This is a genomic window from Pseudomonas sp. GL-B-19 (assembly GCF_019956415.1).
Taxonomy (GTDB): Bacteria; Pseudomonadota; Gammaproteobacteria; order Pseudomonadales; family Pseudomonadaceae; genus Aquipseudomonas.
The window spans coordinates 1-57,671 of sequence record NZ_JAHBDK010000075.1 but is presented as its reverse complement, the minus strand read 5'-3'; the positions used below and the strand labels follow the sequence as shown (position 1 = coordinate 57,671).

Here is a 57,671-nt window from a genome sequence, read left to right as displayed (position 1 = left end):
CGTCCAGGGTCTATGACTTAGAATTCGCGGTTCATGGCTGCTGGCGTTACGCAGGTATATCCGGTCCAGGCGTAACAATGGAAAGCGTGCCGGGTAGGTTTTGGCCGGGCGCCCGTTATGGCGTTCGAACGCCTCATGCAGGTAGTTTCGTTGGGCGAGGGCGGCGTTGCCTTGCAACTGCCAGTCGTTGAAGTCGCCAGCGATGATCACCGGGGCGTCGTCGGGCAGGGATTCGAGCAGTTGGCAGAGCAGCTGCAACTGCAACTGGCGATGACTTTCGAGCAGGCTCAGGTGCACACAAATGGCATGAACTTCAGCGTGCCCCGGCACCTCCAGCACACAGTGCAGCAACCCGCGGCGTTCGGGGCCAGTGATCGACACATCAAGGTTTCGAAATTCGCGAATCGGGTATTTCGACAGCAGTGCATTGCCGTGGTGGCCATCGGGGTAGACCGCATTGCGCCCATAAGCGAAATCGTTCCACATGCTGTCGGCGAGAAACTCATATTGAGAGGTCGACGGCCAATGGTTGTAACGGGAAGAATGCCGATCGTGTAATCCCACCACTTCCTGGAGGAACACCAGATCCGCTGCCGTACTGCGCACCGCCTCGCGCAGCTCCGGGAGGATGAAACGCCGGTTAAAGGCGGTGAAGCCCTTGTGAGTGTTGACCGTCAGTACCCTCAGGCGATGAATCGCCGCGGACGGGGGCAGCGCGGCCCGTTGCTCGGAATCGCTGATCACGTGTGCTCCTCTGAATCTGGCCTGCGTATGCATGCGACTGATGCGGCGGCAGGCAGTTCAGTCTGAGCGATACCAAAAACCCTGTGGGAGCGAGCCTGCTCGCGATTGCGGTGTATCAGTCGACATCGATTTTGGCTGACACACCGCAATCGCGAGCAGGCTCGCTCCCACAGGGGGATAGTGTCAGACAAAGACTATTTCATAGGGCAATCGCATGCGGTCCAGGAGCACTCGGGGCAGCAGCGGTGCGATGCCGATGGTGGGTTCGCCGTCGAGCTGGCTGGCGTAGGCGTGGACGGCGTGGCTTTTACGCGCGACGGTCCAAGTGTCCAGGCGCAATTTGCGTGCACGGTGCCAGGGCACGAGTCGCTGGTCGCGAGCCGGCCAGTGCCAGGCCCAAATAGGCACTTCATGGAACGCCGCACCGACCTTGCTCGCAGCAACGGCGCTGGCACGGCCGACGGCGTCGTGATCGGGCGTGCCGTCTTCGCGCCAGGTGCTGAACACCACATCGCCAGGCCGCAAGTAGCGGGAGATGAATTGGGTCAGTTGTGTCTCTTGCTCGGCCAGGGCGAAGTCAGTGAAGCCACCACGAATCCATTTCAGGCTGTGCATCGGCAAGCCGAGCCTACGCAAGGCCTCGACGCTTTCCTGGCCGCGAAATACGCTCAGGCGCTTCTCCGACCATTGTTGGGAGCCCGGTTGGCTGGCACTGCCATCGGTGACCGAGATCATTTGCAGTGGATGACCGAGGCTTGCGAGCAGTTGCAGCAGGCCGCCACAGCTGACCACTTCATCACCGGGATGCGGCGCGATCACCACGGCGCGTGCGCCGGCGGGGACCAGGGTCTGGGTGTTGATGACGGGGATGTTGTCCAGTTGCAGCGCACTGTTCCAGATTTGTGCTGGCTGGCTGCTGTCGATGAGGGTGAGGGGTTTCATCGGCCTACGTCCTTGTTTTGTTTGATAGCAATGTGCAACGTTCCGTACCTTGGATTGTTGCGAACTGAGTATTGCTCAAGTCTCGCTGTTCGTCGCGTGGCGGTTTCATCTGAGGCGATTTTTTTTAACCAATTCGTACCAAATCGCGTAAATAGCCCCCGAAACCACCGTGCGCAGCTCCATTTCACTCGTCTTCCTCATGCTGCAATTCAAACAGCAGCAACGAACGGCCGGTCACCGAATATTCGTGATCGAGTTCAAAGCGTTCCTGTCCTCGAATCGACGGTTGATTGGTGTCGATCATGCAGGTCCAGAACCCGCCATCGGGCACTTGCGGCAGCGTGAAGTTGACGATGTCGTGGTGCGCGTTGACCACCAGCAACAGCGTCGCGTCAGCGCCCTTGCGACGGATCCCGGTTTCCTGGGCGCGACCGTCGAGCAAGATACCGAGGCAACGACCGTGGGCCTCGCCCCATTGTTCCTGGGACATTTGCGTACCGTCCGGCGCCAGCCAGGTCACGTCTTTGACACCGATGTCCTCGTTGTAATTGCCCACCAGGAAACGGCCGCGTCGCAGGATCGGGTACGCCAGGCGCAACTTGATCAGGCGTTTGACGAACTTGAGCAGGGCCTTGCCGTCCTCGCTGAAGTCCCAGTTGACCCAGCCGATCTCGCTGTCCTGGCAATAGGCGTTGTTATTGCCCTCCTGAGTCCGGGCGAATTCGTCGCCTGCGACCAGCATCGGCGTGCCTTGGGACAGCAGCAGCGTGGCGAAAAAGTTGCGCATCTGCCGCTGGCGCAATTCGTTGATCTCGGGATCGTCGGTCGGACCTTCAACGCCGTGGTTCCACGACAGGTTGTTATTGCTGCCGTCCTGATTGTTCTCGTCGTTGGCTTCGTTGTGCTTGTCGTTGTACGACACCAGGTCGTTGAGGGTGAAACCGTCGTGGGCGGTGATGAAATTCAACGAGGCATATGGCCGGCGGCCACGCTGGTTGAACATCTCGCCGGAGGCGGTCATGCGGCTGGCGAAATCGGCGAGTTGGCCGTCGTCACCTTTCCAGAACGCGCGCACGGTGTCGCGGAATTTGTCGTTCCACTCCACCCAGCCCGGCGGAAAGTTGCCGACCTGATAACCGCCGGGGCCGCAGTCCCACGGTTCGGCAATCATCTTCACCTGACGCAGCACCGGGTCCTGGCGGCAGGCCACGAGGAAACTGTGACGCTCATCGAAACCGTCGTGGTAGCGACCGAGAATGGTCGCCAGGTCAAAGCGAAACCCGTCGACGTGCATTTCCGACGCCCAGTAGCGCAAGGAGTCGGTGACCATTTGCAACACGCAAGGGTGGCTCAAATCCAGGGTGTTGCCGGTCCCGGAATCATTGATGTAGAAGCGTTTGTCTTCGGGCTTCAAGCGATAGTACGAGACGTTGTCGATGCCGCGCATGGACAGGGTCGGCCCTTGTTCATTGCCCTCGGCGGTGTGGTTGTAGACCACGTCGAGGATCACTTCCAGATTGGCTTCGTGCAGGTGCGCGACCATTTCCTTGAACTCGGCGATCTTGCCGCTGGCCAGATAGCGCGGGTCCGGGGCGAAGAAGGCGATGCTGTTGTAGCCCCAATAGTTGGTCATGCCTTTGTGCAGCAAGTGTTGATCGTTGACGAACGCGTGGATCGGCAACAATTCAACCGACGACACGCCGAGTTTGCGGATGTGGTCCAGCATGTCATCGACCATCAGCCCGGCGAACGTACCGCGCACATTCTCGGGAACGGAAGGGTGACGCATGCTGATGCCGCGCACGTGGGTTTCGTAGATGATCGTTTTGTCCCACGGCACGCTGACGCGATGGTCGTGGCCCCAGGTGTGCGCCGGGTCGATAACTTTACATTTGGGCACGAAGGGCGCGCTGTCGCGTTCATCGAAACTGAGATCCGCATCGGGGTGGCCGATGGTGTAGCCGAACAGCGCTTCGGACCATTTCAACGCGCCAACCAATTGCTTGGCGTAAGGGTCGATCAACAGTTTGTTGTGGTTGAAGCGATGACCGTTGGCCGGGTCGTACGGTCCGTAGACGCGATAGCCATAAATCAGTCCCGGATGGGCGTCGGGCAAGTAGCCGTGGTAGATCTCGTCGGTGTATTCGGGCAGCTCGATGCGTTCAAGTTCCACCTCGCCCGAGTCATCGAAGATGCACAGTTCGACCCTTGTGGCGTTGGCGGAAAACAAGGCGAAATTGACCCCCAGGCCATCCCAGGTTGCGCCCAGCGGGAAGGGCAAGCCTTCACGGATTCGCGACGCCTCGGCGTGAGGTTCTGGCGCGGTTTTTTTTGGCGTGGTCATAAGTGCTCCTGCAAATGGGGATCAAGGGGTTTTCGAGGAGGAACGCGGCCCCAGTGGCGAGCGGACTCGCCACGTCCTTGATCAAAACAAATCGTCCTGGACGTCAGGTGATAGGTGGCTTTTTCGCCGCACGAGGTTTCTTCTCGACGGCTTTTTCCCCCGGCAGGATCACTTTCGACGCCGCAGCAGGTTTAGCCTTGGCTTTGGGTTTTGCTGCGCTGGCTTTACCGTCCAGCACGCCATTGGCCTTGCCCGCCGCAGGTTTAGTGGCGGCGGCTTTAGTGGCGCTGGCTTTCGGTGATTTTTTCGGTGCCAGGGCTTCCGCTTCGGCCAGCTTGCGAGCCATCTCCCAGTGTCGGGCGTCCTGGCCCTCCGGTTTGCCCTCCGATTCCCAGATCTGATAGGCAAATTCGCGAACGCGTTTATCGTCGGTACTCATCGCAATGCTCCTGAACTGAACTCAAGCTTGGGTAAAGTGTTGGATAAAGAGATTGACCGGGACAATCTCCAGCGCAGCGCTGATGTTCAGCTCCCTGTGTTTTGTGACTGCAACGCTGGAAAAAAGTCCCTTCAGATTTTCATCAGAGGCGGTGAACGGTAATTTGACCCGTGTATCGCCCCACTGCAGCGCATCTATCCTTGGTTCAGCACTGTTTTTTAGCAGATCGGTTTTCAGTAGTTCGGCGCAGCGTATCGGTACGATCACGATGGCGCGTTTGCCTTCCAGCGAGCGAGCAAAAGCCAGCACTCGATGTGCCTGGCTGCCGATCACTTCAAGGGCTTGATACGTCCCTCGCGAAAACAGTTCGGCATGCTCGGCCCGCAGGTTCAGCACCTCGGCGATCAGCGTCTGCTTGATGCGCCCGTCACGCCAGTTCGCCAGCAGTTCGGGCACGTCCGGTGTTGCTTGAAGGGCCCGTTGACGGCTGGCGTAATCCACCGGACGGCGGTTGTCCGGATCCACCAGGCTGAAGTCCCAGAAGTCGTTACCCTGATAGAGATCCGGTATCCCCGGCACGGTCATTCGCAGCAAGGTTTGCGCCAATCCATTGAGGGCGCCGGGTGCGGCGATGGCCTGAACCGCTTGGCCGAGGGCGGCGCGTAACAGCTCACCTTCGGGGGCCAAAAACAGACGCTCGATAAACACCTGCATCGCGTGTTCATAGGCGTCGTTCGGCGCGCTCCAACTGCTTTGCAGCTTGGCTTCGCGCAAGGCTTTTTGTTGCCACTGCCAGAGGCGTTTGGCGTAGTCCTCAAGTGCAGGCTGATCGTCAATCCGCAGGGTCAACGACCAGCTGCCGAGGATCGCCTGGTACAGGATCAACTCATCGCCCGCCGTCGGCATCTGCTCGTCTTCGCGCAGCGGCCGGGCGAGCGTTCTCCAGAGCGAGACTTGCTCGGCGTACCAGGCGCTGCGTTCACTCAGCACGGCTAAACGGGCACGAGTGTCTTCGCCGCGTTTGTGGTCGTGGGTGGCGGTGGCCAGCAGATTGTCCGGGAATTCGGCCAGGCGATTGACGCAAGCGGCATGAAAGTCGGACAGCGGGGCGCTGAACTGTTCGGTGCTGAACCCGACATCATTGCGTGACAGCAGCACCGCCGAGCGATAGAACGCGGTGTCTTCGACCGCTTTGGCGGCGGCCGGTGACGTCAGTTGCTGAAAGCGTACGCAGGCATGCTTGAGGATCTTGCGCTGACGACCTACCGGGCGTTTGCGCCAGGGGGCACCACCGAGCCAGCCGGCCAGGCAATCGAGCACCGGCCAGTCGGCTTCGCTGAGGGTTTGCCGCGCACCGTCCATGGCTTGCTGGAAAAATACATCGTCTTCAGCTGAGCGGCCACGGGGGCTGATGTACGTGCGGTAAACCGGGAAGTGCACGATCAATTCCTGTAACGCCCGGCGGATCGCACCGAGGGTCAGGTCGCGCGTCATCAAGTCGTCCCGGGCCACTTGCAGCAAGGCCTGGGCAACGCTTTCGAAATCACCGGCCAACGAGCCGTTGAGGATTTGCTGGCGTGCCAATTGGGCTTCCTGGCGGAAGTCGGCAGGTCGTTCGCTGAAGCGCTGCCAGAGTTCGCCCAAGGTCTGGGCGCCTTGCGGGTCGTGTTGCAACAGCGACAGCTGGTTCATGAATTCGTAACCGGTGGTGCCGTCCACCGACCAGTCGCGGTGCAGGGTTTCGCCTTCGCCGAGGATCTTCTCGACGTAGATCGGCAGGTGTCGACCCGGTGACAGGCTATCGACCCGGCGTCGAAGTTTGCGGCAGTAGCCACGGGGATCGGCGAGGCCGTCGATGTGGTCGATGCGCAAACCGTCCACCAGCCCTTGCGCCACCAGTTCGAAGATTTTAGCGTGGGTGGCTTCGAACACGGCCGGCCGCTCGACGCGCAAGCCGCCCAGTTCGTTGACATCGAAAAAACGCCGCCAATTGATGTCATCCGCTGCCGTGCGCCAACTCGCCAGCCGGTAACTCTGGCGTTCAAGCAGGGTGTGCAAACGCTGGAAACCATCGGGGGTGAGTGAGTCGTAAGCGCTGAGGTGTTGTTCGATGGCCTGGTGCATCGCCGGATCACAGGCCAGTTCGCGCAATCCGGCTTTCAGCGGCACCGCCAGACTGTGAGCGTCGGTCTGATAACTCAAGGTGGTGAAGCGCTCCGCCAGCGATTTAAGCGGTTCGACATCCATGGGCAGCAATTCGCCAAAATGCATCGGGCAGATCGGGAAGCGGTGATCGTAATGCTGCACGTAAAAGCTGCCGTCCTGCGCATCGAAGCGCAAGGGCAGGGTGCCGTCCTGCAAGGCAATGCCGTAGTCGCTCCCCAGGAATGGCAGCAATAACTGACCTTCCATCAACGGGTCCGGCGAGTGCCATTGAATGTCGAAGAACTCGCCGAACGGGCTCAAACGCCCCCATTCCAGCAAGTCCAGCCACCAGGGGTTATCAGCGCCACCGACGGCCATGTGGTTGGACACGATGTCGAGGATCAACCCCATCCGCTGTTCGCGCAGGGCATGGACCAGACGCCGCAGCGCCGCTTCGCCACCCAGCTCAGGGTTGACGGTGGTCGGGTCCACCACGTCGTAGCCATGCATGGACCCGGCGCGAGCAGCCAGCAGCGGCGAGGCATAGACGTGGCTAATCCCCAGACGGGCGAAATACGGCACTAGTGGCACCGCTTGATCCAGGGTGAAGCCTTTATGAAATTGCAGCCGCAGGGTCGCCCGCGGTGATTGGATAAACGGTGCCGTCATTGGTCACGCTCGCCCGCTTGAAGCCGCGCGCAGGCAAGCAGTTCCAGGCGCCGGGCCGCGTCAGGGTCATCGAGCAGGGCTTCGCTGTCGCCGGGCAGGCGCCGTGACCAGTTGGGGTGGGTGTCGATGGTACCGGGCAGGTTCGCCTGCTGTTCAATGCCCAAGGCATCTTCCAGTGGCAGCAACACCAAGGGCGCGCGGGTATGCCCGAGGAACCGGACGCTGGCGTCGAGCACCTGATCGGTTTCGTAGGACTCCTCACGAAAGTTCTGTGGGTCTTCGCTCAACACCCGACGCAGGCCTTCACGTTCGCGCTCGCGGTGTTGGCGCCATTCGATTTCGCCGCTGGCGTCTGTCAGGCCGAGGCGGGCGTGCCAGTCGATGTCGCGGCCATGCCACCAGCCATTGAGCGTCGGCAAGTCATGGGTGCTGGTGGTCGCCAGCGCGTTATCCGGCCAGTCGAGGATGGGCTTGAAGTGGGCGTTATCCTGTTCAAACAACAACACACGCATACCGAGGATCGAGCGCGCGATGAGTTTTTCCCGCAGGCCGTCAGGCACGGTGCCGAGGTCTTCGCCCAGCACAATGGCTTGATGACGATGGGATTCGAGCGTCAGCAGACGCAGCAAATCGTCGACGGGGTAGTAAAGATAGGCACCATCGCGGGGAGGCGCGCCGTTGGGGATCACCCACAGCCGTTGCAGGCCCATGATGTGGTCGATCCGCAGGCCGCCGGCGTGGGCGAAATTGGCGCGCAGCATTTCGATAAACGCGCGAAACCCGTTGCGCACCAGACCTTCGGGCGAAAACGCGGAAATGCCCCAGCCCTGGCCGGTGCGGTTGAGGATGTCCGGTGGCGCACCCACCGTCAGCGAGGCGAGCAGTTCGTCCTGGCGACTCCAGGCCTGACTACCGCCGCCATCGGCACCGACGGCGAGGTCGGCAATCAGCCCGATGCTCATGCCGGCACTGCGGGCGGCGGCTTGCGCGCGCTCAAGACAACGGGTGATCAGCCACTGGCAGAAGGCGAAGAAGCCGATGCGTGTGGCGTTCTCTTCAGCGAACTCGGCAAGGGCGACGCTGCGCGGGTCGCGCCATTGTTCGGGCCATTCGCGCCAATCGAGGCTTTCTCCCAGGGTGGCGCGGGCTTCTTGGAGAGCTTCGAAGCGGCAATGATTTTCCAGTGCTTCGCCCGAGGCATGGCGGAAACTGCTGAAGTCTTCATGCAAGGGGTGTTCGCCGTGAATAAAGCCGTCGTACAACGCCTGCAAAATTCGGTGTTTGGCGTGCGCGGCCACGGGCCAGTCAATCAACGGCCGTTCTTCAAGCTGCTGCAGTTCGGCGGCGAGCCCGGTGGCGTCAATCGCCGTGCGCATCGCCCGCTCCCCGAGGATGGCGCCGGGCGCGGCGTAAAGACTGTTGAGAAATAAGCGACTGGAGGGCGAGTAAGGGCTGTAGCGCTGGGTGTCGCTGCCGAACATCGCGTGCAACGGACTGATCGCCAACGCTTCGGCGCCGCGTTCACCGGCCACCCGGGCGAGGTCTTCCAGTGCCTGGGTATCGCCGAAACCGCCATCGCCGGCACGCCGCAGTGAGTACAGCTGCACGCTCAGTCCCCAGGTGCGCGGGATCGGATTGTCCACGGCATCGCCGACGCTATAGCAGCGTTCAGGTGCCACGGCGAGGGTGAAGGATTGCCCATCGATGCTGACATGCTGGTAGCCGACCGGAATCAACCCCGGCAGCACCGCGTGTGCATCGAGCTTCAGGTAGATCCGCGAGCCGTCTTCGAGATGAACGTCGCAGGGCGTTTCGGGTTCAAAGTAGCGCGCCAGATCGAGACCGACACCGACGTCAACCGTCATCAGCGGCGGCAGGCGGTGGGTCTGCTGGGCGGCTTGCAGTTCCAGCAGGCTCGCGTCGATTTCCTGGGCGCTGCCGGCCGGATGCCCCAGGCCCGTGAGCACGGCGCGCAAGACTGACGGGCCGACTTTCTGCGGGCGGCCATTGGCGTCGATCCAATCGACGGCCAGGCCTGCGCGGCTGGCCAGTATTTCAAGTTGCGCATCGCTCATGGGCGCTCTCCATCCGGGGGTAGCAAAGGGGCTGCGGCGGTGAGGCTGACTAACGCACAATACGGGGCAAGTTTGCCCTGGCGTAACAGGCCGGCTGAATGGGGCGGGTGTTCGAACAGTAAGATGGTGTCGACCTCTGGGGTGTGGACCACCGGCGTGTCGCTGAGGTTCAGGTCAATGCGCAGCTCACTGCCATCGCCCAGCCGCCAGCGTGCGCTCACCGCACCGTGCCCCAACACATGGGCGCCCAGTGCCTGGGTACCAGGCAGGCGAGGGATGAGGTGCTGGTGGCGCAGCTGCAACAGGTGGCGATACACATCGTGAATGGCCGGCAGAGCGCTGGCGTTCAGCTTCGGTTGCGACGCTTCAAAGGTCTGGGGCGCATTTGGGTCGGGAATCTGCTCACGCTTGTGCGGATCGGCAAAGGCGCTGAACGCCGCGAACTCGTTGCGTCGACCTTCGCGCACCTGTTCTGCCAGTTCACCGTGGTGGCTGGTGAAAAAGAGGAACGGTGCCTGCGCTGCGAATTCGTCTCCCATGAACATCAGCGGGATCATCGGCGACAACAGCAGTAATGCGGTGGCGGCGTAAAGCGCATCAGGGTGGGTCAGTTGATGCAGCCGTTCGCCTAACGCACGGTTGCCGATCTGGTCATGGTTTTGCAGAAACAGCACAAAGGCAGTCGGCGGCAAATGACCACAGGGCTCACCTCGCGGCTTACCGTGGCGGTTGAGTTGGCCCTGAAACACAAAACCCTGGCTCAGGCAGCGAGCGAGTTGTTCGGTGGGCTGCTCGGCGTAATCGGCGTAGTAGGCGTCGGTTTCGCCGGTCAGCAACACGTGCAGGGCGTTGTGACCGTCATCGTTCCACTGCGCATCGAAACCCTGTTCCAGCAGGCTGGCTTCATTGTGTTCGTTTTCCACCATCAGCCACACATGGCGTGTGGGCCCGGTTTGCTGGCGAACACGTTGGGCCAGTTCTTCAAGGAAGTCCGGGCTTTCAATGGCGTGCACCGCGTCCAGGCGCAAACCGTCAAAGCGATACTCCAGTAGCCACATCAACGCGTTGTCGATGAAAAAGTCCCGCACCTCACGCTGCCGGAAGTCGATGGCCGCCCCCCACGGCGTGTGCTTGTCTTCGCGGAAAAAGCCCTTGGCGTAGTGGTGCAGGTAATTGCCATCCGGGCCGAAGTGGTTGTAAACCACGTCGAGAATCACCGCCAGGCCGAGGCCATGGGCGGTGTCAATCAGGTGTTTGAGTTGTTCGGGCGAACCGTAGGATGCCTGGGGTGCGTAAGGGAGGACGCCGTCGTAACCCCAATTGCGCTCACCGGGGAATTGCGCCAAGGGCATCAGTTCAATCGCCGTGATGCCGAGTTCGACGAGGCGCGAAAGATGTTGCTCGACGGCACTGAAACCGCCGAGCACACCGACGTGCAGCTCGTAGATGATCGCCTCGTTCCATGGCCGACCGTGCCAGGTGTTGTGTTGCCATTGATAAGCCAGCGGATCGACCACCACGCTGTGGCTGTCGATATCCCCGGCTTGCGCGCGGGAGGCCGGGTCCGGCACCTCCAGCTCGCCATCGATGTTGTAGCGGTAACGGGTCCCCGCCGGGCAGCGGGTCTTGATCACGAACCAGCCGTCAGCCTGAGGCAGCAACGGCAGGGATTGTCCATTTTCCAGTTCGACACTGACGTAAAACGCATCAGGCGCCCACAAGGCAAAACGCGTGTGCTCTGCGTCCAGCATGATTGCGCCGTGGGGCCAGGTCTCAAGGGTCCGTAACGGCATCGTTGAAAACCTCTTACTGTCGGCCCGATTTACCCAAAGCCTTAGCCACAAGCTGTTCGTAGAGTTCGGCGTAGGGTTCCACCGCCTTGCACCAGTTGAAAGGCGCGGCCATGGCCCGGCACCGCATGGCATGGAGCAGGTCGGGGAAGGCGAACACCTTGAACGCGCGGCTCAGGGCCTCCTGATAACTCTCGACCGTGGATTCATCGAAGAGGAAACCGGTCACGCCGTTTTCAATGGTGTCGGCCAGGCCGCCGGTGTTGCGTGCTACCGGCAACGAGCCGAAGCGCTGGGCGTACATCTGGCTCAGGCCGCAGGGTTCATAACGCGAGGGCATCAGCAGGAAATCGCTGCCGGCGAACATGCGCCGGGCGTCGGTTTCGTTGAAGCCGATGCGCACGCCGATCTGCCCTGGAAAACGCAGGGCCAGTTCACGCATGGCTTGTTCTTCCTCCGGCTCGCCACGGCCGATGATTGCAATCTGGCCTCCGGATTTGACGATGTATTCGGAGACCGCTTCGGTCAGGTCCAGGCCTTTCTGATAGACCAGACGCGAAACCACGGCAAACAAGGGACCTTCGGAATCAGCCAGGCCGAACAGCTCGCGTACATGCGCGGCGTTGACGGCTTTACCGTCCCAGTCACCGATGCTGAAAGGGCAGAACAGGTGCGAGTCCGTGGCCGCGTCCCAGCTTTCATCAATGCCATTGGGGATGCCACTCAGCAGGCCTTGCTGGGTCTTGGCGGCGAGAAAGCCGTCGAGGCCACAGCCGAAGGCCGGCGTAGTGATTTCCTGGGCATAGGTGGCGCTGACGGTGGTGATGTGGCTCGAATAGGCCATGCCGGCCTTGAGGAACGACATCTTGCCGTAGAACTCCATGCCTTCCTGTTGCAGGGCGTGCGCGGGAATCCCCAGCTCGGGGCACGAGCCGAGGCTGGTCACGCCCTGGTAGGCCAGGTTGTGGATGGTGAACAGGGTCGGGGTGCGCTGCCCACGCCAGTGCATGTAGGCAGGTGCCAGGCCCGCCGGCCAGTCATGGGCGTGCACCAGATCCGGGCACCAGTGAATTTGTGCGAGATTGGCGGCGATATCCGCAGCAGCGAGGCCCAGGCGGGCGAAACGAATGTGGTTGTCTGGCCAGTCGCGGCCATTGTTGGCGCCGTAAGGCGAACCTTCTCGCTCGTAGAGCTCAGGGCAGATCAACACATAGATGACCAGACCGTCCGGCATGTCCATGCGCCCGATCTTGCAGGCTGGCAGTGCGGCGTGCCCACCCAGTTCACCAATGATGTGGATCGGGTTTTCGCTGTGCAGCACTTGCGGGTAGCCGGGGATGAGGACCCGCACATCGTGCAGGTGCGACATGGCGCGTGGCAGTGCGGCGGAAACGTCGCCCAGACCGCCGGTCTTAACCAGATCGGCAATCTCGGAGGTGACAAACAACACTTTCTTTCTGTTCGGATTCTGACTGGCAGCCGGTGTCAGCGTCTTGGTGCCAGGGACGCTGATTGATTGCGCGCTCGGTGCATTCACGGCGCTCGATTCGCCGACCTGCTGCTGAGCACGTTCACCCTGAATATCTAAAGCCGCACTTGTCATATGAATCTCCCGTGGTGTTGATCTAATTCTTAGGTCTGGCACAAACGGTGTGGCCAAATCCTGCGGCCGGGCGCAAACGCGCACGCATCGGTAGCAAATGCTGCCCAATGCGGTGAAGCAGATGGGTGGAGGGGCCGTTGCAAGGAATGCACCAGTCGCGTTGGCCCTACCTTTACCCTGACCCATGGCCAAGACTGAAAGTTTCGAGTTTTTTACAACCAGATGACCGACCGGTTTTACCTCGCGAAAATGAGTCTAGGCCAGATCCTAGAGCGGGGCGGGTCATCTGGTGAAATTGTTCGACAATCAGTTTTCAGAGGGTAAAAGAACCGCGTGACGAAGGGGTGACCGCACCGACGAAGTGCAGGTTTATTTTTGGAGGTGGGTCAAAACAGGACTGGCAAGTCACAAAAGTGGGCGGGTTGGGCGGTGGGGTTGCACTGTTGCGGTGCGTTAGATTCAGTTTGTTGGGTGTGCTTGATGGCCCCTTCGCTGGCAAGTCGAATCGTCGCACCGCAGCTCCTACAGGGTTCGCGCATACCCTGTAGGAGCTGGCTTGCCAGCGAAGAATTTGACTCGGTCCTAAGTGAAAACCCGAATCGGTTTCCCCGCCGACCACGCTTGAATATCCTCGATCATCTGCGAAAAGAACGGCTGGTAGTTCTCCCGGCTCACATGCCCGACATGCGGCGTCGCCAACACATTCTCCAGGGTCCTGAACGGATGATGTTCAGGCAATGGCTCCACTTCAAACACATCCAGGGCCGCCCCGGCCAAGCGATTCTTCTGCAACGCCTTGACCAGCGCCGCCTCATCCACAATCGGCCCACGGGCGGTATTGACCAGCAGCGCCGTGGGTTTCATCCAGTCCAGCGCCTGGGCGTCGACCAGGCCACGGCTGCGCTCACTGAGCACAAGATGCACCGACAGCACGTCGGCCTGTTCAAACAATTCCTGCTTGCTGACATAGGTCACGCCGACTTCGGCAGCCGCGTCGCTGGTCAGGTTTTCGCTCCAGGCAATCACCCGCATGCCGAACACTTGCCCGAATTGCGCAACGCGCTTGCCGATGCTGCCCAACCCGAGGATCGCCAGGGTTTTGCCGTGTAAATCCCCGCCGAGTCCTTGCTGCCATAGACCGGCGCGCAAGGCGTTGGCTTCGGCCACGAGGTTGCGGGTGGCGGCCATGATCAGCGCCCAGGTCAGTTCCGGCGCGGCGTGTTTGTAGCTGTCGGTGCCGCAGACTTGAATGCCCAAAGTAGCGGCCGCTTTGAAGTCCAGCGCAGCGTTGCGCATGCCGCCGGTGACCAGCAGCTTGAGTTTTGGCAACCGGCGCAACAGGTCCTCATCGAACCAGGTGCGTTCGCGCATCACGCAGATCACCTCATAGGAGCCCAGACGCTCGGCCAGGGTTTCGTTGTCGGCCGGGTAGTCGTGAACAAAACTGACCTCGCCAACGCTGTCCAGCACTGACCAGTCCACCACGTCGCGCGCGACATCCTGCCAGTCATCGATTACCGCAATCTGCACCGCCATCAGCGTTACCTCATCAATGAACCGGGTTGGTTTTGTTCAGCCAGTCAAGCAAGGCCTTGTGGAATTGCGCCGGTTCTTCCATCTGCGGCGCATGGCCCATGCCGGGGAATTCGACCAGGGTCGACTGCGGAATCAGTTGGGCCACTTGCTTGCCGAGCACGTCGTAATGACCGAGCTTCGCCTTGACCTCGGGCGAGGCAATGTCACTGCCGATCGCCGTGGTATCAGACGTTCCGATCAGCAACAGCGTCGGCATCTTCAGGTCTTTGAATTCGTAGTACACCGGTTGGGTGAAAATCATGTCGTAAATAAGCGCCGAGTTCCACGCGACTTGCGTATGCCCCGGGCCTTTGTTCAGGCCTGCGAGCATGTCGACCCAACGCTCGAATTCCGGCTTCCAGCGGCCACCGTAATAGGTGTTGCGTTCATAGGTGCGGATGCCATCGGCGCTGAGCTTCAGTTCGCGCTCGTACCATTGATCGACGGTGCGGTAGGGCACGCCGAGGGCTTTCCAGTCTTCCAGGCCAATGGGATTGACCAGCGCCAGTTGTTCGACTTGCTCGGGGTATTGCAACGCGTACCGGGTGGCGAGCATGCCGCCGGTGGAGTGACCGAGGAGGCTGGCTTTCTGGATGCCCAAGGCTTTGAGCAGCTGCTGGGTGTTGGTCGCCAGTTGCTGGAAGCTGTACTGATAGTGGTCGGGTTTGCTGGAGGTGCAGAAACCGATCTGGTCCGGGGCGATGACCCGGTAGCCGGCTTCGCTGAGGGCTTTGATCGAACTGTCCCAGGTCGCGCCGCAGAAGTTTTTGCCATGCATCAGCACGACACTGCGACCGTTGGCCTTGCCATGGGCGGCGACGTCCATGTAACCCATTTGCAAGGATTTGCCCTGGGACTCAAAGGCAAAGTGCTTGACGGTGTAGGGGTATTCGAAGCCCTGCAGTTCAGGGCCATATTCCGGCCCTTCGGCGTGGGCGAGGACGGGCAGCGCGGCGGACAGTAACAGGCTGGGCAGCCATCGGGAGAGGGCAAGGGGCATGGGTGAACTCCATAGGAAACCGGCCGATGCTGGATCGGCCTGATTAGGGCGAGATTAAACACAGGCAATCGCCGTGCTTGATCGTTCAACCCATCCAGCCCAGCGTGGCCAATGCCAGCACGCCGTAACGGGCGGCCTTGGCCAAAGTCACGATTAACAAGAATCGCCCCAAGGGTTCGCGCATGACGCCGGCCACCAGCGTCAGCGGGTCACCGATGACTGGCACCCAACTCAGTAGTAAAGACCAATGGCCGTAGCGCTGATAATGCTTTCGCGCTTTTTCCAGATGACTTGGGCTGACCGGGAACCAGCGCCGCTCCCGAAACCGTTCGATACCGCGTCCCAGCCACCAGTTCACCAACGAACCGAGCACGTTGCCCAGCGTGGCGACGGCCAATAGCGACCAGACCCAGTATTTGTCGCTGAGCAACAACCCCACCAGCACCGCTTCGGACTGCAACGGCAGCAGCGTCGCCGCACCGAACGCGGCGAAAAACAGCCCGAAGTAAGCACCTGACATCAATGGGCGGGGTAGTCCGCCACCACGACATCAGTGCCGTCCTTTTTCAGGCCGATCACTTGGTAGGCATCGCTCATGCCGTCCATTTCCATCCCGGGGGAGCCCATGGGCATGCCCGGCGCGGCAACGCCCAGCAGGTCGTCACGTTTGCTCAGGGCCAGCACCTGGTCTGCCGGGACATGGCCTTCGACAAACTTGCCGTTGATCAGAGCGGTATGGCACGAAGCCAGACGCGGCGGCACACCGTGTTGTTGCTTGAATTCGCTCATGTTGGTTTCGACATGGTCTTCAACCTTGAAGCCGTTGGCTTCAAGGTGGCTGATCCATTTTTTGCAGCAGCCGCAGTTGGCGTCGCGGTGGACTTCGATGGGGATCAGGTCGGCGGCCTGGGCCAGGGAGGAAATGAGAAGGGCGCTCAGGGCGGCCAGACGCAGGTGGGTTCGCATGGGGGATGTCGACTCGGGTGGCGGTCAAAAACGGGCATTTTGACCAGTTTAGCCAACAAAAAGCGGCGAGATTGTTTCGAAGTGATACATAAGCAATGCGGACCCATGTGGGAGCGAGCCTGCATCGCGATGGGGGGGTGTCAGTCGCCAGTATCGTTAAATGACACGCCGCCATCGCGAGCAGGCTCGCTCCCACAAGGTCAGGTCCCACCGGGTCAGGTATTCACTGAACCTTGAACGGCTGTTGCTAGCGGTCGAGCAACTTCATGACTTCCTCGGGGTAGCGCAAGCCTGCGGTGGCATTCGCCGGGAATATCGCTTCCAGCGCTTGCAACTCGTCGTGGCTGAGTTTTACCTCCAGTGCGGCGATGTTCTCTTCAAGGTATTTGCGTTGTTTGGTCCCTGGAATCGGGATCAGGTAGTCACCTTGCGCCAGCACCCAGGCCAACGCCAACTGGCCCGCTGTCACACCCTTGTCCGCCGCTAATGCCTGTACCTGCTGCACCAGCAGCAGATTCTTCGCAAAGTTTTCCCCTTGAAAACGCGGGCTGAAACGACGGTAATCATCCGCCGCAAAGTCATCCGGGCTTTTCAGTGCGCCCGTCAGAAAGCCGCGCCCCAATGGGCTGTAGGGCACAAACGCCACGCCCAGTCGCTGGCACGCGGCGAGGCAGCCGTTCTCCTCCTGATCGCGGCTCCACAACGAATACTCACTTTGCAGCGCACTGATGGGATGCACTTTATGCGCCCGCTCCAGCGTGGCGGCCGACGCCTCGCTCAAGCCCAGGTAGCGCACCTTGCCGGCCTTGACCAACTCGGCCATGGCGCCGACGGTTTCTTCGATGGCCACCTGCGGATCGATGCGGTGCTGGTAATACAAGTCGAGGGTTTCCACGTTGAGGCGTTTGAGTGTGCCGTCGATGGATTCGCGAATGTATTCCGGTCGGCCATTCACACCCCGTGCGGTAGGGTTGGACGAGTCACGGACAATGCCGAACTTGCTTGCCAGAAACACCTGGTCGCGTTTACCGGCAATGGCGTTGCCGATCAATTCTTCGTTGGTGTGAGGGCCGTACATGTCCGCGGTGTCGAGCAGGTTGATCCCGAGTTCGAGCGCGCGATGCAAGGTGGCGGTGGCCTCACGGGTGTTCACGCCCGTGGTATAGAAATCGGTCATGCCCATGCAGCCCAGGCCGATGGCGGATACCTGCGGGCCGTTTTTGCCCAATTGACGTGTTTGCATGAAATCAACTCCCTGTGGTGTGAAAGCACAGTGTTGCTCTTGGTAAAAACAAGATAAACCGGCTAAAACTGCTATCACTGTTCGTTTTTTCTAAATAATCATCAGAGACGCCTTCGCAATGGACCGTTTCAACGCCATGCGCGTGTTTGCCCGAATCGTCGAACTCGGCGGGTTTGCCAAAGCGGCAGACAGCCTGCAATTACCCCGAGCGTCGGTCACCACGCTGATCAAGCAGCTTGAAGCGCACCTCGGGGTGCAACTGCTGCAACGCACCACGCGACAGCTCAGCCTGACCCTCGACGGCGCAGCCTATTACCCCCGTTGTGTGCGGTTACTGGCAGATCTGGAGGAGACCGAAGCGGTGTTTTCCGCCGCGCGACATAACCCCAAAGGCCTGCTGCGCGTGGACATGCCGGCAGGGGTCGGGCGTTTGATCGTGATTCCGGCGCTGCCAGAATTCACCCGCCGTTATCCTTTGATCGATTTGGAAATCGGCTTGAACGACCGCCCCGTCGATCTGATTCGCGAAGGGGTCGACTGTGTGCTGCGCGGTGGCTTGGCGCTGGATGATTCATTGGTGGCACGGCCATTGGTCAGGCTGGATCAGGTCACGTGTGCCAGCCCTGACTACTTGCAACGCCACGGAACGCCTGAGTGCCTGGCTGACCTTGCGGGGCACCGGATGGTGGAATATTTCTCCGGCAGTACCGGTAAGCGTTACGGGCTCGAATTCATGGTCAATGACGAGGTTCAACTCATGGATTTGCCCAAACAGGTCGCGGTCAACAGCGCCGATGGTTACCTGGCGGCCTGTGAGGCGGGGTATGGACTGATTCAGACCCCGTACTACCACGTTGCCCGCCAGTTCGAAGAAGGCCGTCTGTGTGAAGTGCTCGCCAAGGTGCCGCCACCGGTAATGCCGCTGACGGCGCTTTATCCACCTCACCGCCAGTTGTCCCGGCGGGTGAGGGTGTTTGTCGATTGGTTGGTGGAGCTTTGCGCGCAGCCGGGACTTAACGTTTACAGAAAGGATTCAAGCGGCTGAACACGCGCTGTCCAGTGCCCTGACATTGCGCTGCAAGTCCTCGTGCAACTGTTGCATGTCAGGGCAATGCAGGTTGAGGTGGCGCGGCTGCGCCCCACGATGAAACAGGGCGAACCATCCATGGTGGCTGGGCACGGGCATCAATCCGGTGAAGGTGAAACCGCGCATCGTCAAACGGTGCAGGTCTTCGGCAAAGTGCCGTGACAACGCGAGTTTGACTGAGATAAGCCAATGGCCGGGCAACCCCGAGAGCTGGTCCATCAGCCTGTCGCTCAAGCGGTGAATGGCGATGGCATAGCGCTGATGGTGTTGCCTGATGTGCAACGGTATCGAGTCGGGCGATGTCGTGACCCGAGAAGTCCCGAACACAGCGCTCAAACGCTGCATCAACCTGCGGCAACTCTCGGGCCACGGAATGTCAGGCAGTGCGCGCAAGTTCCCTTGGGCCACATAACAACCGATCACGATGGATTCCGGTAGCGACTCGGCGAAAGGCGACGGTACGTAATCGGGGAGTAATCCGGTGCTGTGGAAGCCAATGCTTTGCGCCATGCGTTGCGTGTAGGGATGGTGGGTGACCTGTTTGATCAAGACACTGCTGAACCCCAGCAAACCCGCCTGCATCAGTAATTCCCGACTCAGGTTCGTCGCGATATTTTGCCTTTGTGCGGCGGGATGGACCACGCAGAGGGCCAGTTCCGTGGTATCCGTCAGTGTGTCGTTGCATAACGCGGCATGCCCCAGAACCCGTTGGCCGTCTACTGCCAGCATCGAGGTCCAGCGGCCATCGGCATTGTGCTGGCTGATCATGTTCGGCAGATAAACATCCGGTTGAACGTAATGATCCCCATAGACCACGCGAAACAACTGGCTCACGTCGTGTGCATCACTGGGTTGGTAGCGACGATAAACAAGGTCCGACATCACGCACGCTCCGTTGAAGGTGTGTCATACACACGCAAGTCCAGGACGCGCATCTGCTTGCCGGATCGCGGGTGAAGTTGCAAATCGGTGACCGCGCAGGACAACACGCGCAACACCAGCAGCCCCTCCCGATTCAGTTGCCCAATGCCGGGATAGTGCATGGCCAGCGCTTCATGCAACGCGCTGCAGACGGGGGCGGTGGCGGTTGATGGCGTGTCAGGCACCCACTTCACAGTCACGATGTCTTTGTGTCCCTCTTGCTCGATCAACAACTGCCATTGATCGCTGTGAGCGATGCGCTGCACGATCAGCAGGATTTCATCGACCAGCAACGACAGCGAACCCACTCGGACCCGCTGGCTGTGGGCGCTGCGTCCCTTGAGTGCGAATTTGCGTTTGGGCGCTGTACCCGGCTCACGCCAGCAAGCGCGGTCGCCCACCGGATAACGCAGCAGTGGCATGAGCCGGCGAGTCAGGTTGGTGACCACCAGCAAACCGGTGCGATCACAGTCTTCTATGACTTCCCCGGTGAGTTCATCGACAATTTCCAGCAAGATGTGTGGTTCAAACACCCGGTGCTCACCCATGGCGCAATCACGACTGCTGGCGCCGATCAGGCCGGCATCGACACTGGCGTAGCCGATGGAGGCAATGCGCACATTGGGCAATACCGACTTGAGAATGGCTATTTGTGCGGGGAAAAGGCTTTCGCCGCCGTACAGCAATGTTTCAACCTCCAATAGCACGCGCTGATGCTGGTGCAGGTAGGCGGCGAACCGCAACAACTGCGCCGGTACGCCGACCAGCACGTTGATCCGATGCTGATCCACCGCATCGGCCAACACATCCATGTCGACACTGCCTGTGAACGGGAACTCACAGATGGACTTTTTGACGTGCGCCAGTGAGTCATGGATGAACACAAAGCTGGCGTAAAGATCGCCGGAAAAAAACAGATTGGCGACCCGGTCACCGTCCTCCAATTGAGCAGTAACACTGTCGCCGAAAGTGCTCACCAGTGTGAGCCATTCATTGGACGTATAAACACTCAGTTTGCCGTGGCTGGTCGATCCGCCGGTTTTAAATACTAGCCCGTTATCGACTTGCCCGGTCAGCACCGGCCAATAATTCAAGTCGTTACTGTCTGTCCAATAATCAATCGCGTTGGTCAGCGGTAGATCTTTTAAAGTAATGCCTTGTGCTGGTAAGTGTTGCAGTTGTTTACTGTAGAAGTTTGAGTGTTGCCTTATATAAGGCACGAGTTGTTCAAGCGAATAAATTGAATTCACTGGGTTCTCTTTTTTATCAGGCGTTTGGGCGGTTAAAAACAAGCTGTTGCAAACAAAGGGTCTATTTATATCGGTTATCAATGACCAATGGGGTTTTACCGCTGTGTGGATTTCTTGTGAACGCTGATTCAGCGCACACGTGGATTTCCACCGTTAAAAAGCCATCGTTCACCGCGTGCGCCAGTGCTTCATCAGTCAATAGGGATTGGTGGACGTCGCCAGTGTTTGAATTGACTAAAACGCGCAGCCGCTCCATGCCATCCGGCGCATGCTCCAGGACCATTTGAATCGGCCTGCCGACACTGTCTTGCAGAGCCGCCGGTGAAATGAATTGTGTACCGACCCGCAGCAGCTTGCCGTGGCGTTGCAGCAACTCGAATCGCGGCGAGTCGAGTCCACAAGGGCAGGGGCCGGGTACCCATCGACCGGTGTCGCCAACGTCATACCGGCGCACGTCCTGGCCTTGGCGTGCCCGGGACGTGAACAGCAAACGACCGACCTCATCGGCCTGAACCGGCACATCCTGTTCCATGTGCACGATTTCCAGATGCTGGGTATCGCACATCAAATGAAACACCCCATTGGCCGTCGCCGTGCAGGCATGCCCAAGAGGGCCGGCGTCTACCGAGCCATAGATCGCCGAGCGAATCTGCAATACGCCACAGCTTTCCATCAGGCTCAGGCTGGCCTGTGCCGGATGTTCGCCGCCGAGGAACACCTTGTGGATGCCGCCATAAGTGCGAAGACGCTCTTGCTCGTTGAAGAACAGGCGGTGCAAGGTACTCGGCATGCCGATCAACACAGTGACGCGGTGGTCGGCGATCATTTGCGCTATTTCGCTGAAGTCGTCATTCGGCGGTGCCCCCATCGGGAAATGGGTCATTCCCATCTGCTCAAGTACCTTGGTAAAACTGGAAAAGCCGCCGTACAAGCTGCCGCCGTAAAACAGGTTCATCACCCGGTCTGTCGCAGGGTCGAGGCCGGCGGCGAACAGGCCGTCGGCCGCCGCGCGCATCTGCCGCTGGAAGTCGCGATAGCTGAACCCCGCCAGCGCCGGCGTGCCGCTGCTTCCACCCGAACGAAAATACAGCTGTGCCGCGGCCCTGATGGGCTGGGTCATGAACGCGTTTTTATCCATGACCGGCGCTTGGTGTGTATCAGGTGCAGCGGGTAGCGCGTCGAGTGTTGCCCGGCCAGTCACCGCATTCGGTGGCAAACTCACCGAGAGGCGGCGACTCAGGCGCGCCAACGCGTAGACACCGTCATGCGGCTCACCGGCGTAGCCGTCATGAATAGACCCGCAGGGCGCAATGCGCGTGACCCCCGCGTTGACCAGCGTGCGCACCAACAGCGGCGTTTGTGTAGCCGAACAGATCAACGCGCAGCTTTGCAGCACGTTACGCCACGGCAGTAGTGTCTGGGCGATCAAGTGCTGCGGTACGGGTTTGAGCAACAGCGTACGAAACAGCGGAGACGGTGACAGCGCTTGATGGTGTTCCCAGATAATTCGCCATCCGGCGCCGGTCCAGACCTGGCCGAGCTGGTTCGCAAAGCAATGTTCCAGTCGCGCCATGGCGCTGCGGGTGGTGATTTCCGACGCTTCCTGATCGTTCGGAACCAGTGCCGGCCAGTGGTTGGCGCGGCGTTTGAACGACTCGGCCAGTCGCTCCCCCAAGTCCTGTAAAACCGCCGGATCGTCACTGTCGACCAGCAACCATTGTGGGCTGGAGCAGGCTTGTTGATCCAGACTGCAGACCTCATCCACCAATGCATCCAGCGTTGACGCAGTGGCCGCATCCGGCGACAGGTAAGCGAAACTGATTCTGTGGCCCCAATCGATCCAGCGACACCCGGCCGGGATGTGCTGACGAACGGCTTTAAGCGCCTGTTCGCCGCCCCAGGCCGATACGCCATCGGCGTGAGCGCAAAGTTGAGGGATCTGTGCCGTGCTGACAGGCAGCACCGCAATGAAATCAGCCAGCGTCTCGCTGGTGTCGCACTGCACCAGGGCTGCGAGTAATCGCGCGGTCAATCCTTCATCGCTGGAGCTGGGGCGAAGCCAGTTGACGTTGCCGGCCAACAGGCTTTCAACGACCGCGCAGAACGCCAGCAGCGGTGCATTGCCTGGCGTCACATGCACCACCAGTCCCAGCGGATGCCAACTTTCAAAGCGCGCTTGCTGGTAATCGATGCGCCGTAGCGAGCGGGGTTGCACACCCAGTTCTCGCTCAAGCTTGGTGCTGAGGGTGCTGCGCTGGCAAAAGTCGATAAGCCCCTGGCGTTGTTCATCGTCGAGGGGTAGATCGAATCTGTTTGCCTGCAATTGCACAGCAAATTGCACGGCGGTTTCGATCACGGTATCGCTGTCGATCGGCGCATTCAGCAGCCTGGGAAGTTGTTGGTGCAGCCCTTCAAGGGTTGTCTCAAGGTTGACATCGTCGTGCAGTTGGCCATTGATCAAGTACATGTCATGCCCCTCCAATCAGTTCGGACGCGGCCATCGCGCAGCTTCGGCTGGCAGTGGTTCCGGCGCGTCCATGCAGTTCAAACCAGTCGGTTGCCAGGCCGCACCCGCAGGTTGCGCCGGGGTGCAGCGTCGCCAGATCCCCCATCACCACGGCATGCGCCGGGCTTGAAGAAATGTAGGGAGAGACGAACTCCAGCAAGCCACGCTGACCGTAGGGCTGGACACTGAAATTGGCGGGATTGCGCACGAAAACCTTCGAATAAATCGGCACATGGAAGTGCTGGTGAGCACACTGGATGTAAGGCACGGCGTGCTCCACGGCACCATAGCCATCCCGGCAGCGGGACAGTGCGATACCCAATTGACGGTTGATGCGTTGATACAACTGCGACAGAGGAATCTCCTGTGCCGCCTGGGTTTTCCAGCCGCCTCCGAGAAACACCAATGACTTGGCCGGCAGCTTGAGGTCCGCCAGGCCCGTGTCGTCCATGTGCTGCAACGCCTGGGACAGGAACGCTGGAAAGCCGAGAATGCGCACGGGCAAACCTTCTTCGGCGAATTCCTGCAAGGCGCGGACAACCCCGAACAGGTCGAATGCGTGCCCTCTGCCGGTCAGGCGCAATCCGTAGGCGACTCGGTTGACCGGCGCATAGCTACACAGAAACTGATCGGTGTAGGCGGTCCCCAGGCTAATGGCCGCTTCGGGTTCATAGCTCAGCAGCAAGTAGTTGCAGGGGCTGTTGGGGGTGTCCCAGCCGTAGTGCCGGAAAATGTGGCTGACCATGCCTTGGGCGGCGGCCATGCTGCGTGCGTCATAGCGCATGCGACTTTTCTGGCCGCTGGTGCCGGACGATGTCAGCTCCAGCGCGCCTTCGCCCGAAGGACCCGTCAATAAACGGCGTTTGAAATAGTGGGCAAAAATCGGCGGCAGTCTTGACCAGTCATCCATCGATTCAAGCGCCTTGGCATCAAGCCCATTGGCGTGCAGCCAGCGTTCATAGCCCGGTGTGTGCTGAAAATGGAACAGGCTGATTTCGCGCATGGCCTGATCGAACAGGCTGTCGGGCACCGAATCCGGGCAATAGGGTTTCGCTAACGCGCACAGCGCATCAGTGTGGGGTAAGTGGATCATCAAACGACCTCTGGTCAGGGATCAGACGGCAAGCGCGACAGGTTGGCGTCGCAGAAAAAATCGCAAGGGAAGCAGGCACACGAGCCCTGCGATACCCGCCATCAGGGAGAAGGATTCATGGCTGTTGCCAGCGCCGGCTGCCGCGAGAATCGAGCCGCCGCCCCCCATGACAACGATCGAGATCATGCCGATCATGGCCGAGACCAGCCCCTTGCTGTCATCGCTTGAAAACAACGCAAGGCGATACAGCGCGGCATTGCTCATGCCAAGGCCGACGGCGTAAAGCCCAAGGCAACCGATCAGCAAAGGTGTCGAAACGCCGCAGACACTGAGGGTGACCAAAGCAATGAGCCCACCGCATAACGGCCAGAGCGCGTATCGAATCAGTTGTGGCAGTTCAGTGTTGGCGATCAATCGGTTGAGTATCAGATTGCCAACAATCACGCAGGCAAATACCGGGATTTGCCACAGGCCGTATTCAAGCGAAGAGCCCCCCAGGTTTTGCATCAACAACAGCGGCGCCAGCCCGATCCAGGCAATCAATGGCAGGCTCATCACACCCAGCGCGACAGTGGCGCTCAGGAATCGCGCATTGGTGAGCAACGCGGTGTAACGGCGCACGGTGCCACGCCATTCAAACGGCACAGCCATCAGGCGCTGACCGTCGTGGCGCAACGTACCCACGGTTTCCGGCATGAATACGTAAAGTGCTGACCAGACTCCCATGCCGCCGATACCCAGCAGTAAAAACAGTTCCCGCCAGCTCAGCCACTCCAGCAGCAGGCTGCCAAGCAATGGCCCGAGAAGGGGAGAAAGCAGTGCAACGTTTCCCAGCAGCGCCATGATTTTTACCGCGTCCGCTTCACAAAACACTTCTTGCAAGGCCGGGTAACTGACGGCAATCACAAACCCCAGCCCCATGCCCTGAATCAGACGTAGTCCGTTGAACGTATAAATGCTTTGCACACTGAACGCCGCGCTACAGGCCACCGTGAATACCGCACAACCAATGAGTAACATCTTGCGGCGGCCCAAGTGATCGGAGAGCGGGCCGATAAGCCATTGTAAAAGTACGCCCCCTGCCAAATACAGATTGAAGGCAAAAGGAACATGCTGCGCACTGGCATTCAGTTCATGAGTGACGGTCAACATCGCCGGCATGATCATGTCACTGGCCATATAAGTCAGTAGTTCGAATAATGTTATTGCGAGGCAAAAGCCAAGCAAATGATGCGGGCTTATGTTGATTAAAGGCTTGTCCATGACATCCCTGCATTTTGCGCGAAGTTAAGTAGCGATATTGTTGTGGCGTGGCAAGAGTATTCATCAAAGAGCTATAGCTCCATTGAACGATTGAGACTCAAAGCTTCAATAATTTTCGCTATGTTTCGAAGTGCGGCGGCAGGAATGGAAGAAGTAACTGAGCCGGTACGAAAATGCCCGCGGCAGGGCGGGCATTTGTTCAGGGGGGATGGATCTTCTAACGCGTGAACGTTACGAGCGCCAGCAGGGGAGTCAGCGGTGTGATTCGACGAAACCTTTCAAAATCCTCATGGTTAGCGCCGTCATGAAGCCAAATCTCTTCATCGGCTGTAACATGAGAGCCCGTTTGCAGCGCGCTATCCCCCGTAGAAAGGTAGGGGGGGCATGCATTCGGATACAAAGCGGATACTTTTTCAGGTTCAGGAACTCGCAATGACTCAATCGCAACGTTTGAAATACTCGATTCTGATCTCCCTGGTCGTGCTGGGGATCATGTTCGGCCTTTCGTATCTGCAAAACGAAGGTGTCATCAGCGAGAAACTGTTTCAGTACATCGCCATCGGTGTGGCGGTGATCGTAGTGGTGATCAACGGCATGATGCGTCGCAAGGTCAAGCCTTGAGCGACGCCCCTTGAGCTGACGGCTCGCGATGGAGCATGGCTACAGCGTGCGGATGCAGGCTGTAGCTTTTGTCTGGATTGAGCATGATCACGCCTTCGCTGCACAATCGTTTCAACACTTCCCGCACACTGAGAAAGGACAGGGGTATATCCAGGTCCAGCAACTGGCTGTGCACACCGCGCACGCCAAGGCTGCGTTCGCTTTCGGCGGCGGCCAGCAAGGCGTCAATGACTTTCAGGCGAACCAGACTGGTTCGCAGGCCAAAGCTTTTGAGCAGCAATCGGATGCGCTCATTGCCATTGCGCTCGACGCGCTGATCGAAAATGGCGGAGCCCATGGCAGGGCCCGTTGGCGCGTTGCTACCGTCCGTTGGCAGTTGCGAGTTGTACATGCAAAAACTCCTTTTCCGAGCCAGCCAGAAAATGTGATGGGTGCTCTCCATCATTAGACGGACGAGCGCGGCAAATAGTGAAGGCCTGAATGTAGAAAATTTGTCGACGCCATGTGAGCAGCATGTCATGAAGGCCATCTGGAGTGTCTTTGCAGGCCTAAATTTTTGACTTTTGTTTCGTTTCAGAGAGACGGCAGGGTGTTTGTCTTTTCGATCAGGAGCGAGCGTGATTATTTCCAGGCAGTTAACCAGGTTAAGCCTTGCAGCGTTTTTAGTGGGGTTGAGTCTTGCGGCAAACGCGCGCAGTCAGCCAGAACAGGCGAGCGCTGATGTTCGCCGCACCAGTTTTGGCGTGCCACACATTCGTGCCGACAACGAGCGAGGGCTCGGTTATGGCATCGGGTACGTTTACGCTCAGGACAACCTGTGTTTGCTGGCCAATGAAATTGTCACTGTCAATGGTGAGCGTTCACGGTATTTCGGCCCGGAGCAGATGACGGTCGAGGAGCGCGAAAATCTGGTCAGCGACCTGTTTTTCACCTGGTTGAATACCCCTGAAGCCGTCGCCGGTTTCTGGCAGGCGCAAACGCCTGAAATACAGCAACTCATGGAAGGTTATGCAGCCGGCTACAACCGTTCGCTGGCGGAACGTCATGCACGGGGCTTGCCGGCACAGTGTCAGGGGTCGTGGGTGCGCGAGATTAGCGCCCAGGACCTGGTCAAGTTGACCCGGCGTCTGCTGGTCGAAGGTGGGGTAGGGCAGTTTGCCGAAGCGCTGGCCGGTGCCACGCCACCCAACGCTGTCACGCAGGTGATCGGTGAACCATCGTCCTTCCAGGTGGCCGCGTCGCGCCTGCAACGGTTTGCGCTGGATCGCGGCAGTAACGCCGTGGCCATCGGCAGCGAACGATCGTTCAATGGTCGCGGGATGTTGCTGGCCAATCCGCATTTCCCCTGGGTTGGCGGGATGCGCTTCTATCAGATGCATCTGACGATTCCCGGCAAGCTGGATGTGATGGGCGCGGCGCTGCCGGGTTTGCCGATGATCAACATCGGCTTCAACCAGCACCTGGCCTGGACCCACACCGTGGATTCGTCCAAACACTTCACGCTGTATCGATTGCAGCTTGATCCCAAGGATTCGACCCGCTACCTGCTCGACGGCCAGTCCTTGCCAATGCACAAACAAAACCTGACGGTGAAGGTGAAGCAAGCCGATGGTCGGACCACTCAGGTTGAGCATGTGGTGTACAGCTCGCAATTTGGCCCGATTGTGCAATGGCCGGGAAAACTGGATTGGGACCAACAGTTCGCCTACAGCCTGCGCGATGCGAACCTGGGTAACGACCGGGTCTTGCAGCAGTGGTATGCGATGAACCAGGCGACCAGCCTCAAGGATTTACAGGCTTCGGTGCACACCCTCCAAGGTATCCCGTGGGTCAACACCCTGGCCGTGGATGATCAGGGGCAAACGCTGTACATGAATCTGTCGGTGGTGCCCAACGTCAGCGCCGAGAAACTGGCGAAGTGCAGTGATCCACAAGCCGGCTTCCAGATGATCCTGCTCGACGGCTCCAACAGTGTGTGTGCCTGGGACATCGACCCGCAGGCGGCGCAAAAAGGTATTTTTGCCGCCGACAAGCTGCCGCAGTTGTCACGCAAGGATTTTGTGCAGCACTCCAATGATTCGGCCTGGATGGCTAACCCGGCGCAACCGCTCACCGGGTTTTCGCCGCTGATCAGCCAGGAGGGCCAGCCGCTGGGTTTGCGCTCGCGTTTTGCACTGGATCGATTGAGCACGCTGAGCAAGGCCGGGCCTTTGACGGCGGCGGATTTGCAGCGGATGGTGATGGACGATCAGGTGTATCTGGCCGCTCAGGTCATGCCCGATTTGCTGCAGTTCTGTGCCGGTGACCTGGGGGTCGATGCCGTGGCGCTGAAACCTTTGTGTACCAGCTTCAATGTGTGGGACCGCCGGGCGAATCTGGACAGCGGACTGGGGTTTGTGCACTTTCAGAATGTCATGGAACCGTTGCAACAAATTCCCGATATCTGGCGTGTGGCGTTTGATCCCAACGATCCGCAAAACACCCCGCGTGGTCTGGCCATTGAACGCGCGGATGTCGCCAAGACCCTTCTCGATGCCATGCTCGCTTCGCTAGAGCAAGTGAACGCCCAGGGTTTGAAACCTGACGCGCGCTGGGGTGATATTCAGGTGGTCAGCAGCGGTGGCCAGCAAACACCGATTCATGGCGGGCCGGGCACGTTGGGCGTGTACAACGCCATTCAAAGCGTACCCAGAACAGATGGCAAACGTGAAGTGGTCAGTGGCACCAGCTATTTGCAGGTAGTGACCTTTGATGACGAGGGGCCGCAAGCTCAGGGTTTACTCGCGTTTTCGTTATCCAGCGATCCGGATTCGAAGTATTCGCGGGACCAGACACAGGCTTTTTCGAACAAGCAACTGAGCGTGCTGCCCTTTACTGAGCAGCAGATCACGTCAGATCCGCAGTACCAAGTGCAGACGATTCACGAGCAGGATGAAAAAGCCGGGAAGGTAGTTGCGCATTAACAGCGAAGACACCTGGACCCGACATGAAGGTCGCACCCCGCCAGGGTGGCGGCCTTCAGCTTTTAGGCGTTTGGGTCGGAATTGAATTGAGGACCGGACTACCGTCTTTGTTGCGGGTCAGGTAAACCGGCAGCACCTTGGGCAGGGAAGCCACCAGGCTGTTGAGTTCCTTGATGTTGTAGATACCGCCGAGGCGGATCTGGCCGGTGCTGTGATCGGCCACCATCACCGGTTTGCTCAGGTAACGATTGATCAACGGCAAGGCATCGGTCAGTGACAGGTTATCGAGCACCAGTTTGCCACTGCGCCAGGCCAGCGAATTGTCGTTGGCATAGGTCTGACTGATTTGTGGTGTGAAGTCGCCGTGCTTGAAGCGCGCTTGCATGGCGGGGCCGAGACGTAAGCCATCGCCGGGAAGGTCGTCATTGCTGGTGACCAGCACAGAGCCTTCGATCAGGTTCACACGGACCTGATCTTCGTACATCCAGACATTGAATTGGGTCCCGGTGACGCGAATCCTGCCGTCTGCGGCCCGGACGATAAAAGGGTGAGTCGTGTCATGGCTGACATTGAAGAACGCTTCGCCTTTTTTCAGCGTCACCCGACGCTGATCCTTGTAGTTGCTGAATGTCAGCTCACTGCCAAGGTTCAGTTCTACCTGGCTGCCGTCGCTCAGGGTGACCTGACGGACAGTGTCACTCGCTTCAAAGTGCTGGTACGAATTCGGCAGCCAGCCCATGTTCCAGCCGCTCAAAGCCGCGAGCGGCAATGCCACTGCGCAAACGGCGGCGGCAATGCCGAGACTGCGCCAGGATTTGGCCGGTTTGAAACGCGCAACGGGTTCGACCGCTTCGGGACGCGGCAAGTCCCCCGCGACCTCCCAAATTTCCAGCATGGCTTCATATTCGAATGCATGCAGCGGATGAGCGTCACGCCATTGTTCGAAGGCTACCCGTTCTTCGGTGGTGCAATCGACAGCATGCAGACGCATGCACCAATGCGCTGCGGCATCGGTGATCGCGTCATATTCGTCTGGCGATAGAGAATTGTCGGTCATTGACTCATCCTGATTTCCGGCATTCTAACCTTGCGGGGAAGTCTGCGAGAACAGCCGTCATGGCAATTAACCATCAATTGCACGTTATTTTTTTGGTCAGGGGGTATTGACGTGCAGTTGGCGTCCCAGATGACCGATCAGCCAGGCGACGCTGTCGGCATTACCCAGCAGTACCTTTAGCCTGATCAGGGAATCTTTCTTGAACGCATGACGGGCTCCGCTGAGGTTTTCTGCGCCGGTCAACGTCAAAACATGTTCTTTGACCCGATCAGTATTTTCATGAGAAGTATCACCCAGGTCCTGCCACTGGTCGGTATCAGGGTCCTGAATCATGAATAGCTGGGTATAGGGAGTCTTGAGCGAAAGTCCGGTGCTTTGAACCTCGGTCAACGCGGTTCTGAGCTGATTGGCAATCATGCTGGACGTTCCAATCAGATCAGCGAACGGGCGGCTGGTGTCCAGGTAGGCAATGTCCTCGGCTTTGCAAGCGATGTGTGACAGCTCATGAATAATCGTCATCGCACGGCTATGGGCGCCTATAGGAAATTGCGCGTCGAGCAGGTGCTGGCGGTAGTGTTCGAAGCCGGGAGCGAAGAATTTATCGGCCAAGTGTAACTTTCGTTTCGCGTCCTTCGGAATGATGAAGGCAAAGCTACCTTGCGCGTCTTCGATCAAACGGCCAACCACAAAACGATTGGAATCGGGCTTTCTGAGCGAGGGGTCCAGCAAGGCTGCAAACACATCAGTAATGGTTTTTTCAAGCTGTGCCACGTGCGCCGGCAGTACTTGCGGTACGCCGATAAAGTCGGCGACGAGTTGATGAACCGGGGTCACGGTGTCGTCGGAAGTCTTCAGCAATTGCAGGTTGCGAAAGCAGTTCCAGGTATAGGTGGTTGCCTGGTCCAGTGCCTCGTCAATCTGACGCGCTCTGTATGGAAACAATCGTCGAATTTGTGTCATTCCACTGGCGTCGACGTTCATGCCTCCCCACACCGCAAATGCGGTATCCAATCGGTCGACAAGGCTGAAGTGAGGCTCCGTCGCCCCTCTTTGCCGAACCCATTGTTTTGCGGCGTTTTGGCGCAGTAAAGGGCCACGGTTTTTGGTGCCTGCAATGCGCCAGTGGGTGCCACGTTTGGCGACTGGATACACTTTTCCTTCAACGGGGGCGTAATGACTTCGGGTTTTTGGATGGGTGTAGAGCCCAAGCGTTGAATCTAATGTCAGTGATCCCAGGTCGACATCAATGCTTTCATGGCGCTTCAAGTGCGTGCGTTCAGGGGTGGTGATGTCGACGTCATGCCATTTGAATGGGGTGGCGGGCGCCTGCGGTACAGCGGCATCCGGCGTCGAAGACACCTGTGTTTGAACCCCCTGGGATTGCCGTAGCGTAGCCAGTTGAGCAATGCCGTAGATGAATTCTCTTATCGCCGCTCTCCACTTGTGCGTCTGTAGGTCTTCAGCGGATTGCTTGATGTCGCGGTAACTGCGCCACACCGTGATGGGATAAGTGAGTTTTCCCATGAAAAACGAGAACGTCTCGTGCAGGTCTTCGCCCAGCACGTGCTTGATGGTTGCCCATTCACCGTGTTTTTTGTCGTCGGACTGACAACCGAGCAATCGTCCCAACAGTGCCGCGTTGTCGTTGAGCAACTGGCTGAACAGGTGTCCCCTGATCGGATTGGACGCCAGTGTGACCTCGCTGGCGTGATTGTCGGAAGTCGTTGTTGCTGCTCGGGTGCCGCGGTTTTGAGTGATCGCCATCCGGTATTCCAGCAGTGTCCGGTCGGGCTGCGGCAGGTTTGTGAGTACCCAGTCGAACAGTGGTCCCCGCGCTTTCAACTCTGTCAGCAATTGCGCTTCGTTTTCATATTCCTTGATCCCGTGGCGAGGGCTGTGTGGCGCGACAAGGACTTGGGGCGCTGTGCTATCGGTGGCCGAACCGATCAGATAAACACCCGCAACCTTGATCGTCTGTGCCGGCTTGATTCCCTGGAGTTCAAGGGTGCGAATGATTGCGTGGGCACCGTCGACTGCCGCGCGGGCGATGGCGTCGGGCATGTCCATGATTTGCCGGACCAGATCAAACCCCGTTTCGCTCAGGCGCTCCTGCAATTTTTCCGTGTGCGCGTAATGCATCAGTTGCCAGGGCAGTTGTCGGTAAAACCGTTTTCTGCGATCTGCATTGGTCGGGGTGTCTGCAAGGGCTGCGCTGAGTATTTTCTGCTGTTGCTCGCCCGGATTCAGGTTTCGTATCAGGTCTTTGATGTAGCGTTCGTCCATCCCTTCGGGAATCACGGTGGCATCAAGCGATTGCAGTTTGAATTGCGCCTGATCCAGATCCTTGAAAGGCGTCAACGCAAAGTCGGTGAGGGTTTGCGCACGCGGCGGCGATGTGGGGCGCGCGCTGATCTGGATCAGAACCTTGTCCGGGTCGACGTCGAAGGTGTCTGTCTTGAGTTGTTTTTCCAGTTCAGCGTGAGCCGTGCGCTGCAGTGACCTCAGGCCAGTCAGGTAATCCTGGTCGTCTTTGACGTTATCGAGGTATTGCTGAAGCAGTTCCACGTGCAGTACCAGATCTTTGATGGAGGCTTTGGCCAGCCATGCCGGAAGTTTTTGTTGTGTCGTCAGGGAAAGGGCAATGTCCGTGGCACGGCGTAATCCCGTCAGCGGTTGCCGTAGCGCCACCAGGTTCAGAAGGTCGGTCAGTGGCGCGGGGGAAAGCGGCGTGGCCAGTGCGTGAGTGACGCAGGTCTGGTCGAGATGGACATAGGGCTTTTGAAGGTGATCGAGAAAATGCCCGTTTACCCGTTTACCCGTTTACCCGTTGCAACGGCGCCAGCGTGTAACTTCTACCGGGCAATCGCTCACTACGGCCGAGGTTCTCCAGCAGTGTCAGACGCAACGCGTCGTCCTTCAGGCGATGATCGAGCGCGGCGTGTAATCGTGGCAGTGTCTCGAAGGGTTCAAATCCCGATGCAGGCGTCCACAAGATGACCTTGCCTGAATGCTTCGGGTCCAGTCCTCCTCGCTCAGTCAGCACAAAGCAACTGGCCAGTTTCAACGGGTCTGTAAGGTCGCTTGCCTGCAACGCCAGGGAAAATACGTCCGGCAAGAAACCGTTCAAGGCGGCTCGTTGCAAGTGAACCGGGCTGTCGAGCACGGTTTTGATGATGGCCTGCTCCGTCGATCCCAAGGTCCGTGCGACCGTTCGCAGCTTCAGTTCAGTCCGCAAAGCCGTTGACAGGGTATGGGTAAAAGTCGATTGCAAGTTCGCCACGGATGAACTGATGAGGCTCTGTGCCTGGGCGAGGGTGCGCAGGCCTGGGGGAATAGCCGGGTGCTTGTCCAGGAGTTGGTCAAGCGCTTGCTCCACCGAATCAAGCCGCAGCAGACCGTCCTTGGCTGACTCGGCTCGCACGGTCACCGGTTGCGCACTCCAGCGCTGGTCGACCCGTGTACTCCAGCGGCCGGAGGCATCGCAGGTCTGCAGACGGTCGTCGAGCAGACCTCGGACATCCAGCGCATTATCAAACAAGGCATGAGGGGACAGCGTGCCTTCGCTTTCGCGGTAACGGCTCAAGGCATGACTGAGGTTGTCCTTTTGCTTGTCGAGGATGTTGGCCATAACTTCTTCAAATACCGGCCCTATGACGGGTCTGCCTTCAATCAAGCACTCATCGGGCTGCAGGGCCAGAAAGGAGCTGCGTTCATCCAGCGACATGAAATTGAGCAGCGTGTCTTCATGCCCTTCGCTTTTGAGCATTTGCAGCACGATCTTTTTGACCGCTGACAGCGTGTCAGTGGCTTCGATGCCGCGAGACGGGGTGTACAAAAAACCCAACGTGTCGACGCCGCCAATCAACAAGGCTGAGGCCAGTTCTGCGTAATGCTTGAAGGGGGCGGTGATCCGCACTCTTTCGATGCGCAGCGTAGCGTCCGTGGGCGCGAGGCTGACTTTCATCAGTTGCAGGTATTCCTGCGTCGTCAAAGTGCCCTCCTGGCGCTGGAGCAGAAGCTTGAGGTGGAACGTATCGCGCAAGCCCTCACTGAAAAAACCCCGGCGTGACAGACCATTACTCATGGCCGTGTTCCAGAATAAATCGAGCTGGCTGTGCAAGTGGGGCGTGAAACTTTGGGCGATCTCTTTTACCGCGCTTTCCCAGGCGAGGTTATCGGCGTCGCTGCTCACCCCGTGCCCGGGATGGGCAAAGACTCTGGAGTCGCCGGCGGGCCACTGATTGGTGAGGTAAAAGTGAAGGAGGGCGTCATTGAGTGAGAGCGAGGAACTCGTGTGCTGGTATTCACCTTCGTCGAAGGCTGAAACCGTACTGATAAAACTTTTCAGTCGAGTCAGACGCTGGTCCAAATCAGGAAACGGTTTGTGCAATGCGATTTTCAGCGTGTCATCAAGCATGGATTGCAGCGTTGGTATCTTGAGCAGTTCGCTCATCATCGTTTGGATGTTCTGTGCTTGATTGCGTTCAAGCCTGACCTGTTGGTCCTGGAACACTGCGCCTGCGATTTCTGTTGTGGAAATATCAGGTTTCACGGTGGCGGACAGAGCATAGCGTTGTTCGATTGATAGAAAGCGCAACAGCTCATGTTTGCCAGTGTTCGACGCCAGCCACTCTTTGAGCTTACTTTTGAGGTCGTCCATGTCCGCGAACTTGATCAACCCTTTCCACGGCGTATAGAGCGTGACCTCTCCATCATCCGGCCGGCTCATGGCAAAAGTGCCGGCCAAGGGAATATCCGGCGTGCCTGTCTTGTTCAGTAGCAGCAGGTAAACGTACATGGGGTCTTTTTGCGCGGTACGGGCGACCTCAGTCGCCAAATACACGTTCTTCAGCCATTTCAGGTCAGCAAGGTTGAAGCCCAGTGCTTTTTCGCGCTCGCCGGGCTGCCGGGCATTGGAGGCGCGTTCTGCCTCGTCGAAAAAATAGGGTGCAGTAGGATCAATCATGGTTTTTCCTCGATAAGCCGCGATCGGTTGGCAATCACTGGCTATTGGTTGGAGGAAAACGGTACGGTCAGTCGAAGGCTCATGTGCGGTACATATTGCTTGAGCCGATCTGGCGGTTGAGGCTTGACAGGACGTCGGTACAACAGCGCTTAATCGGTGACTTTTTCAGGTTGCCCTGCAGCCTCGCTTCACGCTGTTGCCCGTACTCAATAATAAAACTGGAGCTTCAGATGACCGTATCGCCCGAAATGGCCGTCAGTTCGAACACCCAAACGCTCGATTTCGATGCGCTCGTTCAATTGCTCGAACAGATTTTTCTGCGTCATGGCACCTCTACCGAGGTCGCCCGGACGCTGGCCCTCAATTGCGCCGGTGCTGAGCGCGATGGTGCTCACAGCCACGGTGTGTTCCGTATTCCCGGTTATGTATCGACGCTGAACAGCGGCTGGGTCAATGGCCAGGCCGTGCCGGTGGTTGAAGACGTTGCCTCGGGGTTTGTCCGGGTCGATGCCGGCAATGGTTTCGCCCAGCCGGCCCTGGCGGCAGCACGCGCCCTGTTGGTGGAAAAGGCTCGCAGCGCCGGCATTGCGGTACTGGCGATTCGTAATTCACACCATTTCGCCGCCTTGTGGCCGGATGTCGAGCCCTTTGCCTACGAAGGGTTGGTGGCATTGAGCGTGGTCAACAGCATGACCTGCGTGGTGCCGCACGGCGCCGATCGTCCGTTGTTCGGCACCAACCCGATCGCATTCGCGGCCCCTCGGGCCGATGGCGAGCCGATTGTCTTTGACCTGGCCACCAGCGCCATTGCTCATGGCGATGTGCAGATCGCGGCACGCAAGGGCGAGCGCTTGCCGGCAGGCATGGGCGTGGACAGCCTTGGTCAGCCGACACAGGACCCGAAAGCGATTCTCGAAGGCGGCGCCTTGTTGCCGTTTGGCGGACACAAAGGTTCTGCCTTGTCGATGATGGTGGAACTGTTGGCGGCAGCGCTGACCGGCGGCAATTTTTCTTTTGAGTTTGACTGGTCGAACCATCCGGGCGCCAAGACGCCCTGGACCGGTCAACTGTTGATCGTGATCGACCCGAGCAAGGCGGCCGGGCAAAATTTTGCCGAGCGCAGTCAGGAATTGGTTCGGCAGATGCACGGCGTGGGCCTCAAGCGCCTGCCGGGTGATCGCCGTCACCAGCAACGGGCCAAGTCTGGTGCTCAAGGCATTGCGCTCGATGCCGAGACGCTGGCGAACCTGCGAGCACTCGCGCAGTAGTAATGCCGATCTGTCAAGAAACGGCTCGATGTAGCAGCTGTCGAGCCTGCGAGGCTGCGTCCGGCTGCGAAGCAGTCACATTCCAGGCGACCCGGTCATCTTGAAAGACCGTGGATTCTGGTTTACGACTGCTACGCCCGAGCGCGGACCGGCCGACGCAGGCTTCGCCAGCTGCAAGTCTGTTTAACGCCGACCCAGCAACAACCCGACCACCAAACCAAATCCAGCGGAGATGGCCACGGTTTGCCATGGATGACCACCAATGTATATTTCGGTGGCATCGACGGCAGGTTGGGTGCGGTCACGCACACTGCTGACTGAATCCCGAGCCTGCTGGAGTTTCAGGGCGATTTGCTCGCGCAAGGTTTCTGCTTCCTCGCCGACCAGTGCGGCGCTGCGGGTCAGCAGTTTTTCCGACTCTTCGATCAGCGTTGCCAGCTCGCTGAACGCCAGTTCCTTGGATTGCTCTTCGGCGACTTGTGCTGCGGTTTTCCGAGCCATTGAGGTACTCCTTGCAGGTAATCAGGCGGTGAACAATGGAGTCTAGCGTCGGCGAAAAAGTTGCAGCGAATTTTTGCGTTGACCCCGTGGGGTGGAAAATTCCTGAGTCAGACGTTTCGTCCTACAGTGTAAGATGTCGCCTATTTTACGCAGCAGGAAATTCCCATGAGCTTCAATCTGGCCGACAAACCCCTTGCCGAGCGCGCTGCGCTTGAAGATGAAAAATCCCGTCTGTTCGACCTCTGGCAAAGCAACCTGGGCAAATCCAAGGGCGAGGCCGCGCGCTTGTTCGGTGAGCGCGCCAAGCGCAAAGGCAAGTGGGCTGAATGGGTCCGTGCCGAGCTCGACGCGATGTCGCCGCCGGAATTCGCCAACATGGTGCGCAGTGAAGTCAACCGCCTCATGGCTGCCAGCAAGTAAGCCCAGTCTTCAGGCAAAACTCGCCACAATCGCTTCGCGCACTTTCAGTACCACCGGATCGAGCTGCGTGCTGGTGCGCCAGCCCAACTCGATCGGATAGCGTGGCAAGGCCAAAGGGCAGGGCAGCAGCGCCAGTCCACTGAGCGCCGCAATGCTTTGCGCGGCATGCGCCGGAATGGTCGCCACCGCCTGACTGCCCTTGAGCAAGTGCGGTAACGCGGCAAAATGCGTGGTCGACGCACACACCCGACGACTCAGCCCCAGCGCCGCCAGCCCTTCATCGGTGATGCCGATAAAACCGCCTGACGACACCAAAATGTGCTCGCGAGCGACGAACTCTTCAAGGCTGATGACGTGTTGCCCTTCGGTCAGGCTGGCGCGATCCGCCAGGCATAAATACCCGCCTTCTCCCAACACCTGACGACTGAGCAAGCGCTCGGCAAATCCGCCGGCGGTGATCGCCAGATCGATACTGCGCTCCATCAAGGCGTGGGCGACGATCTGGCTGTGGGTTTGCCGGAAGATCAGCCGCAGTTTCGGTGCTGTTCGGGCGATTTCCTCGATCAGTCGACGGCCAAAGGCGATCTCGAAATCATCCGACATCCCTACCGACACTGAGCGGCCGTCGTACTGATGGGCCGCTGGATCGACCATCGCCAGGCTCTGGCGGCATTTGTTCAGGGCGTCGCTGACAACCGGTTTCAATTGGTTGGCTTTGAGCGTCGGTGCAAGACCACGGCCGGTGCGCACGAACAGCTGATCGCCATACACCTCGCGCAGCCTGCGCAACGCGGCACTGACCGCCGATTGCGTCACGCCCAGGCGTAAGGCCGCACGGCTGGCGCTGGACTCTTCATGCAGCGCTTCGAAGACTTTGAGCAGGTTGAGATCAACGGTGGCGATATTCATTTGGTTCATATCATTCAGCAGTGAGTCGGGCTTTATTCATGATCCCGTGACGCCGGAGAATGGGCAATACCTGATGCCAATGGAGTTATTGCGATGCCCAAGTCAATCGTTGCTGCACTGCAAATCGGTGCATTGCCAGGAGGCAAGGCCGACACCCTGGAGCAGATTCTTGCCTGGGAAAACGCCATTACCGAGTCCGGGGCCCGATTGGTGGTGATGCCCGAAGCGTTGCTCGGCGGTTACCCCAAGGGCGAAGGGTTTGGCACGCAACTGGGTTATCGACTGCCGGAGGGGCGAGAAGCGTTTGCCCGGTATTTCGCCAACGCCATTGACGTGCCAGGTGCCGAGACTGAAGCCCTGGCCGGGTTGTCGGCGCGGACTGGGGCCAATCTGGTGATCGGTGTGATTGAACGTGCGGGCAGTACGCTGCATTGCACGGCACTGTATTTCGACCCGCAGACCGGACTGATCGCCAAACACCGCAAGCTGATGCCCACCGGCACCGAACGGCTGATCTGGGGCAAGGGCGATGGCTCGACGTTGCCGGTTATCGACAGTCAGGTCGGACGAATCGGCGCGGTGATTTGCTGGGAAAACATGATGCCGCTGCTGCGCACCGCGATGTACGCCAAAGGTATTGAGGTGTGGTGTGCGCCGACGGTGGACGAGCGCGAAATGTGGCAGGTCAGCATGCGCCACATCGCCCATGAAGGACGCTGCTTTGTGGTCAGCGCCTGTCAGGTCCAGGACTCGCCGCACGCCCTTGGCGTGGAGATTGCCAACTGGCCGGCGGATCGGCCGCTGATTGCTGGCGGCAGTGTGATAGTCGGGCCGATGGGCGATGTACTGGCGGGGCCGTTGCGCGATGGACCTGGGTTACTGACGGCTGAAATCGACACGGACGATCTGGTTCGCGCCCGCTATGACTACGACGTGGTCGGTCACTATGCGCGGCCGGATGTGTTTGAGTTGACAGTGGATGAGCGAGCCAAACCCGGCGTCCGCTTCAACACCTAGCCCCTGTGGGAGTGAGCCTGCTCGCGATAGCGGTTAGTCATTCAACATTTTTGTCGACTGATCCACCGCTATCGCGAGCAGGCTCACTCCCACATTGGCTATGCGGTGATCACACTTAATGTGTTTCCTTACAAGCGGCTCACCTGTGCGACCACCACAGGCGTTGTGGGTTCAGCCTTGGCTGGCACATCGGGGTTTTCCATGACCTGAAGGATCGAGGCTTCCGGATCGAAATCGTCTTCTTCCAGCTCGATGAACTCCTCGGGCAAGAAGATATTGAGCACGATAGCGCACAATGCCCCGACGGTAATCGGCGATTCAAAAATGATGTGCAGCGCCATCGGCAACTCGCGCAACACCTGCGGCACTGCCGCCACGCCCAGGCCCATGCCGAGGGAAATCGCCACGATCAACATGTTGCGTCGATGCAGGCCGGCTTCGGCGAGGATCTTGATCCCGGCCACCGCCACCGTGCCGAACATCACCAGTTCGGCGCCACCAAGCACCGGTTTTGGCATCAGTTGCAACACCGCGCCGATCATCGGGAACAACCCCAACAGCACCAGCAAACCGGCGATGAAGAACGCCACGTAGCGACTGGCTACACCGGTGAGTTGGATCACGCCATTGTTCTGCGCAAACGTGACCATCGGCATGCTGTTGAACACGGCGGCCATCGCCGAGTTAAGGCCGTCGGCGAGCAGGCCGGATTTGATCCGGCGAATGTAGATCGGGCCTTTGACCGGTTGCCGCGAAATCATCGAGTTGGCGGTCAGGTCACCGGCGGCTTCCAGCGGCGACACGAGGAAAATCACCGCGATCGGCACAAACGCGACCCAGTCGAAGTTGAAGCCGTACTTGAACGGCACCGGTACGCTCATCAGCGGTACGTCGGGCAGGCTGGCGAAATTGACATCGCCCATCAGCCAGGCCACGACATAGCCCAAGGTCAGGCCAATGACGATGGCGCCGAGGCGCAGAAACGGCACATCGACCCGGTTCAACAGCACAATGGTGCCGAGCACCAAGGCCGCCAGCGCCAAATGACTGGCGGCGCCGAGGTCCGGCGCGCCAAAGCCTCCGGCGATGTCGGTCATGGCCACTTTGATCAGCGACAAGCCCATCAGGGTGATGATGGTGCCGGTGACCACCGGGGTGATCAGCATCCGCAGTTTGCCGATGAACTGGCTCAGCGCCACTTCAATGAACGCCGCAAAAAAGCACACGCCAAAAATGGTCGAGAGGATTTCATCGGTGCCGCCGCCACGAGCCTTGACCATGAACCCGGCACTGAGAATCACACTGATGAACGAAAAACTGGTGCCTTGCAGACACAGCAAGCCAGAGCCGACCGGGCCGAACCGTCGGGCTTGAACAAAGGTGCCCAGGCCCGACACGAACAGCGCCATGCTGATCAGATACGGTATTTCGCTTTGCAGGCCGAGGGCGCCGCCCATGATCAGGGTCGGCGTGATGATGCCGACAAAACTCGCCAACACATGTTGCAGGGCGGCGAAGACGGTGGCTGTCAGGTGCGGGCGGTCGTTGAGGCCGTAAATCAGGTCGTTATTGCGCGCAGCGGGGGCTTTTTCAGAGGCGGTCATGGTTGGTTGCGTGCCAAAAGGGCGGGCGGGTCAGAAAATGGAGGCGCAGGATGCCAGCAGCGGGCATCAAGGGCAACGAACAATAACTGCCTGAAAGGTCAGGCTGATCGTTCCCATGCTCTGCGTGGGAATGCATCCCCTGACGCTCTGCGTCACATTCAGAAGTGGAACGCAGAGCGTCCCTGGCGGCATTCCCACGCAGAGCGTGGGAACGATCACTGCCTGAAAGGTCAGGTTTTGCTGAAGGCAGCAAGCAAATCCTGCTCAAACGCTTTCTGCGCATCCCCTGGCACCTGAGCGCGATGCCGCGCCAGATGGAACGCGACCTCAAAACTCATTTCGCCCTGGCGCACGGCGCGCAGCAAACCTTTGTCTTCCCAGCTGCGGGCAAAGTGATTGGGCAAGTACCCCACGTGTTTACCGGACAGAATGAAGGCGAGGGTGCCTTCGACTTGTTCAGAGCGCGCTGAACACAGTTTTCCCTGGAACGGTTCGTCAGTGCGCAGAAACCGGTAGGGATGATCGACCCGGTCGCAGGCTTGCAGCGCTTCGTCGTTCGGCGCGTCATCGGTGAACAGCGGATGCCCGGGGGCGCAATAAAGGTGCTGGGTTTCGGTGAACAGTTCGCGGTAGTCGAACGCGCTCTGCACTTGTGAGAAATAGCCGATGGCCAGGTCCAGCCGTTGCTGCAGCAGCAAGCGTTCCATTTCGCCGGGCATCGCGCTGATCAGTTCGATGCGCACTGATTCGTCCCGCTCACGAAAGCGCCGTATCGCGTCCGCCACCCGTTGCAGCACCGATTGATCAAGGGCTTCGGAGAGCCCCAGTCGCACTTCGCCTATCAATCTGCCCGCCACACCGTTGGATTGATGACGAAACGCTTCGATGGACTCAAACAGCCCGCGCGTCGCGGTCAACAGCTGTTCGCCTTTGGGCGTGATCTTGAACCCGCCTTTGCCGCGACTGCACAAGCGATAGCCGAGGCGGGTTTCGAGCTTGGCCATTTGCTGGCTGATGCTTGATTGGCTCAGGCCCAGCTCACCTTGGGCCGCGCTGAAACCGCCGCACTCGACCACGCGGACAAACAGGCGCAGCAGTTGCAGGTCGAGGTCGTGAAGTTGCCCGAGCATCAAACATTACTCCGCGATAAAGTCAGGTTAACAAACTTGATATTTCGCCAATGTAACCGAGCGCGCAACCTGCAACCACTTCCTCTGGTCAGGTGTTCGTCATGGCTCCCATGTTCAAGCTGTGTTTCCCCGCGTTGTTTCTCGCCATGACTGTGTCGGCTCAGGCGCAGGAAAAGACCGTTAACCTCTATAGCTGGGCCGATTACGTGGCGCCCGAAACCTTGCAGCAGTTCGAAAAGGAAACCGGAATTCACGTGCGCTACGACACGTTCGATTCTTCGGAAGTGCTGGAAACCAAACTGCTCACCGGCGGCAGCGGTTATGACGTCGTGGTGCCGTCGTCCAGTGTCCTGGCCCGTGGTCTGGCAGCCGGCGCGCTGAAGGAAATCCCCCACGAAGGGCTCAAGGGTTACGCCAACCTTGACCCGGATCTGTTGGAAAAACTGGCCGCCGTCGATCCCGGCAATCGTTATGGCGTGCCGTATACCTGGGGCACGCTGGGTTTAGGAATGAACGTCGAAGCGGTGCAAAAACGCCTGCCGAATGTGCCACTTAACAGCCTCGATCTGCTATTCAAACCGGAATACGCCAGTAAGTTGAAAGACTGCGGCATCGCGATTCTCGATTCGCCGCAAGAAGTCATCGGCCTGGCGCTGCACTATCTGGGCAAAGATCCCTACAGCACCGACAAGGCCGATCTGACCGCCGCCGAGGCGTTGTTGCATCAGTTGCAGCCCAATGTGCTGTACGTCGCCACCGGGCGGCAGATCAGCGATCTGGCCAATGGCAGCGTGTGCCTGGCGCTGACCTACAACGGTGACGCCAGCATGGCCGCCGATCAGGCACGCAAGGCCAACAAGCCGTTTGAGGTGGCGTACCGGATTCCCAAGGAGGGCACGCTGGTCTGGCAGGACAACCTGGCGATCCCCAAGGATGCGCCGCACCCCGAAGAAGCCCGGGCCTTTATCGAGTTCATGTTGCGCCCCGAATCCGTCGCGGCGCTGACCAACACACTGTTTTTCGCCACGGCCAACCAGGCGGCAACCCCGCTGGTGGATGAAGCCGTGCGCACCGACCCGGACATCTTTCCACTGCCCGATGTGCGCGAACGCCTGTACGCCGACCAAAGCATGAACCTCAAGGATCTGCGCCAGCGCACTCGCCTGTGGACCACCTTCCGTAGCCGCCAATAACAAAAAGGAGATCACCATGGACGTCCCTATGCAAAACGATCAAGCCATGACCCGCGACAGCCTCTATGGCACTGCCGCTGAAAGTACCTACGCCGGCATCACCAGTTTCATGCGCCGTCGCTACAGCCGCGACTTGCGTGGTGTCGACGTCGCGGTCAGCGGTGTCCCGTTCGACACCGCCACCAGCAACCGCCCCGGCGCACGTTTCGGGCCGCGCGGGATTCGCGCCGCGTCCACCGGGATTGCCTGGGAACGCCACTGGCCGTGGACCTTTGATCCGTTCGATCACTTGGCCGTCATTGACTATGGCGACTGCGACTTCGATTACGGTTCACCGCACACGATTCCAGAAAGCATCGAAGCCCACGCCGAACACATTCTGAGCAGCGGCAGCGCCATGCTGACCTTCGGCGGCGATCACTTCATTACTTACCCGCTGCTCAAGGCCCATGCGCGTAAACATGGCCCGTTGTCGCTGATCCACTTCGACGCCCACAGCGACACCTGGCCGGATGAGGACGGCAAGCGGGTCGACCACGGCACCATGTTCTGGCATGCGGCCAGGGAAGGGTTGGTGGATCCGTCGCGTTCGGTGCAGATCGGTTTGCGCACCACCAATGATGATCACCAGGGCTTTCAGGTGTTGGATGCGCGTCAGGTGCATCGCCAAGGCTGTGAGGCGATTGTTGAAGCGATCCGGGCGAGGGTAGGGGATAACCCGGTGTACCTGACGTTCGATATCGATTGCCTCGACCCGGCTTTCGCCCCAGGCACGGGGACGCCGGTGTGTGGTGGCTTGAGCACCGTGCAGGCGCTGGAGATTCTGGGCGGATTACGCGGGATCAATCTGGTGGGCATGGACGTGGTCGAAGTTGCGCCGGCCTATGATCACGCGGACATTACCTCACTGGCGGCGGCGACATTGGCGATGGAAATGCTGTGTTTGTATGCGGCCAGGCACAAAGTCGACCGCTAAGCGCGTTCTTTTCAGTTGGTTTAACCCATTCACTCAATCAAGTCTAAGCTCAATGATCAGGCCCGAATGAGGTGCTGACATGTCTGATTTCGACTACGACTTGATTGTGATCGGTTCCGGGTTCGGCGGCAGCGTTGCCGCTTTGCGCGCGACCGAAAAAGGCTACCGGGTCGGCGTCATGGAGGCAGGACGACGCTGGCCTGATAGCGCGATCCCCAAGACCAACTGGGATGTCCGTAATTACCTCTGGCAGCCTGAAGCCCAAATGTATGGTTTACAGCGTCTGACGTTCCTCGACGACGTGCTGGTTCTTCACGGCGCCGGAGTCGGCGGCGGCTCGCACGTATACGGCAGCACGCTCTACGTGCCGCCGAAGAAGTTTTTCGCCGCTCCAGAGTGGTCCTACATCACCGACTGGTACGACGAAATGCCGGCGTACTTCGATCAGGCCCAGCGCATGATGGGTGTGAACCGCGTCCCCTACATGGACAGCGACAAGGACCGGCTGATGCGCGAAGTGGCCACCGATATGGGCCATGGTCATACCTATAACAAGGCGCCTGTCGCGACCTTCTTCGGCACCCCCGGCATTGAGGTCGACGATCCTTATTTCGGCGGCGCCGGACCACGCCGCACCGGTTGCGTGAACTGCGGCAATTGCATGATCGGCTGCGGCCGCGGGGCCAAGAACAAGCTGACGGAAAACTACCTTTACCTCGCGGAAAAGAACGGCTGTGTCATCCATGATCTGCACGAAGTCACGGAACTGACGCCAGTCGCTGGCGGCGGATATGAAGTGCTCACCACCCACCCGGGCTGGATGCAGCGCGTTGCACACATCGACCGTCATCGTTACACCGCCCGACAGGTCGTGGTCTCCGCACACGCTTATGGCTCGGCACGGCTGCTGCACCATATGCGCGATGCCGACAAGCTGACCGGCCTGTCGGATCAACTCGGCAAGCTGGCCCGGACCAATTCCGAGGCCCTCATTTTAGTCACCCGTCCCTACCGTGACTGGAAGAAGGATCCAGACCGTTTCATCATTACCCCAGGCAGCGTCGCCATCACTTCCGGTGTCTGGCCGGACGCGAATACCAGCATCGAGCCGGTCTCCTATGGCGTGGGCAGCGACCTCCTTACGCTCGCCACCACCTACTATGCTTCCGGCCCACAAAATCATCCGACTGAAACATGGCTCAAGCACTTGGTGGAGCACCCGCTTCAGACGCTCGGACAGACGTTCGATGCGCGGCACTGGTCGGAGCGTTCGCTCACCCTGTTGTGCATGCAGACCTCTGACAATTCAATCGACCTGTACTTCAAGGACGGCATCCTGCGCAGCCGTCATGGTGCTGGCGCTGCACCCCCCACGCACATCGCGACGGCCGACGAGTTTGCAAAACGTCTCGCCGCCAAGATGGGCGGACGCGAGGCAGCGCTGGACTTCGAGGTCATCAATCGGACGGCATCGGCACACTTCATTGGTGGCATTCCGATCGGCGCCTCGAACGACAGGGGCGTGGTCGACCCCTATCAACGCGTTTTCGGCCACGAGGGCTTGCACGTCATGGACGGTAGCGTCCTGCCCGCCAATCCGGGGGTCAATCCGTCGCTCACTATTCTGGCGCTGGCGGAACGGGCCATGTCGTTCTGGCCGAACAAGGGCGACGCCGATCCGCGACCGTCGCTCGGCTCCGGCTACCAGCGCCTGACCCCCATCATGCCGCGCAAACCCGCCGTGCCGGCGCAGGCGCCTGGAGCATTGCGGTTCGACAAGCCCGATTATGAAGTGATCCCGGAGTTTCCGTACTGAATCGAAGGTTCACGCACAGGAGCCGAACATGCCGAGCTCGAAGGTCTACTACCGCCCATTGGGCCCGTCTTCCCGATTGACTGGCCAGTTGGTCACCCCGTTCTACCTGGAAGATCGAAAGATGCGCGTATCCGTCGCCCGTATCGGCTCACAACTGTTCGCCTTTGACGACATGTGCCCGCACGACGGCTGCCAGCTGTCGGCAGGTGTCCTGACCGGCACAACGCTTATGTGCCCGTGTGACGGCTCCCAGTTCGATATCACCACTGGCGCGGTACAGCGCGGACCTTCGACGTTGACGCTGCCCACTTACGAAGTCCGCGAGCAGAATGGCGAAATTGCAGTGCGCATCTGAGCGCGGTCGATCATTGGAGACAGGCGCCAGCGACAAGCATCGCGCGCCACATTCCAGGGAGTAATTTCACCATGTCGATTCCGGATTATTCATCGCTTGTCGCTAACCAGCGTGCTTACTTCCTCGAGGGCCATACGCGCTCGCTGGCGTGGCGCAAGACCCAGCTTGAAGCGGTCAAGGCTTTGTTCACCGACCATCATGACGAACTGTGCGACGCACTCTGGAAGGACCTGCGCCGCAATGTCAACGATGCCGACCTGATGGACGTGAACTACTGTGCGAAGGAGGCGGCCTACGCCCTTGAGCATGTCGAGTCATGGATGAAGCCGCTGCACGAGCCGATGCCAGTGGTGTTCGAGCCTGGCTACATTCGCGTACATCGCGATCCGCTGGGCGTTGCGCTGATCATCGGTGCGTGGAATGAACCGCTCATGTTGCTCTTCGGGCCTTTGGTGGCAGCGCTGGCCGCCGGCAACACGGCGGTGCTCAAACCCTCAGAGGTTGCGGCTCACTGTGCCAGTGCTGTGGCGCGCCTGGTACCCAAGTATTTTGATCCGCGCATAGTCGCGGTTGTAGAGGGAGTTGTCCCCGAGACCACCGCCTTGCTGGCACAGCAGTGGGACATGATTTTCTTCACCGGCAGTCCATCGGTTGGCAAGATCGTGCATCAGGCCGCCGCGAATAACCTGACCCCCTGCGTGCTCGAACTGGGTGGCAAAAACCCGACCATCGTCCATTCATCAGCCAATCTGAAGGTCGCAGCACGGCGTATCGCCTACGGGCGCTTTGCCAACTCCGGCCACATCTGCACCGCGCCCGATCATGTGCTGGTTTGGCCGCAAGTCAAGGACGAATTCGTGCAGCACATGAAGGACACGATCCGCGAGTTCTATGGCGATGATCCGAAGCAGAGTCCAGACTACGGGCGCGTGATCAACCGTCGCAACTTTGATCGTCTGGCGGCGTTGCTCGGCAGCGGTACGGCCGTCGCCGGCGGCCAGACCGACCCGGACGAGCTGTACATCGCGCCGACGGTGCTGGTCGATGTTGCGGTGGATTCGCCAATCATGCAGGAAGAGGTCTTCGGCCCGATCCTGCCGGTGCTTGAGATTGAATCGATCGACGCCGTTATCCAGTGGATCATCGACCGACCGAGCCCCCTCGGCGTGTACATATTTGCCGAGGACGATGACGTAGTGAACGAGATTTTGGCATTCACGCGCTCCGGCGACGCGGAGGTCAATGACTGCGCGATCCATCCGCTGTTTCCCGAGCTTCCATTCGGCGGGGTGGGTAATTCCGGCATGGGCAAGTATCACGGGCGCTGGGGATTCGAGGCCTTTACCAATGCGCGTGGCGTGCTTCATCACAGCACTGCGATCGACCCTGGCGTTCGCTATCCGCCTTATGACAAACACAGGGTTGAACGAGTGATCGTCAACAAGCTGATGCCATAGGGGCGGTAGTCCACCGCCCGGGAAAGTTCGACGCGGATGGGTGTCAGGCCGCCGGGATGATGGGCAGGTCGAGGGTTTGCGCCCCGGTATACCGCGCCACCGATCCGGCAATCATTTCATGTGGAACACCCTTGGCCACATCGCTTACCCCATCGAGTCGCGACAACTGCTCCGCACTCATCTGCACGGCCAAAGCCCCCAGCGTCGCGTCCAATTGTTCACGGGTGCGCGAACCCAGAATCGGAATCAGCGCCGTTGTTGAGCGCTTGGCTTTTTCCCGCAACCAGGCAATGGCCACGTGGGTCGGCGTGGTTTCAAGCTCCGCTGCCAACGCGAGCAAGGTGTCGAGCAGGGCGGTTTCGTGGGCGCTTTTTTCGCTGTGAATCAGCATGCCGAGTTTCGCTGCGCGGTTGTTCTCATCATTGGTGCGGTATTTGCCGGTGAGAAAACCGCCGCCCAGCGGTGACCACAACGTGGCGGCCAGCCCCAGCGCTTCTGCCATCGGCAACAATTCCCGCTCAGCGGTGCGCTCGGCCAGGCTGTATTCGGTCTGAATCGCGACTATCGGCGCAAAACCGCGCACTTCAGCCAGTACGTCGGCGCGGGCGATGCGCCAGGCCGGGAAGTTCGACAGGCCTGCGTAGTGAATCTTGCCGGCACGCACCAGGTCGTCGAAGCCACGAAGGATCTCTTCCATGGGCGTCACGCCATCGCTGACGTGCGCCCAGAACAAGTCGATATGGTCGGTGTTCAACCGTTTCAGGCTTTCCTCGACGGCACGCACCATGTTCTTGCGGCTGTTGCCAGTGTGGGAAATGCCGGCGGCGGGCGTAGTCCCCATAGTGAATTTGGTCGCGATCACTAACCGGTCACGTTCGGCGGCAATGAACTCACTGAGCATCGCTTCCGACTGGCCGGCCTGATAGCCATTGGCGGTGTCGATGAAGTTGCCACCGGCCTCCAGGTAGCCATCGAAAATGCGCTTGGCTTCGTCTCGCTCGGCGCCATGCCCCCAACCCGTGCCGAAATTGCCGGCGCCCAGCGCCAGTTCCGAAACCCGCAAGCCGGTTTTGCGGCCGAACACTTTGTAATGCATGGGGTGACTCCTGAGGGAAGACGCCGGGATTGAATTTAAATGTCTTGCGACATGTATTAAATATGATACCTATAATTTTTGCAGTCAATAAGCTTTTCCCTCACAGGCCAATCAGGTGACCATCGGACCTTTCGCTGCTGTCACTTTCTGACAGGGGCCTCTGCTAAGCTCCGACAACTTTTTCAGACAGAGCCTGCCCATCGTGTCGCGTACAACTCGTTTACTCACGTTGTTGCAAGTGCTGCGGGGCAAGAGTCGTCCGGTGACGGCTGCAACGCTTGCCAGTGAACTGGAAATTTCCGAGCGCACGCTGTACCGCGACATCGCCGAGCTGACCGCGCTCGGCGCACCGATCTTCGGTGAAGCAGGGGTCGGTTATGTGCTGCGCAGCGGTCTGTTTCTACCGCCCTTGATGCTCAATGCCGACGAGACCGAAGCCATCGTCCTTGGTTTGCGCTACGTCGATCAGCGCGGCGACGAGGTGTTGAGCAAAGCGGCGGCCAACGCATTGGCCAAGATTGCCGCCGTTTTGGCCCCTGAAGCCCAGGACGCGTTGCGCAACCCGACGGTGCTACCGGGGCCGCCCGGTTATGGCTATCCGGAAAATGTGGTGCCTTTGAGCGTGATTCGCCAAGCCATCCGCGACCAGTCCAAGCTGAACATCGACTACGCAGACGCCAACAAGGTGCCCAGCCAACGGCTGATCTGGCCACTGGCGTTGGGCTTTCTCAATGAAGTGCGGATCATCGTCGCCTGGTGCGAATTGCGCAGTGCCTATCGCACCTTTCGTACCGACCGGATTTCGGCCGCCAATGAGCAGGGCGAGCGTTATCCGGGGCGACGCAGCGACCTGTTACGGATCTGGCGTAAACAGATGCAACTGGATGAAGCGGGGCGTTTCACTCCTGACAAGAATTGACACAGGCTTGTCTTAGCATGGTTCCAGAATCAATAAACAAGGAGCTGCAACCATGTCCAATCCCGCCTCTTCACTGGCCCCTGCCATCGCCGCCTACATTGCCGCTGCCAATGCCCGCGATACCTCCAGGGTCGCCAGTTTTTTCGCCGAGGATGCCAATGTGTTCGATGAAGGCCAGCATCAGATCGGCACCCGCGCAATCGCCCAATGGATGGAAGACACCGCACAGCGTTATCAGCCCCGGGTCGAGGTGCTGGATGTTCAGCAGCGCACCGGCAAGGTGCTGGTGCACAACCTGATCTCCGGCACCTTTCCCGGCAGCCCGCTGGAACTACGCTACATGTTCCGCCTCAACGAACAGGGCAAGATCGCCCGGCTGGACATCTCGCTGTAGCTCAATCGAAACCCGATCGTGTAGCAGCTGCCGAGCCTGCGAGGCTGCGTTCGGCGACGAAGTCGTCGTGAAATCAGACACCGCGGTGTGACAGGAGAACCGCATTTGCAGGGTTTACGACGACTTCGTCGCCGAACGCAGCCTCGCAGGCTCGACAGCTGCTACATCCGAACGCAGCCTCGCAGGCTCGACAGCTGCTACATCCGAACGCAGCCTCGCAGGCTCGACAGCTGCTACATCCGAACGCAGCCTCGCAGGCTCGACAGCTGCTACATCCGAACGCAGCCTCGCAGGCTCGACAGCTGCTACATCCGAACGCAGCCTCGCAGGCTCGACAGCTGCTACATCCGAACGCAGCCTCGCAGGCTCGACAGCTGCTACATCCGAACGCAGCCTCGCAGGCTCGGCAGCTGCTACGGTCCAAACGCACTCTGCGGCAGTTGCTACAGATCGGACGTATACTCCCGCGCATGAATGTCGACTCGCCGTTAAGCGCCTGGCAACACGCCATCGAACACAAGGGCTTCGTCCAGGACGAAGCCCAGGAGCACGCCGTGTGGGCGCTGCAAAAATGCCACGAAGCCTTGCATGAAGGTCGAACGCCGGTCACCGGCGTTTACCTGTGGGGGCCGGTCGGGCGGGGCAAGACCTGGTTGATGGATCAGTTCTACCAAAACTTGCGCGTGCCGGCCCGACGTCAACATTTCCACCATTTCATGGGCTGGGTGCACCAGCGCTCGTTTCAACTGACCGGCACCGCCGACCCGTTGAAGGCGTTGGCGCGTGAGTTGAGCGAGGAAGTGCGGGTGCTGTGTTTTGACGAGCTGTTCGTCAACGACATCGGTGACGCGATCATTCTCGGGCGCTTGTTTCAGGTGATGTTCGAACAAGGGGTGGTGATGGTGTGCACCTCCAACCAGCCGCCGGATCAGCTCTACGCCGACGGCTTCAATCGCGACCGCTTTGTGCCCGCCATCAAGGCGATCAAGCAGCACATGCAGGTGATCGCCGTGGAGGGCAGCGAAGACCATCGTCTGCACCCTGGTGCTGCATTGCAGCGTTACTGGGTGAGCGATGCCGCGCATCCCGACGCGCTCGGCGACGTGTTCAAGGCGCTGACAGTCGGCCAGTCCGTGTCCAGCGAGCCGGTCATGGTCGGCTACCGTCAAGTCAATACTGTGCAGGCCAGTAACAGCGTGCTGTGGTGTCGCTATGCCGACCTTTGCGAACAACCTTTTTCGGCCATGGACTTCATGGCCCTGTGCGACACCTACAGCGCTATTCTATTGAGTGAGGTGCCGAACCTCAGCGCACAAAAACGTGAAGGGCGCATTGCCCGAGGCACCGAAGACGCTGCCGAACACGTCGTTGCGGGGGACCGCGAACTGCCGCAACTGTCGGTGCATGACGATGGCGTACGACGTTTCATTGCGCTGGTGGACGAGTGCTACGACCGCAAAGTGCCGCTGTACCTCGAAGCGCAGGTGCCAATGGAGGCCTTGTACACCGAGGGTTATCTGGAATTCCCGTTCCGTCGCACATTAAGCCGTTTACAGGAAATGCAGCTGCAACGTTTCGCTGAAGCTTAATTTTCGGGAGCCGCGAACATGAATCAGCCCCTGTCTCATCATTTGCTGACCATGGCTTATCAGAACGCCTGGGCCAATTACCGACTCGCCAAGGCCTGGAACCAGTTGAGTCCGGCCGAACTGGCCGCTCCACGGGTCAGCTTCTTCCCCAGCCTCATCGCCACCCTTAACCACATCCTGACTTGTGACTGGTTCTATGTGGATGCCCTGGAACGCGAGTTGCGCGGTGACGATCCGCATCCCGATTGCTTCGTTTTTTTCAAAAAAGACCAGCCGTTCACCGCAGGCAGCGATCTCAAGCGCGAGCAATCACAGGTGGACAATCGATTGATCGCTTATTGCGAGCAATTGCGCGACGCCGACCTCGGGCGAATCGTGACCATCGCCCGGGACACGCCGCAACATGACAGCCGATTGCGCCTGCTGTCCCATCTGTTCGAACACCAGCTTCATCATCGCGGTCAGGTCCACGCCATGCTCAGTGGCACCTCGGTCGCACCGCCGCAACTGGACGAGTTTTTCTGCGCCGGCGAGTCGGGCCTGAGGGCGGCGGATTTTGCCGAGTTGGGATGGACCGAGACGCTGATCTGGGGTGTTTGAGGCAGGATCAGGTTGTCGGCGATGGCGACTCACGATAATGTCCTTCGACTTTGCGGCGCGAGCGACGCGCCGGGACCACGATGGGATAGCAACGATGGGAAGGGAATCCGCAGACATTCTTGTACTTCAGGCCAGCTACACCAACCCGGTGCATGCCGAGGCGATTGGTGTGGTGCTCAATGCCTATGCGCAAGACCCTATGGGCGGCGGGCATGCGTTGCCCGAGGATATGCTACTGCAATTGCCGGGGGAGCTGGCCAAGCGTCCCCACGCCTTCAGTGTGTTGGCCTTTGTCGACGGCGCGCCGGCCGGGCTGGTCAATTGCTTCGAAGGTTTTTCGACTTTTGCCTGCCGGCCGCTGGTCAACGTGCATGACGTGTCGGTGGTGCCGCAGTTTCGCGGTCTGGGGCTGAGCCAAAAGATGCTGCAAAAGGTTGAAGACATTGCCCGCCAGCGTGGCTGCTGCAAGATCACCCTGGAAGTCCTCGAAGGCAACGCGGTCGCGCAAGCCTCCTACGGCAAGTTTGGTTTTGCTGCTGGCATGTTCGATCCGGCCCATGGCCGCATGCTGTTCTGGACCAAGAGTCTTTAAGCGCGCCTGAATGTTTCGATCAGGCACAAAGAAGGGCGCCCGTCAGGACGCCCGGCTGGCTTGAATTACTTCGGTTTATAGGACTCGGTCATTTGTGCGGTTGGATCGGTGGGTACTGGCAGTTCGATGTTTTTGACCTCGAAGCCATTAGCTTTCTGTTGGGCGAGATGCAATTTTTCGTAGTAGTACCGCATGCGTTCGCCACCGTGTTCTGCAAAGGCTGTGGCTGAACTGAAGATCAACAGGCTGGCGAGGATCAGAGGTGTACGTTTCATGGGTGAGTCTCCCATTACGTGTAGCGGGGGCCTTTTCGTCCGTGAACCAATGTCGAAATGACATTATCCGCCGATTTGCTCAAATGGGAATGAGCTCGTTAGAGCCTTCGGTCCAGTCTCAACGTGACGGTGCGTAGCGGGGAAGTGTTGCGCTTGGTCATGGTCTGCTGGTTGGTGATGCAGAACGTCTTGTAACCCGCCTGTTTCATCATGTTGACCAGCGACGGCCTGGACAGGTAAAGGTCCGGGTATTCTTCGTCAGCGAAGGTCAACACCTGCTGCAACGCCTCGATGGTGTAAGGGCTTGGGGGTGATGACGTAGGTCGGAAACAGCGGAAGGCTGTCTCCGAATCACCTGTGAAAATCAGGCGTGGGGCGCGCGTTGGGTAACGGGCAAGGGTGCCGACTGCGTGCCTTGAGTCAGCTGGCGTAACTGCGCGAGTTCCTGCTTCAAAAGGTCGCGCTCTTCTTTCAACTGGCGTAATTCATCACGACGGATCGTGACGTAAAGGGTTTGTGCTGGCCGTGCTGCGTGTACTGTGCCCATTGCTCACCTCGCAAATGGTTGACTCAACTGTAGAACCGCCCCTGCAATCGGGCGGTGATCTACTATCGGCGCTGATTTTGATTTCTTTTGCCCCTCAAGGGAACTTTTTTATTTTTTATGGTCGTTGTGTCTTCGGCGCGATTACCGGCGTTATCAGTCAGGATCGGGCACAATGCCCGGAAACTATGTGCCAACGCTCTGGACTAACCCCATGAGCCACGTTGGGCTATACCTTTGACACACTTTATTTGTAGTAGGGAGCATCAGCACATGCAACTCGGGATCATTGGACTGGGCCGCATGGGCGGCAATATTGCGCGGCGCCTGATGCTCAATGGGCATACCACTGTCGTTTACGACCGCAATACCGCCTTCATCGAGACTTTGACGGCCGAGGGCGCCACCGGCGTCGCTGACTTGCCGACCTTGGTCGCCGGCCTGGCCAAACCGCGAGCGGTCTGGATCATGCTGCCTGCTGGCGCACCGACCGAAGACACCATCGACACCCTGAGCACCTTGCTCGAAGCCGGCGATACCATCATCGACGGCGGCAACACGTTCTATAAGGACGACATCCGCCGGGCCAAAACCTTGTCGGAAAAAGGCCTGCACTACATCGACGTCGGCACCTCCGGCGGCGTCTGGGGCCTGGAGCGCGGCTATTGCATGATGATCGGCGGCGATGCCGAGGTGGTTAAACGCCTTGATCCGTTGTTCGATAGCCTGGCGCCGGGAATGGGTGATATCCCGCGCACCAAGGACCGCAAGTCCGATGACGATCGCGCTGAGCGTGGCTACATCCACGCCGGTCCCGCAGGTTCGGGGCATTTCGTGAAGATGATCCACAACGGCATCGAATACGGAATGATGCAGGCCTTCGCCGAAGGTTTTGACATTCTCAAAACCAAAGCCAGCACCAACCTGCCGGAAGACCAGCGTTTCGACCTGAACGTCGCTGACATCGCCGAAGTCTGGCGTCGTGGCAGCGTGGTGTCGTCCTGGCTGCTCGACCTGACAGCTGATGCGTTGGCCAGCGACCCTAAACTCGACGGTTACTCAGGTTCCGTGGCTGACAGCGGTGAAGGTCGCTGGACCATCGAAGCCGCCATGGAACAATCGGTGCCCGTACCGGTGCTGTCGAACTCGCTGTTCTCCCGCTACCGCTCGCGCGGGCAAGGCACCTTCGGCGACAAGATTCTCTCTGCCCAGCGCTTCGGCTTCGGCGGCCATGTGGAGACTTCGAAAAAATGACCCGTCTGATCCGCAATAAATCCAAGGCAGAACCCGCACCACCGACCACGCTGTTCCTGTTCGGTGCCCACGGTGACCTGGTCAAGCGTCTGCTGATGCCGGCGCTGTACAACCTGAGTCGTGACGGACTGTTGGGGGATGGATTGCGGATCATCGGCGTTGACCACAACGCCATCACAGACGATGCCTTTGCTCGCAAGCTCGAAGATTTCATTCGAAGCGAAGTGGCCGCCAAGGTCGGCAAGGGCGATCAAGCCCTTGATCCGCAGGTGTGGGCCAAACTGGCCCAAGGCATCAGCTACGTCCAGGGCGACTTCCTGGACGACAGCACTTATCAAGCGCTGGCGGCGAAAATCGCCGCCAGCGGCACCGGCAATGCGGTCTTCTACCTGGCGACCGCGCCACGTTTTTTCAGCGAAGTGGTGCGTCGGCTCGGCGCGGCGGGTTTGCTGCAAGAGACGCCGGAAGCGTTCAGAAGGGTGGTCATCGAAAAACCGTTCGGCTCCGATCTGCAAACCGCCGAAGCCTTGAATGCCTGTTTGCTCAAGGTGATGACGGAAAACCAGATCTACCGGATCGATCACTACCTGGGCAAGGAAACCGTGCAGAACATTCTGATCAGCCGGTTTTCCAACAGCCTGTTCGAAGCGTTCTGGAACAACCATTACATCGACCACGTGCAGATTACCGCCGCCGAAACTGTCGGCGTCGAAACCCGTGGCAGTTTTTATGAACACACCGGCGCCCTGCGGGACATGGTGCCCAATCACCTTTTCCAGTTACTGGCGATGGTGGCAATGGAACCGCCGGCTGCTTTTGGCGCCGATGCGGTTCGCGGCGAAAAAGCCAAAGTCGTAGGGGCCATTCGCCCCTGGTCAACCGAAGAGGCACGGGCCAACTCGGTCCGCGGTCAATATGCCGCCGGTGAAGTCGACGGTAAGCCGTTGCCGGGGTATCGCCAGGAAAATAATGTGGCGCCCGACAGCACGACCGAAACCTACGTGGCGCTCAAAGTCATGATCGACAACTGGCGCTGGGTCGGTGTGCCTTTCTACTTGCGTACCGGCAAACGCATGAGCGCACGCGATACCGAGATCGTAATCTGCTTCAAACCGGCACCGTATGCGCAGTTCCGTGACACCGAGGTCAATGAGCTGCAACCGACTTATCTACGGATCCAGATCCAGCCCAACGAAGGCATGTGGTTCGACCTGCTGGCCAAACGGCCTGGCCCGGCGTTGAAGATGGCCAATATCGAACTGGGTTTCGCCTACAAGGATTTCTTCGAAATGCAGCCGTCCACCGGCTACGAAACGCTCATCTACGATTGCCTGACCGGCGATCAGACGCTGTTCCAGCGCGCCGACAACATCGAGAACGGCTGGCGCGCCGTGCAGCCGTTCCTCGATGCCTGGCAGCAGGATGCGACGGTTCAGCATTACGCGGCAGGAGAGGACGGCCCGGCCGAGGGCGATGAACTGCTGGCCCGTGACGGTCGCGTCTGGCACAGCGTCGGATGACGGACCTTACGCCGCAGCCCATCCGTTTTCTGCTCAGTGACATGGACGGCACATTGCTGCTGCCCGATCACACGCTCAGTCAGCGCACCATTGCCGCGGTCCGATCGTTGCGCGAGGCGGGCGTGCTGTTCAGCCTGGCCACCGGTCGCCCACCCAAAGCGATGTTGCAGCAGATTGAAGCATTAGGCGTCGACTTGCCGACGGCGGCGTTCAATGGCGGCACGATCGTCAATCCGGACGGCAGCTTGCTGGTTGCCCATTACTTGCCGGCGACGGCGGCGCTCACCACCCTGACGCAGTTCGCCGACCTCCCGGACATTGAAGTCTGGGTGTTCAGCGGTGGTGACTGGCTGTTGAAGGATGCCAGCGGCCCCATGGTTCCCCGAGAGCAGCATGGCCTGGGGTATCCGCCCGTGGTGGTGGAAAGCTTCGAACCGTATCTGGAGCGCATCGACAAGATTGTCGCGGCCAGCAACAACACCGGGCTGCTGATCGAACTGGAAGCGCAATTGCTGCCCAAGGTCGAAGGTCAGGCCCAAGTCTCGCGTTCACAGCCGGTGTATCTGGACGTGACCGCAATGCAGGCGAACAAGGGCGCGGCGTTGGTGACACTGGCCGAGTATCTCGGAGTGCCGCTGAAGCAAACCGCCGCGCTGGGCGATGGCGGCAACGACCCGGCGATGTTTCATCGCGCCGGGCTGTCGATTGCCATGGGGCAGGCAGAAGAGGCCGTCAAGCGTCAGGCTGATGTGGTGACCGGGGCCAACACCGAAGATGGCGCTGCCCAGGCAATTGAACGGTACATCCTATCTCGCCAGTTCACATAAATCCCCCCTGTAATTGGATGGACTCGCCCACGCCGAGGCGTCAATGCGCCACGGTGGCAGTCTAAGAAGCCAACGGCAGCGAGGGCGAGTCCATGAAAAAGAATACGACGCTTAAACAGTCCCTGTCTTCAACCGATGTGTCGGCCTGTACGA

46 protein-coding genes and 2 pseudogenes (1 of these 48 running past the window's edge) are annotated in these 57,671 nt (G+C 59.3%); 19 read left to right on the top strand and 29 right to left on the bottom strand.

Going from position 1 to position 57,671, the window contains the following annotated elements; genetic code table 11:
- The 13 genes from KGB06_RS25380 to KGB06_RS25320 all read right to left on the bottom strand — a co-directional run.
- On the bottom strand, positions 1 to 744 hold the 5' portion of the coding sequence (locus KGB06_RS25380) for an endonuclease/exonuclease/phosphatase family protein (RefSeq protein ID WP_223520659.1). It extends 45 nt beyond the left edge of the window; only the first 744 of its 789 coding nucleotides appear in the window; the start codon lies at positions 742 to 744; the stop codon falls past the left edge of the window.
- Between the two features lie 183 nt (positions 745 to 927).
- Positions 928 to 1,686 (bottom strand): PIG-L deacetylase family protein, encoded by a 759-nt coding sequence (locus tag KGB06_RS25375; RefSeq protein ID WP_223520656.1) that lies wholly within the window; start codon positions 1,684 to 1,686, stop codon positions 928 to 930.
- 184 nt (positions 1,687 to 1,870) lie between these two features.
- Entirely contained in the window at positions 1,871 to 4,030 is a 2,160-nt protein-coding gene (gene glgX / locus KGB06_RS25370) for a glycogen debranching protein GlgX (protein WP_223520654.1), read from the bottom strand.
- 103 nt (positions 4,031 to 4,133) lie between these two features.
- Complete coding sequence (locus KGB06_RS25365) at positions 4,134 to 4,469, bottom strand: DUF2934 domain-containing protein (RefSeq protein ID WP_223520652.1); 336 nt, start codon at positions 4,467 to 4,469, stop codon at positions 4,134 to 4,136.
- A 21-nt stretch (positions 4,470 to 4,490) separates the two neighbouring features.
- Positions 4,491 to 7,283, bottom strand: coding sequence for a malto-oligosyltrehalose synthase (locus KGB06_RS25360; protein WP_223520650.1), 2,793 nt, complete (start codon positions 7,281 to 7,283; stop codon positions 4,491 to 4,493).
- Positions 7,280 to 9,358 carry a 4-alpha-glucanotransferase gene (malQ, locus tag KGB06_RS25355; protein ID WP_223520647.1) on the bottom strand — a complete coding sequence of 693 codons (2,079 nt, stop codon included), beginning with the start codon at positions 9,356 to 9,358 and terminating at the stop codon, positions 7,280 to 7,282. Before malQ ends, KGB06_RS25360 begins: the two co-directional genes overlap by 4 nt.
- On the bottom strand, positions 9,355 to 11,151 hold the full coding sequence (gene treZ, locus KGB06_RS25350) for a malto-oligosyltrehalose trehalohydrolase (protein ID WP_223520645.1): 1,797 nt from the start codon (positions 11,149 to 11,151) through the stop codon (positions 9,355 to 9,357). Before treZ ends, malQ begins: the two co-directional genes overlap by 4 nt.
- A gap of 13 nt (positions 11,152 to 11,164) precedes the next feature.
- Entirely contained in the window at positions 11,165 to 12,751 is a 1,587-nt protein-coding gene (gene glgA, locus KGB06_RS25345) for a glycogen synthase GlgA (protein ID WP_223520643.1), read from the bottom strand.
- Between the two features lie 582 nt (positions 12,752 to 13,333).
- Entirely contained in the window at positions 13,334 to 14,287 is a 954-nt protein-coding gene (locus KGB06_RS25340) for a D-2-hydroxyacid dehydrogenase family protein (protein ID WP_223520641.1), read from the bottom strand.
- Positions 14,288 to 14,300: 13 nt separating this feature from the next.
- Positions 14,301 to 15,326, bottom strand: coding sequence for an alpha/beta fold hydrolase (locus KGB06_RS25335; RefSeq protein ID WP_223520639.1), 1,026 nt, complete (start codon positions 15,324 to 15,326; stop codon positions 14,301 to 14,303).
- A gap of 85 nt (positions 15,327 to 15,411) precedes the next feature.
- The gene (locus tag KGB06_RS25330; RefSeq protein ID WP_223520637.1) at positions 15,412 to 15,846 is read right to left on the bottom strand and encodes a YqaA family protein; all 435 of its coding nucleotides are present in this window, start codon (positions 15,844 to 15,846) and stop codon (positions 15,412 to 15,414) included.
- Positions 15,846 to 16,292, bottom strand: a complete 447-nt coding sequence (locus KGB06_RS25325) for a DUF411 domain-containing protein (RefSeq protein ID WP_046032207.1) — start codon at positions 16,290 to 16,292, stop codon at positions 15,846 to 15,848. Before KGB06_RS25325 ends, KGB06_RS25330 begins: the two co-directional genes overlap by 1 nt.
- Before the next feature lie 247 nt (positions 16,293 to 16,539).
- Positions 16,540 to 17,535 (bottom strand): aldo/keto reductase, encoded by a 996-nt coding sequence (locus tag KGB06_RS25320; protein ID WP_223520635.1) that lies wholly within the window; start codon positions 17,533 to 17,535, stop codon positions 16,540 to 16,542.
- Between the two features lie 118 nt (positions 17,536 to 17,653).
- Here KGB06_RS25320 and KGB06_RS25315 point away from each other — a divergent pair, with 118 nt between their 5' ends.
- Complete coding sequence (locus tag KGB06_RS25315) at positions 17,654 to 18,580, top strand: LysR family transcriptional regulator (RefSeq protein WP_223520633.1); 927 nt, start codon at positions 17,654 to 17,656, stop codon at positions 18,578 to 18,580.
- Here KGB06_RS25315 and KGB06_RS25310 read toward each other — a convergent pair.
- The 5 genes from KGB06_RS25310 to KGB06_RS25290 form a co-directional block, all read right to left on the bottom strand.
- Positions 18,569 to 19,504: a GNAT family N-acetyltransferase gene (locus tag KGB06_RS25310; RefSeq protein ID WP_223520631.1), complete on the bottom strand. Its 936-nt coding sequence runs from the start codon at positions 19,502 to 19,504 to the stop codon at positions 18,569 to 18,571. The two genes, KGB06_RS25315 and KGB06_RS25310, sit on opposite strands and share 12 nt — an antisense overlap.
- Positions 19,504 to 20,793, bottom strand: a complete 1,290-nt coding sequence (locus tag KGB06_RS25305) for a phenylacetate--CoA ligase family protein (protein ID WP_223520629.1) — start codon at positions 20,791 to 20,793, stop codon at positions 19,504 to 19,506. Before KGB06_RS25305 ends, KGB06_RS25310 begins: the two co-directional genes overlap by 1 nt.
- Before the next feature lie 61 nt (positions 20,794 to 20,854).
- Positions 20,855 to 23,260 carry an aldehyde dehydrogenase family protein gene (locus tag KGB06_RS25300; RefSeq protein WP_223520627.1) on the bottom strand — a complete coding sequence of 802 codons (2,406 nt, stop codon included), beginning with the start codon at positions 23,258 to 23,260 and terminating at the stop codon, positions 20,855 to 20,857.
- A gap of 1 nt (position 23,261) precedes the next feature.
- The gene (locus tag KGB06_RS25295; protein ID WP_223520625.1) at positions 23,262 to 24,392 is read right to left on the bottom strand and encodes an acyl-protein synthase; all 1,131 of its coding nucleotides are present in this window, start codon (positions 24,390 to 24,392) and stop codon (positions 23,262 to 23,264) included.
- Between the two features lie 21 nt (positions 24,393 to 24,413).
- Positions 24,414 to 25,655, bottom strand: a complete 1,242-nt coding sequence (locus KGB06_RS25290; RefSeq protein ID WP_223520623.1) for an MFS transporter — start codon at positions 25,653 to 25,655, stop codon at positions 24,414 to 24,416.
- Between the two features lie 432 nt (positions 25,656 to 26,087).
- Here KGB06_RS25290 and KGB06_RS25285 point away from each other — a divergent pair, with 432 nt between their 5' ends.
- Complete coding sequence (locus KGB06_RS25285; RefSeq protein ID WP_223520621.1) at positions 26,088 to 26,276, top strand: hypothetical protein; 189 nt, start codon at positions 26,088 to 26,090, stop codon at positions 26,274 to 26,276.
- On the opposite strand, the gene KGB06_RS25280 is transcribed toward KGB06_RS25285, so the two are convergent.
- Positions 26,266 to 26,667, bottom strand: a complete 402-nt coding sequence (locus KGB06_RS25280) for a fe2+ zn2+ uptake regulation protein (protein WP_223520619.1) — start codon at positions 26,665 to 26,667, stop codon at positions 26,266 to 26,268. The genes KGB06_RS25285 and KGB06_RS25280 overlap by 11 nt on opposite strands.
- 226 nt (positions 26,668 to 26,893) lie before the next feature.
- Here KGB06_RS25280 and KGB06_RS25275 point away from each other — a divergent pair, with 226 nt between their 5' ends.
- Positions 26,894 to 29,239, top strand: coding sequence for an acylase (locus KGB06_RS25275; RefSeq protein WP_223520617.1), 2,346 nt, complete (start codon positions 26,894 to 26,896; stop codon positions 29,237 to 29,239).
- A gap of 55 nt (positions 29,240 to 29,294) precedes the next feature.
- Here KGB06_RS25275 and KGB06_RS25270 read toward each other — a convergent pair whose 3' ends face one another.
- Positions 29,295 to 30,296 (bottom strand): FecR family protein, encoded by a 1,002-nt coding sequence (locus tag KGB06_RS25270; RefSeq protein ID WP_223520615.1) that lies wholly within the window; start codon positions 30,294 to 30,296, stop codon positions 29,295 to 29,297.
- Between the two features lie 96 nt (positions 30,297 to 30,392).
- A pseudogene (locus KGB06_RS25265) lies at positions 30,393 to 35,262 on the bottom strand (dermonecrotic toxin domain-containing protein).
- Between the two features lie 230 nt (positions 35,263 to 35,492).
- On the opposite strand from KGB06_RS25265, the gene KGB06_RS25260 reads away from it, so the two are divergent.
- The gene (locus KGB06_RS25260; protein ID WP_223520613.1) at positions 35,493 to 36,530 is read left to right on the top strand and encodes an Ldh family oxidoreductase; all 1,038 of its coding nucleotides are present in this window, start codon (positions 35,493 to 35,495) and stop codon (positions 36,528 to 36,530) included.
- Positions 36,531 to 36,713: 183 nt separating this feature from the next.
- Here KGB06_RS25260 and KGB06_RS25255 read toward each other — a convergent pair whose 3' ends face one another.
- Positions 36,714 to 37,031 (bottom strand): YqjD family protein, encoded by a 318-nt coding sequence (locus KGB06_RS25255; RefSeq protein ID WP_223520611.1) that lies wholly within the window; start codon positions 37,029 to 37,031, stop codon positions 36,714 to 36,716.
- Positions 37,032 to 37,196: 165 nt separating this feature from the next.
- On the opposite strand from KGB06_RS25255, the gene KGB06_RS25250 reads away from it, so the two are divergent.
- Positions 37,197 to 37,451 carry a hypothetical protein gene (locus KGB06_RS25250; protein ID WP_223520609.1) on the top strand — a complete coding sequence of 85 codons (255 nt, stop codon included), beginning with the start codon at positions 37,197 to 37,199 and terminating at the stop codon, positions 37,449 to 37,451.
- A gap of 9 nt (positions 37,452 to 37,460) precedes the next feature.
- Here the strand turns inward: KGB06_RS25250 and KGB06_RS25245 are convergent, their stop codons facing one another.
- Positions 37,461 to 38,369, bottom strand: coding sequence for a LysR family transcriptional regulator (locus tag KGB06_RS25245; protein WP_223520607.1), 909 nt, complete (start codon positions 38,367 to 38,369; stop codon positions 37,461 to 37,463).
- A gap of 84 nt (positions 38,370 to 38,453) precedes the next feature.
- Here KGB06_RS25245 and KGB06_RS25240 point away from each other — a divergent pair, with 84 nt between their 5' ends.
- The gene (locus tag KGB06_RS25240) at positions 38,454 to 39,377 is read left to right on the top strand and encodes a carbon-nitrogen hydrolase family protein (RefSeq protein WP_223520605.1); all 924 of its coding nucleotides are present in this window, start codon (positions 38,454 to 38,456) and stop codon (positions 39,375 to 39,377) included.
- A gap of 128 nt (positions 39,378 to 39,505) precedes the next feature.
- Here the strand turns inward: KGB06_RS25240 and KGB06_RS25235 are convergent, their stop codons facing one another.
- Positions 39,506 to 40,981 carry a nucleobase:cation symporter-2 family protein gene (locus tag KGB06_RS25235; protein ID WP_223520603.1) on the bottom strand — a complete coding sequence of 492 codons (1,476 nt, stop codon included), beginning with the start codon at positions 40,979 to 40,981 and terminating at the stop codon, positions 39,506 to 39,508.
- 230 nt (positions 40,982 to 41,211) lie between these two features.
- Complete coding sequence (locus tag KGB06_RS25230; protein WP_223520601.1) at positions 41,212 to 42,111, bottom strand: LysR family transcriptional regulator; 900 nt, start codon at positions 42,109 to 42,111, stop codon at positions 41,212 to 41,214.
- A gap of 101 nt (positions 42,112 to 42,212) precedes the next feature.
- Here KGB06_RS25230 and KGB06_RS25225 point away from each other — a divergent pair, with 101 nt between their 5' ends.
- From KGB06_RS25225 to KGB06_RS25205, 5 genes are all read left to right on the top strand, one after another.
- The gene (locus KGB06_RS25225) at positions 42,213 to 43,304 is read left to right on the top strand and encodes a polyamine ABC transporter substrate-binding protein (RefSeq protein ID WP_223520599.1); all 1,092 of its coding nucleotides are present in this window, start codon (positions 42,213 to 42,215) and stop codon (positions 43,302 to 43,304) included.
- Between the two features lie 16 nt (positions 43,305 to 43,320).
- Positions 43,321 to 44,280: an agmatinase gene (gene speB, locus KGB06_RS25220; RefSeq protein WP_223520597.1), complete on the top strand. Its 960-nt coding sequence runs from the start codon at positions 43,321 to 43,323 to the stop codon at positions 44,278 to 44,280.
- Positions 44,281 to 44,359: 79 nt separating this feature from the next.
- Entirely contained in the window at positions 44,360 to 46,096 is a 1,737-nt protein-coding gene (locus KGB06_RS25215; protein ID WP_223520595.1) for a GMC oxidoreductase, read from the top strand.
- Between the two features lie 28 nt (positions 46,097 to 46,124).
- Positions 46,125 to 46,451, top strand: a complete 327-nt coding sequence (locus KGB06_RS25210) for a Rieske (2Fe-2S) protein (protein ID WP_223520593.1) — start codon at positions 46,125 to 46,127, stop codon at positions 46,449 to 46,451.
- A gap of 71 nt (positions 46,452 to 46,522) precedes the next feature.
- Positions 46,523 to 47,908, top strand: coding sequence for an aldehyde dehydrogenase family protein (locus KGB06_RS25205; RefSeq protein ID WP_223520591.1), 1,386 nt, complete (start codon positions 46,523 to 46,525; stop codon positions 47,906 to 47,908).
- 43 nt (positions 47,909 to 47,951) lie between these two features.
- Here the strand turns inward: KGB06_RS25205 and KGB06_RS25200 are convergent, their stop codons facing one another.
- Positions 47,952 to 49,004 (bottom strand): aldo/keto reductase, encoded by a 1,053-nt coding sequence (locus KGB06_RS25200; RefSeq protein ID WP_223520589.1) that lies wholly within the window; start codon positions 49,002 to 49,004, stop codon positions 47,952 to 47,954.
- A 202-nt stretch (positions 49,005 to 49,206) separates the two neighbouring features.
- On the opposite strand from KGB06_RS25200, the gene KGB06_RS25195 reads away from it, so the two are divergent.
- From KGB06_RS25195 to KGB06_RS25175, 5 genes are all read left to right on the top strand, one after another.
- On the top strand, positions 49,207 to 49,923 hold the full coding sequence (locus KGB06_RS25195; protein WP_223520587.1) for a helix-turn-helix transcriptional regulator: 717 nt from the start codon (positions 49,207 to 49,209) through the stop codon (positions 49,921 to 49,923).
- Between the two features lie 52 nt (positions 49,924 to 49,975).
- Positions 49,976 to 50,317, top strand: a complete 342-nt coding sequence (locus tag KGB06_RS25190; protein ID WP_223520585.1) for a nuclear transport factor 2 family protein — start codon at positions 49,976 to 49,978, stop codon at positions 50,315 to 50,317.
- A gap of 470 nt (positions 50,318 to 50,787) precedes the next feature.
- Entirely contained in the window at positions 50,788 to 51,906 is a 1,119-nt protein-coding gene (zapE, locus tag KGB06_RS25185) for a cell division protein ZapE (protein WP_223520583.1), read from the top strand.
- Positions 51,907 to 51,924: 18 nt separating this feature from the next.
- Positions 51,925 to 52,506: a DinB family protein gene (locus KGB06_RS25180; RefSeq protein ID WP_223520581.1), complete on the top strand. Its 582-nt coding sequence runs from the start codon at positions 51,925 to 51,927 to the stop codon at positions 52,504 to 52,506.
- A gap of 94 nt (positions 52,507 to 52,600) precedes the next feature.
- Positions 52,601 to 53,098, top strand: coding sequence for a GNAT family N-acetyltransferase (locus KGB06_RS25175; protein WP_223520579.1), 498 nt, complete (start codon positions 52,601 to 52,603; stop codon positions 53,096 to 53,098).
- Between the two features lie 65 nt (positions 53,099 to 53,163).
- Here KGB06_RS25175 and KGB06_RS25170 read toward each other — a convergent pair whose 3' ends face one another.
- From KGB06_RS25170 to KGB06_RS25160, 3 genes and pseudogenes are all read right to left on the bottom strand, one after another.
- Positions 53,164 to 53,373, bottom strand: coding sequence for a hypothetical protein (locus KGB06_RS25170; protein WP_223520577.1), 210 nt, complete (start codon positions 53,371 to 53,373; stop codon positions 53,164 to 53,166).
- A 143-nt stretch (positions 53,374 to 53,516) separates the two neighbouring features.
- Positions 53,517 to 53,675, bottom strand: a pseudogene (locus KGB06_RS25165) (hypothetical protein); the annotation flags it as partial.
- 62 nt (positions 53,676 to 53,737) lie between these two features.
- Positions 53,738 to 53,920, bottom strand: coding sequence for a DUF6026 family protein (locus KGB06_RS25160; RefSeq protein WP_223520575.1), 183 nt, complete (start codon positions 53,918 to 53,920; stop codon positions 53,738 to 53,740).
- 246 nt (positions 53,921 to 54,166) lie between these two features.
- On the opposite strand from KGB06_RS25160, the gene gnd reads away from it, so the two are divergent.
- From gnd to KGB06_RS25145, 3 genes are read left to right on the top strand one after another with little or no spacing between them, the layout of a single operon-like run.
- A complete protein-coding gene (gnd, locus tag KGB06_RS25155) occupies positions 54,167 to 55,171 on the top strand; it encodes a phosphogluconate dehydrogenase (NAD(+)-dependent, decarboxylating) (protein ID WP_317849418.1) in 1,005 nt (334 codons plus the stop codon).
- Positions 55,168 to 56,691, top strand: coding sequence for a glucose-6-phosphate dehydrogenase (gene zwf, locus KGB06_RS25150; RefSeq protein ID WP_223520571.1), 1,524 nt, complete (start codon positions 55,168 to 55,170; stop codon positions 56,689 to 56,691). Before gnd ends, zwf begins: the two co-directional genes overlap by 4 nt.
- Positions 56,688 to 57,518: an HAD family hydrolase gene (locus KGB06_RS25145; RefSeq protein ID WP_223520569.1), complete on the top strand. Its 831-nt coding sequence runs from the start codon at positions 56,688 to 56,690 to the stop codon at positions 57,516 to 57,518. The genes zwf and KGB06_RS25145 overlap by 4 nt, the downstream gene beginning before the upstream one ends.
- Positions 57,519 to 57,671: the final 153 nt, after the last annotated feature.

Bases quoted from the DNA above. Each gene is read 5' to 3' on its own strand.
- KGB06_RS25375 (WP_223520656.1), bottom strand. From the start codon at position 1,686: ATGAAACCCCTCACCCTCATCGACAGCAGCCAGCCAGCACAAATCTGG.
- glgX (WP_223520654.1), bottom strand. From the start codon at position 4,030: ATGACCACGCCAAAAAAAACCGCGCCAGAACCTCACGCCGAGGCGTCG.
- KGB06_RS25365 (WP_223520652.1), bottom strand. From the start codon at position 4,469: ATGAGTACCGACGATAAACGCGTTCGCGAATTTGCCTATCAGATCTGG.
- KGB06_RS25360 (WP_223520650.1), bottom strand. From the start codon at position 7,283: ATGACGGCACCGTTTATCCAATCACCGCGGGCGACCCTGCGGCTGCAA.
- malQ (WP_223520647.1), bottom strand. From the start codon at position 9,358: ATGAGCGATGCGCAACTTGAAATACTGGCCAGCCGCGCAGGCCTGGCC.
- treZ (WP_223520645.1), bottom strand. From the start codon at position 11,151: ATGCCGTTACGGACCCTTGAGACCTGGCCCCACGGCGCAATCATGCTG.
- glgA (WP_223520643.1), bottom strand. From the start codon at position 12,751: ATGACAAGTGCGGCTTTAGATATTCAGGGTGAACGTGCTCAGCAGCAG.
- KGB06_RS25340 (WP_223520641.1), bottom strand. From the start codon at position 14,287: ATGGCGGTGCAGATTGCGGTAATCGATGACTGGCAGGATGTCGCGCGC.
- KGB06_RS25335 (WP_223520639.1), bottom strand. From the start codon at position 15,326: ATGCCCCTTGCCCTCTCCCGATGGCTGCCCAGCCTGTTACTGTCCGCC.
- KGB06_RS25330 (WP_223520637.1), bottom strand. From the start codon at position 15,846: ATGTCAGGTGCTTACTTCGGGCTGTTTTTCGCCGCGTTCGGTGCGGCG.
- KGB06_RS25325 (WP_046032207.1), bottom strand. From the start codon at position 16,292: ATGCGAACCCACCTGCGTCTGGCCGCCCTGAGCGCCCTTCTCATTTCC.
- KGB06_RS25320 (WP_223520635.1), bottom strand. From the start codon at position 17,535: ATGCAAACACGTCAATTGGGCAAAAACGGCCCGCAGGTATCCGCCATC.
- KGB06_RS25315 (WP_223520633.1), top strand. From the start codon at position 17,654: ATGGACCGTTTCAACGCCATGCGCGTGTTTGCCCGAATCGTCGAACTC.
- KGB06_RS25310 (WP_223520631.1), bottom strand. From the start codon at position 19,504: ATGTCGGACCTTGTTTATCGTCGCTACCAACCCAGTGATGCACACGAC.
- KGB06_RS25300 (WP_223520627.1), bottom strand. From the start codon at position 23,260: ATGTACTTGATCAATGGCCAACTGCACGACGATGTCAACCTTGAGACA.
- KGB06_RS25295 (WP_223520625.1), bottom strand. From the start codon at position 24,392: ATGATCCACTTACCCCACACTGATGCGCTGTGCGCGTTAGCGAAACCC.
- KGB06_RS25290 (WP_223520623.1), bottom strand. From the start codon at position 25,655: ATGGACAAGCCTTTAATCAACATAAGCCCGCATCATTTGCTTGGCTTT.
- KGB06_RS25285 (WP_223520621.1), top strand. From the start codon at position 26,088: ATGACTCAATCGCAACGTTTGAAATACTCGATTCTGATCTCCCTGGTC.
- KGB06_RS25280 (WP_223520619.1), bottom strand. From the start codon at position 26,667: ATGTACAACTCGCAACTGCCAACGGACGGTAGCAACGCGCCAACGGGC.
- KGB06_RS25270 (WP_223520615.1), bottom strand. From the start codon at position 30,296: ATGACCGACAATTCTCTATCGCCAGACGAATATGACGCGATCACCGAT.
- KGB06_RS25260 (WP_223520613.1), top strand. From the start codon at position 35,493: ATGACCGTATCGCCCGAAATGGCCGTCAGTTCGAACACCCAAACGCTC.
- KGB06_RS25255 (WP_223520611.1), bottom strand. From the start codon at position 37,031: ATGGCTCGGAAAACCGCAGCACAAGTCGCCGAAGAGCAATCCAAGGAA.
- KGB06_RS25250 (WP_223520609.1), top strand. From the start codon at position 37,197: ATGAGCTTCAATCTGGCCGACAAACCCCTTGCCGAGCGCGCTGCGCTT.
- KGB06_RS25245 (WP_223520607.1), bottom strand. From the start codon at position 38,369: ATGAACCAAATGAATATCGCCACCGTTGATCTCAACCTGCTCAAAGTC.
- KGB06_RS25240 (WP_223520605.1), top strand. From the start codon at position 38,454: ATGCCCAAGTCAATCGTTGCTGCACTGCAAATCGGTGCATTGCCAGGA.
- KGB06_RS25235 (WP_223520603.1), bottom strand. From the start codon at position 40,981: ATGACCGCCTCTGAAAAAGCCCCCGCTGCGCGCAATAACGACCTGATT.
- KGB06_RS25230 (WP_223520601.1), bottom strand. From the start codon at position 42,111: ATGCTCGGGCAACTTCACGACCTCGACCTGCAACTGCTGCGCCTGTTT.
- KGB06_RS25225 (WP_223520599.1), top strand. From the start codon at position 42,213: ATGGCTCCCATGTTCAAGCTGTGTTTCCCCGCGTTGTTTCTCGCCATG.
- speB (WP_223520597.1), top strand. From the start codon at position 43,321: ATGGACGTCCCTATGCAAAACGATCAAGCCATGACCCGCGACAGCCTC.
- KGB06_RS25215 (WP_223520595.1), top strand. From the start codon at position 44,360: ATGTCTGATTTCGACTACGACTTGATTGTGATCGGTTCCGGGTTCGGC.
- KGB06_RS25210 (WP_223520593.1), top strand. From the start codon at position 46,125: ATGCCGAGCTCGAAGGTCTACTACCGCCCATTGGGCCCGTCTTCCCGA.
- KGB06_RS25205 (WP_223520591.1), top strand. From the start codon at position 46,523: ATGTCGATTCCGGATTATTCATCGCTTGTCGCTAACCAGCGTGCTTAC.
- KGB06_RS25200 (WP_223520589.1), bottom strand. From the start codon at position 49,004: ATGCATTACAAAGTGTTCGGCCGCAAAACCGGCTTGCGGGTTTCGGAA.
- KGB06_RS25190 (WP_223520585.1), top strand. From the start codon at position 49,976: ATGTCCAATCCCGCCTCTTCACTGGCCCCTGCCATCGCCGCCTACATT.
- zapE (WP_223520583.1), top strand. From the start codon at position 50,788: ATGAATGTCGACTCGCCGTTAAGCGCCTGGCAACACGCCATCGAACAC.
- KGB06_RS25180 (WP_223520581.1), top strand. From the start codon at position 51,925: ATGAATCAGCCCCTGTCTCATCATTTGCTGACCATGGCTTATCAGAAC.
- KGB06_RS25175 (WP_223520579.1), top strand. From the start codon at position 52,601: ATGGGAAGGGAATCCGCAGACATTCTTGTACTTCAGGCCAGCTACACC.
- KGB06_RS25170 (WP_223520577.1), bottom strand. From the start codon at position 53,373: ATGAAACGTACACCTCTGATCCTCGCCAGCCTGTTGATCTTCAGTTCA.
- KGB06_RS25160 (WP_223520575.1), bottom strand. From the start codon at position 53,920: ATGGGCACAGTACACGCAGCACGGCCAGCACAAACCCTTTACGTCACG.
- zwf (WP_223520571.1), top strand. From the start codon at position 55,168: ATGACCCGTCTGATCCGCAATAAATCCAAGGCAGAACCCGCACCACCG.
- KGB06_RS25145 (WP_223520569.1), top strand. From the start codon at position 56,688: ATGACGGACCTTACGCCGCAGCCCATCCGTTTTCTGCTCAGTGACATG.